This is a genomic window from Pantoea sp. YU22, assembly GCF_003970755.1.
GTDB classification, from domain to species: domain Bacteria; phylum Pseudomonadota; class Gammaproteobacteria; order Enterobacterales; family Enterobacteriaceae; genus Pantoea; species Pantoea piersonii.
Genome location: NZ_RYDU01000014.1, coordinates 1 through 56,881, shown reverse-complemented (window position 1 = coordinate 56,881; position 56,881 = coordinate 1). Strand labels below are relative to the sequence as shown.

At 58.5% G+C, this 56,881-nt stretch carries 52 protein-coding genes and 1 tRNA gene; 35 read left to right on the top strand and 18 right to left on the bottom strand.

Annotated features, from left to right (window positions below):
* The first annotated feature begins 150 nt into the window (after nt 1–150).
* Nucleotides 151–1,461 carry an MFS transporter gene (locus EKL29_RS17315; RefSeq protein WP_120454719.1) on the top strand — a complete coding sequence of 437 codons (1,311 nt, stop codon included), beginning with the start codon at nt 151–153 and terminating at the stop codon, nt 1,459–1,461.
* Nucleotides 1,462–1,471: 10 nt separating this feature from the next.
* Complete coding sequence (locus EKL29_RS17310; RefSeq protein WP_126690308.1) at nt 1,472–3,832, top strand: TIM-barrel domain-containing protein; 2,361 nt, start codon at nt 1,472–1,474, stop codon at nt 3,830–3,832.
* Nucleotides 3,833–3,992: 160 nt separating this feature from the next.
* Here EKL29_RS17310 and ftnA read toward each other — a convergent pair whose 3' ends face one another.
* A complete protein-coding gene (ftnA, locus tag EKL29_RS17305; RefSeq protein ID WP_126690307.1) occupies nt 3,993–4,505 on the bottom strand; it encodes a non-heme ferritin in 513 nt (170 codons plus the stop codon).
* A 443-nt stretch (nt 4,506–4,948) separates the two neighbouring features.
* Here ftnA and EKL29_RS17300 point away from each other — a divergent pair, with 443 nt between their 5' ends.
* The 13 genes from EKL29_RS17300 (at nt 4,949) to mrdA (ending at nt 18,710) form a co-directional block, all read left to right on the top strand.
* Complete coding sequence (locus tag EKL29_RS17300; protein ID WP_120454713.1) at nt 4,949–5,620, top strand: nucleoside recognition domain-containing protein; 672 nt, start codon at nt 4,949–4,951, stop codon at nt 5,618–5,620.
* Nucleotides 5,610–6,083, top strand: a complete 474-nt coding sequence (locus EKL29_RS17295) for a YjiG family protein (protein ID WP_126690306.1) — start codon at nt 5,610–5,612, stop codon at nt 6,081–6,083. Before EKL29_RS17300 ends, EKL29_RS17295 begins: the two co-directional genes overlap by 11 nt.
* Before the next feature lie 10 nt (nt 6,084–6,093).
* Nucleotides 6,094–7,197 carry a M20 peptidase aminoacylase family protein gene (locus tag EKL29_RS17290; RefSeq protein ID WP_126690305.1) on the top strand — a complete coding sequence of 368 codons (1,104 nt, stop codon included), beginning with the start codon at nt 6,094–6,096 and terminating at the stop codon, nt 7,195–7,197.
* Between the two features lie 263 nt (nt 7,198–7,460).
* The gene (prfC, locus tag EKL29_RS17285; RefSeq protein ID WP_120454707.1) at nt 7,461–9,044 is read left to right on the top strand and encodes a peptide chain release factor 3; all 1,584 of its coding nucleotides are present in this window, start codon (nt 7,461–7,463) and stop codon (nt 9,042–9,044) included.
* Between the two features lie 259 nt (nt 9,045–9,303).
* Nucleotides 9,304–9,918 (top strand): molecular chaperone OsmY, encoded by a 615-nt coding sequence (osmY, locus tag EKL29_RS17280; RefSeq protein WP_120454705.1) that lies wholly within the window; start codon nt 9,304–9,306, stop codon nt 9,916–9,918.
* Nucleotides 9,919–10,017: 99 nt separating this feature from the next.
* Entirely contained in the window at nt 10,018–10,179 is a 162-nt protein-coding gene (locus EKL29_RS17275) for a DUF1328 domain-containing protein (protein WP_065426276.1), read from the top strand.
* A 213-nt stretch (nt 10,180–10,392) separates the two neighbouring features.
* Nucleotides 10,393–11,445: a patatin family protein gene (locus EKL29_RS17270; protein WP_120454703.1), complete on the top strand. Its 1,053-nt coding sequence runs from the start codon at nt 10,393–10,395 to the stop codon at nt 11,443–11,445.
* Entirely contained in the window at nt 11,442–12,218 is a 777-nt protein-coding gene (locus EKL29_RS17265; protein WP_120454701.1) for a TatD family hydrolase, read from the top strand. Before EKL29_RS17270 ends, EKL29_RS17265 begins: the two co-directional genes overlap by 4 nt.
* Nucleotides 12,219–12,391: 173 nt before the next feature.
* Nucleotides 12,392–13,171: a deoxyribose-phosphate aldolase gene (gene deoC, locus EKL29_RS17260; protein ID WP_126690304.1), complete on the top strand. Its 780-nt coding sequence runs from the start codon at nt 12,392–12,394 to the stop codon at nt 13,169–13,171.
* Nucleotides 13,172–13,230: 59 nt separating this feature from the next.
* Nucleotides 13,231–14,559 carry a thymidine phosphorylase gene (gene deoA, locus EKL29_RS17255; protein ID WP_126690303.1) on the top strand — a complete coding sequence of 443 codons (1,329 nt, stop codon included), beginning with the start codon at nt 13,231–13,233 and terminating at the stop codon, nt 14,557–14,559.
* Between the two features lie 112 nt (nt 14,560–14,671).
* Nucleotides 14,672–15,895, top strand: coding sequence for a phosphopentomutase (deoB, locus tag EKL29_RS17250; protein WP_120454695.1), 1,224 nt, complete (start codon nt 14,672–14,674; stop codon nt 15,893–15,895).
* Between the two features lie 34 nt (nt 15,896–15,929).
* Nucleotides 15,930–16,643, top strand: a complete 714-nt coding sequence (gene deoD / locus EKL29_RS17245; protein WP_033752378.1) for a purine-nucleoside phosphorylase — start codon at nt 15,930–15,932, stop codon at nt 16,641–16,643.
* A 189-nt stretch (nt 16,644–16,832) separates the two neighbouring features.
* Nucleotides 16,833–18,710 (top strand): penicillin-binding protein 2, encoded by a 1,878-nt coding sequence (gene mrdA / locus EKL29_RS17240; protein ID WP_126690302.1) that lies wholly within the window; start codon nt 16,833–16,835, stop codon nt 18,708–18,710.
* 125 nt (nt 18,711–18,835) lie between these two features.
* Here the strand turns inward: mrdA and EKL29_RS17235 are convergent, their stop codons facing one another.
* The 5 genes from EKL29_RS17235 to EKL29_RS17215 all read right to left on the bottom strand — a co-directional run bounded on the left by EKL29_RS17235 (nt 18,836) and on the right by EKL29_RS17215 (nt 23,223).
* The gene (locus EKL29_RS17235) at nt 18,836–19,546 is read right to left on the bottom strand and encodes a GGDEF domain-containing protein (RefSeq protein WP_126690301.1); all 711 of its coding nucleotides are present in this window, start codon (nt 19,544–19,546) and stop codon (nt 18,836–18,838) included.
* Nucleotides 19,543–19,929 carry a DUF1987 domain-containing protein gene (locus EKL29_RS17230; RefSeq protein ID WP_167456968.1) on the bottom strand — a complete coding sequence of 129 codons (387 nt, stop codon included), beginning with the start codon at nt 19,927–19,929 and terminating at the stop codon, nt 19,543–19,545. Before EKL29_RS17230 ends, EKL29_RS17235 begins: the two co-directional genes overlap by 4 nt.
* 10 nt (nt 19,930–19,939) lie before the next feature.
* Nucleotides 19,940–20,503 (bottom strand): SiaB family protein kinase, encoded by a 564-nt coding sequence (locus EKL29_RS17225; RefSeq protein WP_120454687.1) that lies wholly within the window; start codon nt 20,501–20,503, stop codon nt 19,940–19,942.
* A 16-nt stretch (nt 20,504–20,519) separates the two neighbouring features.
* Nucleotides 20,520–21,749, bottom strand: coding sequence for a SpoIIE family protein phosphatase (locus EKL29_RS17220; RefSeq protein WP_126690300.1), 1,230 nt, complete (start codon nt 21,747–21,749; stop codon nt 20,520–20,522).
* A 151-nt stretch (nt 21,750–21,900) separates the two neighbouring features.
* Complete coding sequence (locus EKL29_RS17215) at nt 21,901–23,223, bottom strand: PAS domain-containing methyl-accepting chemotaxis protein (protein WP_126690299.1); 1,323 nt, start codon at nt 23,221–23,223, stop codon at nt 21,901–21,903.
* A gap of 193 nt (nt 23,224–23,416) precedes the next feature.
* Between EKL29_RS17215 and EKL29_RS17210 the strand changes: the two genes are divergently transcribed.
* Nucleotides 23,417–23,492 (top strand) — tRNA-Phe (locus tag EKL29_RS17210).
* Nucleotides 23,493–23,550: 58 nt separating this feature from the next.
* Here EKL29_RS17210 and EKL29_RS17205 read toward each other — a convergent pair.
* The 3 genes from EKL29_RS17205 to EKL29_RS17195 form a co-directional block, all read right to left on the bottom strand.
* Entirely contained in the window at nt 23,551–24,687 is a 1,137-nt protein-coding gene (locus tag EKL29_RS17205) for an MFS transporter (RefSeq protein ID WP_126690298.1), read from the bottom strand.
* Nucleotides 24,684–25,208 carry a TetR/AcrR family transcriptional regulator gene (locus EKL29_RS17200; RefSeq protein ID WP_126690297.1) on the bottom strand — a complete coding sequence of 175 codons (525 nt, stop codon included), beginning with the start codon at nt 25,206–25,208 and terminating at the stop codon, nt 24,684–24,686. Before EKL29_RS17200 ends, EKL29_RS17205 begins: the two co-directional genes overlap by 4 nt.
* A gap of 74 nt (nt 25,209–25,282) precedes the next feature.
* Entirely contained in the window at nt 25,283–26,068 is a 786-nt protein-coding gene (locus tag EKL29_RS17195) for an MBL fold metallo-hydrolase (RefSeq protein WP_126690333.1), read from the bottom strand.
* A gap of 238 nt (nt 26,069–26,306) precedes the next feature.
* Between EKL29_RS17195 and EKL29_RS17190 the strand changes: the two genes are divergently transcribed.
* Nucleotides 26,307–27,251: a sensor domain-containing diguanylate cyclase gene (locus EKL29_RS17190; RefSeq protein ID WP_120454677.1), complete on the top strand. Its 945-nt coding sequence runs from the start codon at nt 26,307–26,309 to the stop codon at nt 27,249–27,251.
* Between the two features lie 49 nt (nt 27,252–27,300).
* Here EKL29_RS17190 and EKL29_RS17185 read toward each other — a convergent pair whose 3' ends face one another.
* Nucleotides 27,301–27,858, bottom strand: coding sequence for an antibiotic biosynthesis monooxygenase (locus tag EKL29_RS17185; RefSeq protein ID WP_126690296.1), 558 nt, complete (start codon nt 27,856–27,858; stop codon nt 27,301–27,303).
* 132 nt (nt 27,859–27,990) lie between these two features.
* Here EKL29_RS17185 and EKL29_RS17180 point away from each other — a divergent pair, with 132 nt between their 5' ends.
* Nucleotides 27,991–28,899 carry a LysR substrate-binding domain-containing protein gene (locus tag EKL29_RS17180; RefSeq protein ID WP_120454673.1) on the top strand — a complete coding sequence of 303 codons (909 nt, stop codon included), beginning with the start codon at nt 27,991–27,993 and terminating at the stop codon, nt 28,897–28,899.
* A 37-nt stretch (nt 28,900–28,936) separates the two neighbouring features.
* Here the strand turns inward: EKL29_RS17180 and EKL29_RS17175 are convergent, their stop codons facing one another.
* Complete coding sequence (locus EKL29_RS17175; protein WP_120454670.1) at nt 28,937–30,526, bottom strand: MFS transporter; 1,590 nt, start codon at nt 30,524–30,526, stop codon at nt 28,937–28,939.
* Nucleotides 30,527–30,765: 239 nt separating this feature from the next.
* On the opposite strand from EKL29_RS17175, the gene EKL29_RS17170 reads away from it, so the two are divergent.
* Nucleotides 30,766–31,587 (top strand): alpha/beta fold hydrolase, encoded by an 822-nt coding sequence (locus EKL29_RS17170; RefSeq protein ID WP_120454668.1) that lies wholly within the window; start codon nt 30,766–30,768, stop codon nt 31,585–31,587.
* Between the two features lie 269 nt (nt 31,588–31,856).
* Here the strand turns inward: EKL29_RS17170 and EKL29_RS17165 are convergent, their stop codons facing one another.
* Nucleotides 31,857–32,093 carry a hypothetical protein gene (locus tag EKL29_RS17165; protein ID WP_126690295.1) on the bottom strand — a complete coding sequence of 79 codons (237 nt, stop codon included), beginning with the start codon at nt 32,091–32,093 and terminating at the stop codon, nt 31,857–31,859.
* 93 nt (nt 32,094–32,186) lie between these two features.
* On the opposite strand from EKL29_RS17165, the gene EKL29_RS17160 reads away from it, so the two are divergent.
* On the top strand, nt 32,187–32,351 hold the full coding sequence (locus EKL29_RS17160) for a general stress protein (protein ID WP_071997459.1): 165 nt from the start codon (nt 32,187–32,189) through the stop codon (nt 32,349–32,351).
* 828 nt (nt 32,352–33,179) lie between these two features.
* Here the strand turns inward: EKL29_RS17160 and EKL29_RS17155 are convergent.
* The 4 genes from EKL29_RS17155 to EKL29_RS17140 all read right to left on the bottom strand — a co-directional run bounded on the left by EKL29_RS17155 (nt 33,180) and on the right by EKL29_RS17140 (nt 38,490).
* Nucleotides 33,180–34,133: an aliphatic sulfonate ABC transporter substrate-binding protein gene (locus tag EKL29_RS17155; protein ID WP_120455118.1), complete on the bottom strand. Its 954-nt coding sequence runs from the start codon at nt 34,131–34,133 to the stop codon at nt 33,180–33,182.
* A 103-nt stretch (nt 34,134–34,236) separates the two neighbouring features.
* Entirely contained in the window at nt 34,237–35,895 is a 1,659-nt protein-coding gene (locus tag EKL29_RS17150; RefSeq protein WP_120454666.1) for an alpha,alpha-trehalase, read from the bottom strand.
* 429 nt (nt 35,896–36,324) lie between these two features.
* Complete coding sequence (locus EKL29_RS17145; protein WP_120454662.1) at nt 36,325–37,425, bottom strand: NADH:flavin oxidoreductase/NADH oxidase; 1,101 nt, start codon at nt 37,423–37,425, stop codon at nt 36,325–36,327.
* Nucleotides 37,426–37,635: 210 nt separating this feature from the next.
* The gene (locus EKL29_RS17140; RefSeq protein WP_126690294.1) at nt 37,636–38,490 is read right to left on the bottom strand and encodes an SDR family oxidoreductase; all 855 of its coding nucleotides are present in this window, start codon (nt 38,488–38,490) and stop codon (nt 37,636–37,638) included.
* A gap of 102 nt (nt 38,491–38,592) precedes the next feature.
* Between EKL29_RS17140 and EKL29_RS17135 the strand changes: the two genes are divergently transcribed.
* From EKL29_RS17135 to EKL29_RS17100, 8 genes are all read left to right on the top strand, one after another.
* Complete coding sequence (locus tag EKL29_RS17135) at nt 38,593–38,964, top strand: helix-turn-helix domain-containing protein (RefSeq protein WP_126690293.1); 372 nt, start codon at nt 38,593–38,595, stop codon at nt 38,962–38,964.
* 842 nt (nt 38,965–39,806) lie between these two features.
* Nucleotides 39,807–41,231, top strand: a complete 1,425-nt coding sequence (locus tag EKL29_RS17130) for a cytochrome ubiquinol oxidase subunit I (RefSeq protein ID WP_126690292.1) — start codon at nt 39,807–39,809, stop codon at nt 41,229–41,231.
* A 1-nt stretch (nt 41,232) separates the two neighbouring features.
* Entirely contained in the window at nt 41,233–42,237 is a 1,005-nt protein-coding gene (gene cydB / locus EKL29_RS17125) for a cytochrome d ubiquinol oxidase subunit II (RefSeq protein ID WP_120454654.1), read from the top strand.
* Between the two features lies 1 nt (nt 42,238).
* On the top strand, nt 42,239–42,406 hold the full coding sequence (locus EKL29_RS17120) for a DUF2474 domain-containing protein (RefSeq protein ID WP_120454651.1): 168 nt from the start codon (nt 42,239–42,241) through the stop codon (nt 42,404–42,406).
* Between the two features lie 583 nt (nt 42,407–42,989).
* Nucleotides 42,990–43,853, top strand: coding sequence for a helix-turn-helix domain-containing protein (locus EKL29_RS17115; protein WP_120454646.1), 864 nt, complete (start codon nt 42,990–42,992; stop codon nt 43,851–43,853).
* A 183-nt stretch (nt 43,854–44,036) separates the two neighbouring features.
* Complete coding sequence (locus tag EKL29_RS17110; protein WP_120454644.1) at nt 44,037–44,240, top strand: hypothetical protein; 204 nt, start codon at nt 44,037–44,039, stop codon at nt 44,238–44,240.
* Nucleotides 44,241–44,469: 229 nt separating this feature from the next.
* Entirely contained in the window at nt 44,470–45,261 is a 792-nt protein-coding gene (locus EKL29_RS17105; protein WP_126690291.1) for a siderophore-interacting protein, read from the top strand.
* Nucleotides 45,262–45,344: 83 nt separating this feature from the next.
* Nucleotides 45,345–45,881 (top strand): PadR family transcriptional regulator, encoded by a 537-nt coding sequence (locus EKL29_RS17100; RefSeq protein WP_126690290.1) that lies wholly within the window; start codon nt 45,345–45,347, stop codon nt 45,879–45,881.
* Between the two features lie 10 nt (nt 45,882–45,891).
* On the opposite strand, the gene EKL29_RS17095 is transcribed toward EKL29_RS17100, so the two are convergent.
* Entirely contained in the window at nt 45,892–46,179 is a 288-nt protein-coding gene (locus tag EKL29_RS17095) for a SelT/SelW/SelH family protein (protein WP_126690289.1), read from the bottom strand.
* Nucleotides 46,180–46,420: 241 nt separating this feature from the next.
* On the opposite strand from EKL29_RS17095, the gene EKL29_RS17090 reads away from it, so the two are divergent.
* From EKL29_RS17090 to EKL29_RS17065, 6 genes are all read left to right on the top strand, one after another.
* Nucleotides 46,421–48,778 carry a TonB-dependent receptor domain-containing protein gene (locus EKL29_RS17090; RefSeq protein ID WP_126690288.1) on the top strand — a complete coding sequence of 786 codons (2,358 nt, stop codon included), beginning with the start codon at nt 46,421–46,423 and terminating at the stop codon, nt 48,776–48,778.
* Between the two features lie 55 nt (nt 48,779–48,833).
* Nucleotides 48,834–49,865, top strand: a complete 1,032-nt coding sequence (locus EKL29_RS17085) for a hemin-degrading factor (RefSeq protein ID WP_126690287.1) — start codon at nt 48,834–48,836, stop codon at nt 49,863–49,865.
* Nucleotides 49,862–50,683, top strand: a complete 822-nt coding sequence (locus EKL29_RS17080; protein ID WP_126690286.1) for a hemin ABC transporter substrate-binding protein — start codon at nt 49,862–49,864, stop codon at nt 50,681–50,683. Before EKL29_RS17085 ends, EKL29_RS17080 begins: the two co-directional genes overlap by 4 nt.
* Nucleotides 50,676–51,674, top strand: coding sequence for an iron ABC transporter permease (locus EKL29_RS17075; RefSeq protein ID WP_126690285.1), 999 nt, complete (start codon nt 50,676–50,678; stop codon nt 51,672–51,674). Before EKL29_RS17080 ends, EKL29_RS17075 begins: the two co-directional genes overlap by 8 nt.
* Nucleotides 51,671–52,450 (top strand): heme ABC transporter ATP-binding protein, encoded by a 780-nt coding sequence (locus tag EKL29_RS17070; RefSeq protein ID WP_126690284.1) that lies wholly within the window; start codon nt 51,671–51,673, stop codon nt 52,448–52,450. The genes EKL29_RS17075 and EKL29_RS17070 overlap by 4 nt, the downstream gene beginning before the upstream one ends.
* Before the next feature lie 96 nt (nt 52,451–52,546).
* Nucleotides 52,547–53,056, top strand: a complete 510-nt coding sequence (locus EKL29_RS17065) for a CinA family protein (RefSeq protein WP_120454619.1) — start codon at nt 52,547–52,549, stop codon at nt 53,054–53,056.
* On the opposite strand, the gene EKL29_RS17060 is transcribed toward EKL29_RS17065, so the two are convergent.
* Nucleotides 53,053–54,036 (bottom strand): MDR family oxidoreductase, encoded by a 984-nt coding sequence (locus tag EKL29_RS17060; protein ID WP_126690283.1) that lies wholly within the window; start codon nt 54,034–54,036, stop codon nt 53,053–53,055. The two genes, EKL29_RS17065 and EKL29_RS17060, sit on opposite strands and share 4 nt — an antisense overlap.
* A gap of 569 nt (nt 54,037–54,605) precedes the next feature.
* Between EKL29_RS17060 and EKL29_RS17055 the strand changes: the two genes are divergently transcribed.
* Nucleotides 54,606–56,756 carry an ornithine decarboxylase gene (locus tag EKL29_RS17055; protein ID WP_126690282.1) on the top strand — a complete coding sequence of 717 codons (2,151 nt, stop codon included), beginning with the start codon at nt 54,606–54,608 and terminating at the stop codon, nt 56,754–56,756.
* Nucleotides 56,757–56,881 lie beyond the last annotated feature (125 nt).

The window sequence follows — 56,881 nt, the reverse complement described above, 5'->3', positions numbered from 1 at the left end:
GTCGAAAAGTTTGCCATGAAAAAAGTTGCAAAAAAGAGGCTATACCGACGTTTCGCGCTTTTTTAAGGTGCCAGACAGGTACACGCGGTACGCCAGAGGGCGGTGTGAAGGATCAATCTGGCCGTTAAAAGCCTGCACAGGAGCTGACAAATGAGCCTTGAATCAACAACTAAGCCTATCGGCGCGACGCGTACGATGCGCACAATCAAAAATCTGCGCTGGTGGATGCTGGGGCTGTTTTTGCTGGGCGTGACCGTTAATTACGTGACGCGCAATTCGCTCGGCATTCTGGCGCCGGAGCTGAAAACCAGCCTGAATATGAGCACCGAGCACTACTCCTGGGTCGTCGCGGCGTTTCAGCTCGCCTATACCCTGTTTCAGCCGCTCTGCGGCTGGCTGATTGACCTGATCGGCCTGAAGATGGGCTTCCTCATCTGCGCGCTTGTCTGGTCGGTAACCTGTCTGCTGCACGCGGGCGCAGGCAGCTGGCTGCATCTGGCGCTGCTGCGCTTTGTGATGGGCGCGTCGGAGGCGGCGGCGACGCCCGCCAACGCCAAGGCGATCGGCGACTGGTTCCCGAAAAAAGAGCGGCCGGTCGCCGCAGGCTGGGCGGGCGTCGGTTTTTCGGTCGGCGCGATGCTGGCGCCGCCGATTATCTATGTGGCGCATATTACATTCGGCTGGCAGGGCGCCTTTCTGCTGACCGGCGGGCTGGGGCTGCTGTGGGTCGGTCTCTGGTGGTGGGGCTATCAGTCGCCGGAAAAACATGGCCGCCTCTCTGATGAAGAGCGTGCCTGGATTACCCAGGACAATGAAGCCGTGGGCGAAAAGCTGCCGTTCTTTCAGGCACTGAAAACCATCGGGAAAGAGAAAAAATTCTACGGTATCGCCATACCGGCGTTTCTCGCCGAACCCGCCTGGGCGGTGCTCAGCTTCTGGGTGCCGCTCTACCTGGCTAACGAACGCGGCATGGATCTCAAGCAGATCGTGATGTTCGCCTGGCTGCCGTTTCTGGCCGCCGATCTTGGCAGCGTCGCCAGCGGCTATCTGACCAAAATTTACGTGAAGTGGTTCGGCCTGACGCGCGTCAACTCTATCGTTGCCAGCTCGATCACCGGCGCGGCGCTGATGATCTCGCTGGCGCTGATGACGCTTGTTAAAGATCCCTATCTGGCGATCGCCCTGATCTCTATCGGCGGCTTCGGCCACCAGGTGATCTCCTGCATGCTCAGCGCGCTGGTGGTAGAGCGTTTCGATCGCCGTCAGATGGCGACGGTTAACGGCATGCGCGGCTCCTGCGCCTGGATCGCCAGCTTTATCTTCTCTCTGATTATCGGCGTGACTGCCGACACCATTGGTTTTAACCCGCTGTTTGTCGCCATGGGCTTTTTCGACCTGGTGGGCGCGATTTTCCTGGTGATGTTTATCGCCGAACGTCGTCAGCGCAGCGCTGAACAATAAGGACACTTTGATGAAAACCCTGAAGAACTGGACGCTGAGTCAGCACGCGGATCATTTTGTTGAGCTGAAAGTGGATAACCGGCATCTGCTGCGCCTGTACGTGCTGGAACCGGGTCTGATACGCGTGCTGCTGAAGCGCGACGGCAAGCTGGCGTTAAACCGCACCTGGAGCATCGCGCCGGGCGACGATGTGCCGTGGGAAGGGCGCGATCGTGAATCCCTCGACGGCTTTACGCTGCCCGCGTTTCAGCTGGAGCATGAAGAGAACCAGCTGCGTATCAGCACCGACCGTTTGCGCGTAACGGTGCATCATCCGCTTTGTCTGAGCTGGGATCATTTTCATCAGGGACAGTGGCAGCCGCTGGCGGCCGATCGCCATACCGGTGCCTATTTGCTGAACGCGCACGGCGACGGCGTAGAGCACTACCAGCGTCGCCAGCCGCAGGATCGCGTCTACGGTCTCGGCGAAAAAACAGGCGATCTGAACCGCAGCGGCCGTCGCTTCGAAATGCGCAACCTCGACGCCATGGGCTATAACGCTGCCAGCACCGATCCGCTCTATAAACACATTCCTTTTACCCTGACGCAGCGCGACGGCGTCAGCTTCGGCCTGTTTTATGACAACCTGAGCAGCAGCTGGCTCGATCTCGGCAACGAGCTGGACAACTACCATCTGCCGTATCGACGCTACCGCGCCGAAGCGGGCGATCTCGACTACTACCTGATGCTGGGGCCGAAGCTGCTGGAGGTGACGCAGGCTTTTGTGCGCCTGACCGGCCGGACTATTTTTCAGCCGAAATGGAGCCTGGGCTACAGCGGTTCGACCATGCACTACACCGACGCGCCCGACGCGCAGCAGCAGCTGCAGGGCTTTATCCGTCTCTGCCGCGAGCACGAAATCCCCTGCGACTCGTTCCAGCTTTCGTCGGGCTACACCTCCATCAACAACAAGCGCTATGTCTTTAACTGGAACTACGACAAGGTGCCAAATCCCAACGGCATGAGCGAGGCGTTCCACGCTGCGGGCATGAAGCTGGCGGCCAATATCAAACCCTGCCTGCTGCAGGATCATCCGCGCTATCAGGAAGTGGCGTCGCAGGGGCTCTTTATTCGCGACTCGGAGCAGGATCGCCCGGAGCGCTCGGTGTTCTGGGATGATGAGGGATCGCACCTCGATTTTACCCATCCGCAGGCGGTGCGCTGGTGGCAGGAGAACGTGACCACGCAGCTGCTGGAGAAGGGTATCGACGCCACCTGGAACGACAATAACGAGTATGAAGTCTGGGACGGCGAAGCGCGCTGCTACGGCTTCGGCCAGAGCATCGCCATTAAGCATATTCGTCCGGTGATGCCGCTGCTGATGATGCGCGCCTCGCTGGAGGCGCAGCAGCGGTTCGCGCCGGAGAAGCGTCCCTATCTGATCTCCCGTTCCGGCTGTGCCGGCATGCAGCGCTACGTGCAGACATGGAGCGGCGATAACCGCACCAGCTGGCAGACGCTGCGCTACAACATCCGCATGGGACTGGGCATGAGCCTCTCCGGGCTGTTTAACGTCGGCCACGATGTGGGCGGCTTCTCTGGCGACAAGCCGGACGCCGAGCTGTTTGTACGCTGGGTGCAGAATGGCGTGATGCATCCGCGCTTTACCATCCATTCGTGGAACGACGATCACACCGTGAACGAGCCCTGGATGTATCCGGAGGTGACGCCGCTGATCCGCGAGGCGATCCGTCTGCGCTATCGTCTGATGCCCTACCTCTACACGCTGCTGTGGCAGGCGAGCACGCAGGATGAGCCGATGCTGCGTCCAACCTTCCTCGATCATGAAGAGGACAGCGAGACTTACCGGGAAAATGACGACTTTCTGCTGGGTCGCGATCTGCTGGTCGCCAGCGTGGTGGAAGAGGGCAGCCGCGAGCGCGAGGTCTATCTGCCGCGCAACGCCCACGGCTGGTATGACTGGCACAGCGGCCAATGGCTGGCGGGCGGACAAACCGTCACGCTGGACGCGCCGCTCGACCGCTTGCCGCTGCTGGCGCGCGCCGGTTCCGCCATGCCGCTGGGACGCTGCGAAACCACCACCGATGCGCGGCTCGACAGGGTGCGCGAGCTTCAGCTGTGGCCTGCGCCGGGCGAGGCGCGCACGGAGGGCGAATTTTTCGATGACGACGGCGAAAGCCACGGCTGGCAGCAGGGCAACGCACTCTGGATGCGCTGGACGCTGCAGAGCAGTCGCGAACGCCTTGAACTGACGCTGGAGAAGCGCGGCGATTATCAACCCGCGTGGCGTGAAATTGAGGTGTTGCTGCCCGCTGGCGAGACGCGCGAGCTGTGGATCAACGGCGAGAAAAAGGCGCGGTTTAGCCTGTAAGGCGCAGCGTTCCGCGAAGGAACGCCGGCTGCACGGAACAGAAAACGCAGGCGGAACGGCCTGAAAAGCAAAACGGCCCGCACCAGGGATGGCGCGGGCCGAGCAAGCATGGATACCTTAAGCGACGCTGCGATTGGGCCGTTCGGCCCGTATCGGCACCTTAGCCGTTAGCGCCGTGGCTTTCCGTATTCATACGTCCCAGATCTTTGTCGACCAGGAACAGGCCTTCGCCTTTGTTGCCTACCAGCGCCAGCTTATCCAGTACGGTTTTGAACAGCTTCTCTTCTTCATGCTGTTCTGCAACATACCACTGCAGGAAATTAAAGGTGGAGTAGTCGAGCGACGTGATAGCCGCATGCGCCAGCTCGTTGATTTTTCGCGTGATCAGCTTTTCATGGTCCAGCGCCTGCTCCAGCAGTTCCGTCAGCGAGTTATAGGCGACCGGCGGCGCAGCGATGGTGCCCAGCACCGGCATGGCGCCCGTATCGCTCAGGTATTCAAACAGGCGCTGCATGTGCTCCATCTCTTCACGGGAGTGCTCTTTCAGAAATGCCGCTGCGCCTTCCAGACCTTTATCGCTGCACCACGCGCTCATCTGTAAATAGAGATTAGCGGAGAAAAATTCGAGGTTAAGTTGATCATTAAGACGCGCAGTCATTTCAGCAGTCAGCATGGTCGATTCCTTTAAAGAGGCAAAATAATTAGCAGGGGAGAAGTGGTGAATTATGCACCATGATGCCGGACAAAAGATAGCTTTTTACTAAAAAATTACATTTTATCCAATTGATTTAAATAGAATTATTTAGTTATTTGAATACGAGCGATTATCATTCTGCGGTACGTTTCCCGCTACGCCCAATCGGTGCGGCGCATCTGCACACTATCGGTGCAGTACCGCCTGCATCACCGTTCGATAACAGAAGCAGAGCGATATTCGCTGCGTCATCAGGTCGCTGAGAAATATAAATCGGCGCAGATTTAATCGATTATTTATTTAAAACGCAGGGAGAGAAGAACTTTATTTTCAAAAGAAAGGTTTTACGGCGGTTGGCATAAAACCTGCAATCAACAGAGTTCCATATATTGCAACTAATAAACGACTTCGCGGGAATAATCATGTCTGACGAAAAAATAGCGCTGAGAAGCGAGCGCGTCTCAGCCAGCAAAGGAAGTTATCTGGCGCTGTTTGTCGCGGTCCTCTTTTTTTCAGGATTGCTCTATAAGGTCGACGGCTTTCGCTGGCTGGGCGCCTTTGACTTTACCACGCTGGGCGGCAGCTTCGGCACCATGAAAGATCCCGCCAGCAATACTTTTCTCGGCGCGGGCGGACTGAGCGCCAAAGCGGGTTTTCTGTTCGCACTCTCGCTGACGCCGACCGTGATGCTGGCGCTGGGCGTGCTGGAGATTTTCACCCACTACGGCGCCATGCGCGCGGCGCACAAGCTGCTGACGCCGCTACTGCGCCCGTTGATGGGGCTGCCGGGACGCTGCGGGCTGGCGCTGATCACCGATCTGCAGAGCACTGACGCGGGCGCGGCGCTGACGAAAGAGATGTATGACCGCGGCCAGGTCAGCAAAAAAGATATTGTGGTCATGAGCGCCTGGCAATATTCCGGCGCGGGATTAATCAATAACTATTTCGCCATTGGATCGGCATTGTTCGCCTCGATGACGCTGCCGATTATTATTCCGCTCGCGTTAATGTTCGTTCTTAAATTTGTCGGTGCGGCGCTGACGCGTTGTGTGTTAAACAGTGTTTATAAAAAGGACTTCGACCATGGAAAATAACGGCGCGGTAAAAGTCAGCCAGAATCCCTTTGATATTTTCGTTACCGGCGCGCGCAAGGGTTTCCACATTGCTATTCATAACCTGATGCCTAATGTGGTGATGGCCTATGTGCTGGCGGAAGTGCTCAACCTGCTCGGCATCATGCCGTTTCTCGGCACGGTTTTCGCGCCGGTAATGGGACTGTTCGGCCTGCCGGGCGAAGCCATTACCGTGTTGTTGACCGCCTGGCTCTCTTCCTCGGCCGGCACGGGCGTGGCGGTGAGCCTGCTGGTTAAAGGCGTGTTGACCGGCGCGGACATTACTATCCTCGCGCCCGCGATCTTCCTGATGGGATCGCAGCTGCAGTACATGGGGCGCCTGCTGGGCGTGGCCGATGTGCCGAAAAAATACTGGCCGCTGCTGATGCTGGTAAGCGTTATCAATGCGGCGATCGCAATGGTCGCTATGCGTCTTTTTATTTAGGAGAGAAGCGGTGTCAAAGGTCTTAGAGCATTATCACTACCTGCATGAAATCCCGGAGCTGGGCTTTCAGGAATTTAAAACCTCTGCTTATATCGCCGAACAGCTGGAAACGGCGGGGCTGAAGGTGACGCGCAATATCAACCAGACCACCGGCATCGTGGCGGAGATCGACAGCGGCGTGCCCGGGCCGGTGCTGGCGCTGCGCGCCGACATGGACGCGCTCGGCCATATCATCGATGGCGTGGCCTGCGCGCGTCATACCTGCGGCCATGACGGCCACTCTTCCGTGGTGCTGACCGCCGCGCAGGAGCTGCTGGCGGAAGGCGCGGTCAAAAAAGGTCGCCTGAAAATTCTGTTCCAGCCAGCCGAAGAGCTGGGCGCTGGTGCGCTGGCGATGGTTGAAGGTGGCGCGCTGGATGACGTAGAGATGATCTTCGGTTTCCATCTGCGTCCGCTGGAGGAGTGCGTGGTCGGCCAGGCGACGCCTGCCGTGCTCTACTCCGCCTGCTCGACGCTGGAAGCCACTATCAAAGGCGCGCCCGCGCACGCCGCGCGCCCGCATCTCGGCGTTAACGCGCTGGACGCGGCGGTGCAGGCGGTCAATGCGGTAAACGCTATTCATCTCTCGCCGGGACTTAACTGGAGCGTGAAGGCGACCCGTTTTCTCTGCGACGCAGGCGTCACCAACTCGGTGCCTGACGAGGCGCGGGTGGTATGGGATCTGCGTTCGCAGGAGAACGCGCCGATGGAGGCGCTGAAAGAGAAGGTCACGCAGGCGATCCAGCACAGCGTCGCGGCGCTGGGCGCCACGGCGAACGTCGTGGTGCTGAAAGAGATGCCTGCGGCGGAGATCGATAATGATGCGACGGAGGTGATCCGTGCGGCGATTACCGAGGTGCTGGGCGCAGAGGGGCTGCTGGAGGCGAAAACCACGCCGGGCAGCGAAGACTTCTTCTTTTATCCGGTGAAGCGCCCGAACGTGAAGGCGGGCTTCTGGGGTCTTGGCACTAACCTGGTGCCGGGCCTGCATCATCCCGATATGCACTTCGATCTTAACGCGCTGGAAAATGGCGTGAATATTTTTAAATCCTGCGTAAAAAGGGTGCTGGGGTAACCCGGCGAATGCCCGCCTGAGGGCGGGCTGTGCTGAAATTTTCCCTGCCGCTGTTCGCCGCCGCGCGCAAAATATTGTATGCTATGCCGCCTTAACGAAGACTGGGTAACCGGAATCGCCGCCAATGTAGAACGCGCATCAACCACCGCCTTCTGACGCTGTTGCGTCACGCCTGGCTCCGTTTACCTGCCGGATTTCCGGCCATCATGATTACTCTGCAGCGTCCTCTCGTGTGACGTTGCCTCGATGAGAAGAACTCACTCATGTCTAATTTCATGCAAGAGGTGGCGCGCCGCCGCACCTTTGCGATCATTTCGCACCCCGATGCCGGTAAAACCACCATCACTGAAAAAGTGCTGCTGTTCGGACAGGCTATCCAGACTGCCGGTACGGTAAAAGGCCGCGGCTCCAGCCAGCACGCTAAATCGGACTGGATGGAGATGGAGAAGCAGCGTGGCATCTCTATCACCACCTCGGTAATGCAGTTCCCCTATCGCGAGAGCCTGGTCAACCTGCTCGATACCCCCGGGCACGAAGACTTCTCGGAAGATACCTACCGCACCCTGACGGCGGTGGACTGCTGCCTGATGGTGATCGACGCGGCGAAAGGCGTCGAGGATCGTACCCGCAAGCTGATGGAAGTTACCCGCCTGCGCGACACGCCGATCCTGACCTTTATGAACAAGCTCGACCGCGATATCCGCGACCCGATGGAGCTGCTGGATGAGGTGGAGAGCGAGCTGAAAATCGCCTGCGCGCCGATCACCTGGCCTATCGGCTGCGGCAAGCTGTTCAAGGGCGTTTACCACCTCTATAACGACGAAACCTATCTCTACCAGACGGGACAGGGCCATACCATTCAGGAAGTGCGCATTGTCAAAGGGCTGGATAACCCGGAGCTGGACAACGCGGTCGGCGAAGAGCTGGCGGCGCAGCTGCGCGAGGAGCTGGAGCTGGTAAAAGGCGCTTCGCACGAATTCGATCGTGAGCTGTTCCTGAGCGGCGAAATCACGCCGGTCTTCTTCGGCACCGCGCTGGGCAACTTTGGCGTCGATCATATGCTTGACGGCCTGGTCTCCTGGGCACCTGCGCCGATGCCGCGCGCGACCGACGTGCGTACCGTTACCGCGCAGGAAGAGAAGTTCACCGGCTTCGTGTTCAAGATTCAGGCCAATATGGACCCGAAACACCGCGACCGCGTCGCCTTTATGCGCGTCGTTTCTGGTAAATATGAGAAGGGCATGAAGCTGCGCCAGGTGCGCACCGGCAAAGATGTGGTGATCTCCGACGCGCTGACGTTTATGGCGGGCGACCGCTCGCACGTAGAAGAGGCCTGGCCGGGCGATATCATCGGCCTGCACAACCACGGCACCATCCAGATCGGCGACACCTTTACTCAGGGCGAGAACATGAAGTTCACCGGCATTCCGAACTTCGCCCCTGAGCTGTTCCGTCGTATCCGCCTGCGCGATCCGCTCAAGCAGAAACAGCTGCTGAAAGGGCTGGTACAGCTGTCGGAAGAGGGCGCGGTACAGGTGTTCCGTCCGGTGCACAACAACGACCTGATCGTCGGCGCGGTGGGCGTGCTGCAGTTCGACGTCGTCGTGGCGCGTCTGAAAAGCGAATATAACGTCGAGGCGATCTACGAAGCGATTAACGTTTCCACGGCGCGCTGGGTTGAGTGCAGCGATGCGAAGAAATTCGACGAGTTCCAGCGTAAAAACGAGGTCAACCTCGCGCTGGACGGCGGCGACAACCTGACCTACATCGCACCGACCATGGTGAATCTGAACATCACGCAGGAACGCTATCCTGACGTGATCTTCCGCAAAACCCGCGAGCATTAATCCGCGCTACAACAGGGCCGCCCAGCTTTGGCTGGCCCTGTTCTCCCTCTCCAGACTCCTCCTAAAAATGCTGTTTTTTCTCTTAACTGGCGTGTGATCAACCAGTTATTCAAGCAGAACGCGAAACACCGACTATGATTATTCTGTCGGACGGCAAAAGAGAAGTTGCTTCTTAATGACGTCCAACGATGCAGCAGCGCCGTTTGCTGCTGTTGCGCCCACGGGTGTGGGTGAGCTCACTGACAGAAGGAAGATATCGATGAATAAGACTAAGATTGCCCAAACGCTGATGGCGGTAATGGTTGGTTCCGCCCTGTTAAGCGGCAGCGCCCTGGCTGACGACTCGCTGACGCAAAAAGCGCAGCAAAGCGCGGATAACGCCGGTGCGAAAATCAATAGTTCTATGAAAAAAGTCGATGGATTTATGGATGACAGCGCCGTCACCGCAAAAGCCAAAGCGGCTCTGGTGGATGACAAGGCAATAAAAAGTACGGATATCTCCGTGAAAACGCATGATGGCGTAGTGACCCTGAGCGGTTTTGTCACCTCACAGGATCAGGCTGAAAAAGCCGTCGCCGCTGTGAAAAAAGTGGAAGGTGTGAAATCCGTCAGCGACAAACTGCACGTTAAAGACAGCAAATCACAAAGTATGAAGGGATATGCCGGCGATGCGGCAACGACTAGCGAAATTAAAGCTAAACTGTTAGCCGATGACATTGTCCCGTCGCGTAACGTCAAGGTAGAAACCACCGACGGCGTCGTCCAGCTTTCAGGAACCGTCGCGACTAAAGCGCAGTCGGATCGCGCTGAAAGCATCGCGAAAGCCATTGAAGGCGTTAAAAGCGTTAAGAATGACCTGACCGTGAAGTCTTAACGTCGTGAGCGCGGCGTCTGCGTGACGCCGTGCTGACAAAACAAGACCCAAACTGGGAAGAAACAAGCAGTTCGATTTCACTATGGTAAGGAGAGGCTTATGTTTCGTTGGGGTATTATTTTTCTGGTAATTGCACTTATCGCGGCGGCGTTAGGATTTGGCGGCCTCGCCGGTACGGCAGCATGGGCGGCTAAAGTTGTCTTCGTTGTCGGTATTATCCTGTTCCTCGTGAGCCTGTTTACCGGCCGCAAACGACCCTGACCGGTTGTGTCATTCTGATTTTTGCAGCGAGCTTGCATAAAGCGGAGGCCAGCCAGCTGCCGTGCGGCGTTAAGGATAACGCACTACGCGCGGCAGCCGTCGCCAGAGAGACTGGCGGCGGGTCGGGAGAAGAACATGGCTGGTTCTCCGGGATGCCGTTGCATGAGTGGACTGATGCGACAGTAAACCTCAGAACCCTTCTGAGGAACAGAAGTGGGTATCAGGATCCCTGTAACGCTGGGCGCAACAGAGCCCTTAGCACAATCCCCGTTTAAAGCGCGCAAAATCGCCCTGGTCTGCGAAGGCGGTGGTCAGCGCGGCATTTTTACCGCAGGCGTGCTGGATGAGTTCCAGCGAGCGAAATTCAATCCCTTCGATCTTTTTATCGGCACCTCGGCGGGTGCGCAGAATCTCTCAGCCTTTGTCTGCGGGCAGCAAGGCTACGCGCGACGCGTTATCACGCGCTATACCACCAGCAAACTCTTTTTCGATCCGCTGCGTTTCGTGCGCGGCGGTAATCTGATCGATCTCGACTGGCTCATCGACGTTACGCAGCGCGAATTCCCGCTGGCGCTGGAGAGCGGCAGGCTGTTGTTCGATGGCGGGCGCGAGTTTTACATGTGCGCCTGCCGCAGCGACGACTACACGCCCGGCTATTTCGCGCCCACCAGCGCCAACTGGCACGATCTGATTAAAGCCTCAAGCGCCATCCCCGGCTTCTACCGGCTCGGCGTCGATCTGGAAGGCATCAGCTATCTCGACGGCGGCATCAGCGACGCCATTCCGGTGCGGGAAGCCGCGCGACGCGGCGCAGACACCATTGTGGTGATCCGCACCGTGCCGTCGCAGATGTTCTACACGCCAAAATGGGTGAAGCGTATGGAACGCTGGCTTAGCGCCAGCGCGCTGCAGCCGATGATCAATATCCTGCATCATCACGAAGCGAGCTACCGTGAAATTCAGCAGTTTATTGAGCAGCCGCCCGACGACCTGCGTATTATCGAAATCTATCCGCCGCACGTGCTGGCGAGTATGGCGCTGGGCAGCCGCATCTCCTCTCTAAATCAGGATTATCATCTGGGACGACGCTGCGGCCGCTACTTTCTCGCCACGCTGGGCAAGTGGTTAAGCGACGCCGAGCCGTTCACGCGCTATACCACCGTCACGCCGCCCGCGCCTGTGGCTAACGCGCCTGACAACCGGCCAATCATGACGCCGCCGGTCGCGGGCAACGACGCAGATTATGATGAAGGTTCGCTGGCATGAGATTTACCGATACCCACTGCCATTTCGATTTCCCGCCCTTTGTCGGCGATGAAGCGGGAAGCATTGCGCGCGCCGCCGAGGCGGGCGTGGAGCGCATTATCGTACCGGCGGTCGATGCCAGCCGTTTCGCGGGTATCGCCGCGCTGGCGGCGCAGCATCAGGCACTTTACGCAGCGCTCGGCCTGCATCCCATCGCCATCGATCGCCACGAGGATGCGCATCTCGACCAGCTGGAAAGCTGGCTGCAACGCAAACCGGCGAAGCTGGTGGCGATAGGCGAGATCGGCCTCGATCTCTATATGGAAAATCCAGCGTTTGCGCGTCAGGAATTCCTGCTGGATGCGCAGCTGCGGCTGGCGAAGCAGTATGAACTGCCGGTGATCCTGCATTCGCGCCGCACCCACGACAAGCTGGCGCTGCATCTGCGCCGTCACGATCTGCCGCGTCGCGGCGTGGTACACGGCTTCGCCGGCAGCCTGCAGCAGGCGCAGGCTTTTATCAGGCTCGGCTACGCCATCGGCGTCGGCGGCACCCTGACCTATGCGCGCGCCAGCAAAACCCGCAACACTCTGGCGCAGCTGCCTCTGGAAGCGCTGCTGCTGGAAACCGACGCGCCCGATATGCCGCTGCACGGTTTCCAGGGGCAGCCGAACCGGCCGGAGCGCGCGCGGCTGGTGTGGCAAACCTTGTGCGAACTGCGCCCGGAGCCGCCGCAGGCGATCGCCGAGGCACTGTGGCGCAACACGCAACGCCTGTTCAACCTGCCTGATTAATGCTCTCCTGATGTGATAATAGTAACATCGCGCTTCTCTGGGTTATAATTACCATTACTGCTATCTGTTCATGGCGGCAGTGTGATGAATCCCACATAAACAGCCGCTTTGTATTGTTAGAATTATCACATTAAACCGGCGCTTTAACGCCAGTTTGTTATCTGGAGAACACCATGACCGATATTACCGCTGCAGCGCAGCGCGCGCTGCAACTGATGGATCTGACCACCCTGAATGAAGACGATACCGACGAAAAAGTGATCGCGCTCTGCCGCCAGGCGAAATCGCCAGCGGGCAATACTGCCGCGATTTGCATCTATCCACGCTTTATCCCGGTCGCGCGTAAAGCGCTGCGTGAGCAGGGCACGCCCGATATCCGCATCGCCACCGTGACTAACTTCCCGCACGGCAATGACGATATCGATATCGCGCTGGCGGAAACCCGCGCGGCCATCGCCTATGGCGCGGACGAAGTGGACGTGGTCTTCCCTTATCGCGCGCTGATCGCCGGCAACGCCCAGATCGGCTTTGAGCTGGTGAAAGCCTGTAAAGAGGCGTGCGCGCAGGCTGACGTGCTGTTGAAAGTGATTATTGAAAGCGGCGAACTGAAAGATGAAGCGCTGATCCGTCAGGCTTCTGAAATCGCTATCGACGCAGGCGCGGACTTTATTAAAACCTCCACCGGCAAGGTGCCGGTCAACGCCACGCCGGAAGTGGCGCAGATCATGATGAGCGTGATCCGCGATAAAGGCGTGAAAGAGAAGGTCGGCTTTAAACCGGCGGGCGGCGTGCGTAGCGCAGAAGACGCAGCTATCTACCTCAAGCTGGCGGACGATATTCTGGGCGAAGGCTGGGCCGACGCGCGCCACTTCCGCTTTGGCGCGTCCAGCCTGTTAGCCAGCCTGCTGAATGCACTGGGCCATCAGACCGCTTCCAGCAAAGCGGGCTACTGATTGCGTGACGGCGGCCGCGGGCCGCCATTCTCATCACAACCCTGATTAAGGGGGCGACTTTGTTTCTGCCGCAAGAAATCATTCGTAAAAAACGCGACGGCCAGACGCTGAGTGAAGAGGAGATCCGCTTCTTCATCAACGGCGTGCGCGACAACAGCGTTTCCGAAGGACAGATCGCCGCGCTGGCGATGACCATCTTTTTTCACGATATGTCGCTGCCGGAGCGCGTGGCGCTCACCATGGCGATGCGCGACTCCGGCACCGTGCTGAACTGGCAGTCGCTGAATCTCAACGGGCCGGTGGTGGATAAGCACTCTACCGGCGGCGTCGGTGACGTTACCTCGCTGATGCTGGGCCCGATGGTGGCGGCCTGCGGCGGCTATGTGCCGATGATCTCCGGACGCGGCCTCGGTCATACCGGCGGCACGCTGGACAAGCTGGAGGCGATCCCTGACTTTGATATTTTCCCGGACGACGAGCGCTTCCGTCAGATCATCAAACAGACCGGCGTGGCGATTATCGGCCAGACCAGCTCGCTCGCGCCGGCGGATAAGCGCTTCTACGCGACGCGCGATATCACCGCGACCGTGGATTCTATCCCGCTGATCACCGCCTCTATCCTGGCGAAAAAGCTGGCGGAAGGGCTGGATGCGCTGGTGATGGACGTTAAAGTCGGGTCAGGCGCCTTTATGCCGACCTTCGACGCCTCGCTTGAACTGGCTCAGGCGATTGTCGGCGTGGCGAACGGCGCGGGCTGCACGACCACCGCGCTGCTGACCGATATGAATCAGGTGCTGGCTTCAAGCGCGGGCAATGCGCTGGAAGTGCGCGAAGCGGTGCGCTTCCTCACCGGCGCGGAGCGCAATCCGCGCCTGCTGGAGGTCACGCTGGCGCTGTGCAGCGAAATGCTCATCTCCGGCAAGCTGGCGGCCAGCGAAGAAGAGGTGCGCCGTAAGTTATTGCAGGTGCTGGAAGATGGCCAGGCGGCGGACGTATTCGCGCGGATGGTCGCGGCGCAGGGCGGCCCGGCTGATTTTATCGAGCGCCATGAGGCTTATCTGCCGCAGCCGATGCTCAGCAAGGCGGTCTACGCCGATCGCTCCGGCATCGTCAGCAGCATGGATACGCGCGCGCTGGGAATGGCGGTGGTCGCGATGGGCGGCGGGCGCCAGCGCGCCAGCGACGCTATCGACTACAGCGTGGGGCTCAGCGACATGATTACCCTGGGCGAACGCGCCGATACGCAGCGTCCGCTGGCGATCGTGCATGCCAGCAGCGAGGCGGGCTGGCTGCAGGCGGCCGCGGCGGTGAAGGCGGCGGTCACGCTGAGCGACAGCGCGCCGGAAGCCACGCCCGTGGTCTATCGCCGGGTTAGCGCCAGCACCTGACCTTAACAGGCCGCAAAAGTGCGGCTTTATGCTGCCTCTGAGCAGGCATTCGGGTATACTGATCTGATCGCTTTTTTTTGACTTGTCACGCGCATATGCGCAGGAGACTTGCATGAAACGTGCTTTTATTATGGTGCTTGATTCCTTCGGAATCGGCTCAAGCAAAGACGCCGATAAATTCGGCGACGCAGGATCGGACACGCTGGGACATATCGCCGAAGCGTGCTTTAACGGCGAAGCGGACAAAGGTCGTAAAGGCCCGCTGCATCTGCCGAACCTGACCGCGCTGGGGCTGGGTAAAGCCGCCGAGCTTTCGACTGGCCGCTTCCCGCTGGGCCTCGATCCCAATGCGGAAATCAAAGGCGCCTACGCCTACGCCAGCGAACTCTCTTCCGGTAAAGATACTCCCTCCGGCCACTGGGAAATTGCGGGCGTGCCGGTGCTGTTCGACTGGGGTTACTTCAGCGACAAAGAGAACAGCTTCCCGCAGGAACTGCTCGACAAGCTGGTCGAGCGCGCGAAATTGCCGGGCTATCTGGGCAACTGCCACTCTTCCGGCACGGTGATCCTTGACCAGCTGGGCGAAGAGCATATGAAAACCGGCAAGCCGATTTTCTACACCTCGGCGGACTCGGTGTTCCAGATCGCCTGTCATGAAGAGACCTTCGGTCTCGATCGCCTTTATGAACTGTGCGAGATCGCCCGCGAAGAGCTGACCGAAGGCGGCTACAACATCGGCCGCGTTATCGCGCGTCCGTTTGTCGGCGACAAAGCGGGCAGCTTCGAGCGTACCGGCAATCGCCATGACCTGGCTGTCGAACCGCCTTCGCCGACCATGCTGAAAAAGCTGGTGGACGAGAAGGGCGGCGAAGTGATCTCGGTAGGTAAAATCGCCGATATCTATGCTCACCAGGGCATTACGCAAAAGGTCAAAGCCACCGGTCTGGACGCGCTGTTTGACGCCACCATCGAGCAGATGAAAAACGCGCCTGACCAGTCGATCGTCTTTACCAACTTCGTCGATTTCGACTCGACCTGGGGACACCGCCGCGACGTTGCTGGCTACGCGGGTGGGCTGGAGCTGTTTGACCGTCGTTTGCCGGAGCTGATGGCGCTGGTAAAAGAGGATGACATTCTGATCCTGACGGCCGACCACGGCTGCGATCCAACCTGGCAGGGCACCGAGCATACGCGCGAGCATATTCCGATTCTGATTTACGGACCGAAAGTTAAACCCGGCTCGCTGGGCTATCGCGAGACGTTCGCCGATATCGGTCAGACGATTGCGCACTATTTTGGCCTGTCCGATATGGACTACGGCAAGAGCATGCTGTAAACAGAGCCGCTGAATTTAAAAAGGATAAACAACAATGGCAACTCCTCACATTAATGCAGAAATGGGCGATTTCGCTGACGTCGTGCTGATGCCTGGCGACCCGCTGCGCGCGAAGCACATCGCGGAAACCTTTCTGGAAAATCCGGTTGAAGTAAACAACGTGCGCGGCATGCTGGGCTATACCGGCACCTATAAAGGCCGAAAAATTTCCGTTATGGGCCACGGCATGGGCATCCCGTCCTGCTCGATCTACACCAAAGAGCTGATTACCGACTTTGGCGTGAAAAAGATCATCCGCGTCGGCTCGTGCGGCGCAGTACGTGCAGACGTTAAGCTGCGCGATATCGTTATCGGCATGGGCGCCTGCACCGACTCTAAAGTCAACCGCATGCGTTTCAAGGATCACGACTTCGCTGCGATTGCTGACTTCGACATGGTGCGCAACGCGGTTGACGCGGCTAAGGCGCTGGGCGTGGACGCGCGTGTCGGCAACATCTTCTCTGCCGACCTGTTCTATACGCCAGATCCGCAGATGTTCGACGTGATGGAAAAGTACGGCATTCTGGGCGTAGAGATGGAAGCGGCGGGTATCTACGGCGTGGCGGCAGAATTCGGCGCGAAAGCGCTGACCATCTGCACCGTTTCTGACCATATCCGTACCCATGAGCAGACCACCTCTGCCGAGCGTCAGACCACCTTCAACGATATGATTAAGATCGCGCTGGAGTCGGTGCTGCTGGGCGACTAAGCCTGCGCTTGCCTCTCCCCGTCTCGTCCGTATAAAGCACGAGACGGGGAATATCAGGCGATTTTCGTAACATTCTCACCAAATGACACACTTTTCACCACTCCTGTGCATCTTCCTGCTGGTGCTCACCTCTTAGCTGCCTATCATTAGCGCGACAACAAAAAATAACCTGTCCGCCAATGCCGCCTAATGAATTTTCGTAATTTCGAAGCTGAAGAAAAGCTCTTCGCGCGTCGCGCGCTGGTCGCCTTTGCGCTGGTCGTTATCTGTTTCACTATTCTCGCCGTTAACCTCTATCGACTGCAGGTGCGCGATCACGGCTACTATCAGACGCGATCTAACCAGAACGATATTAAAATGATCCCAGTCGCGCCGACGCGCGGGCTGATCTACGATCGCAACGGTATTCCGCTGGTGCATAACGTCACCTGGTATGACATTACGCTGACGCCGTACAAAATCGACGATATGCAGGCGACGCTGAAAGCGCTGACGCCGATTGTCGACCTGAAGCCGGACGAGATCGACGCCTTTACCCGCGCGCTGAAGCAGAGCAGTCGTTACAAGCCCGTGATGCTGAAAGAGGAGCTGACCGACGAAGAGGTGGCGCGCTTCTCGGTGAATCAGTATCGCTTCACCGGCGTCAGCATCGATACCTATCAGGATCGCGAATATCCTTACGGCGCGGACTTAGCGCACGTCGTCGGCTACGTCTCCAAGATTAACGACAACGACTATAAGCGTCTGAACGCCGCAGGCATCGCTGAAAACTACGCCGCCGACCATAATATCGGCAAGCAGGGCATCGAGGGCTATTACGAATCGCTGCTGCACGGCAAGCCCGGCTATCAGGAAGTGGAAGTGGATAACCACGGCCGCATCGTGCGCGTGCTGAAAGAGGTGCCGCCGGTCGCGGGTAAAAATATTACCCTGACCATCGATCTGCATTTGCAGCAGTATATAGAGAGCCTGCTGGCCGGGCAGCGCGCGGCAGTGCTGGTGGAGGATCCGCACGACGGCTCGGTGCTGGCGATGGTCTCCAGCCCCAGCTACGATCCTAATCCCTTTGTAAAAGGCATCAGCTATCAGTCCTACAAGACGCTGCTGCAGGACAAGAATCTGCCGCTGATTAACCGCGTCACTCAGGGACTCTATCCGCCCGCTTCAACAGTGAAGCCCTATATGGCGATGTCGGCGCTGCTGACCGGCGTTATTACGCCGCAGACCACTTTCTTTGGCGCGCCGACCTGGACGCTGCCGGGCACCGACCGCCGCTACCGCGACTGGAAAAAGAGCGGCCACGGCATGCTGGACGTCACCAAAGCGATTGAGGAGTCCGCCGACACCTTCTTCTATCAGGTGGCGTTTATGATGGGCATCGACCGTATTCACAGCATGCTCAGCCAGTTCGGCTACGGCAAATCAACCGGCATCGATCTAAACGAAGAGTACAACGGCCTGCTGCCGAGCCGCGACTGGAAGCTCAAGGTGCATAAAAAAGGGTGGTATCAGGGCGACACGGTCTCGGTGGGTATTGGGCAGGGCTACTGGATCGCCACGCCGATTCAGATGGTGAAGGCGATGGTGGCGCTGATCAATAACGGTAAAGTGATTGCGCCGCATCTGCTGGCGAAAGCGGAGCGCGGCAAATCGGTGGAGCTTTATCAGCCTGCGCTGCCTCAGCCGCAGATCGGTGACGCGCGCTCGCCTTACTGGGCGCTGGTGCGCCGCGCAATGTTCGGCATGGCTAACGCGCCGAACGGCACCGGCTATAAATATTTCCACACCGCGCCTTACGGCATTGCGGCCAAGAGCGGCACCTCGCAGGTGTTCAGCCTGAAGCAGAACCAGACCTATAACGCGAAGATGATCCCGGTGCGCCTGCGCGACCATATCTTCTATACCGCGTTCGCGCCTTTTAACAATCCAAAGGTCGCGGTGGCGCTGATTCTGGAGAACGGCGGTAATGAGGGCATAACCGCCGCGCCGGTTATGCGCGAGATCCTCGACCATATCTTCCTGCCGCCGCCGACCCCGGCGCCGGTCGAGACGGCGCATCAGCCGTAAAGCAGCGGCTTATCTGCCGTGGCAGAGCGTTACCGAAGTCCTCTCATTTGCGCCCGCGCTGATGCAGCCCCTGTTTATCTGTTCACCCGCCGCCAGCCAGACGAAGCATCTGGCTGGCAGCGCTATCAGCGGAAAAATACCCGGTTGCGACCATGCTTTTTCGCGTCGTAAAGCGCGGCGTCGGCGTTGTAGTAGAGGGTTTCAAAATCGCTGCCGGGCGCGCAATAGCTGACGCCCAGGCTGGCGGTCACCAGACGCTCCGGCAGCGCATTAAGCGGCGAAGCGTTGAGCGAGGCGAGAATCGCGCCCGCTACTATTACCGCATCGGCCAGCCAGGTATTGGGCAGCAGCACCGTAAACTCTTCGCCGCCGATCCGACCGATACTGGCAAGCGGCGGGAGGTTGCGCTGAATACGCGCCACCATTTCGCAGATGACTCTGTCGCCAACCGGATGACCATGCTCATCGTTGATGCGCTTGAAGAAATCGATATCCAGAATAATCAGCGCCGCCGACGAGCGGGCCAGCGTCTGCGTAATGCGCTGAATAATGGCGCTGCGGTTCCATACATCGGTCAGCGGATCGTGCGTCGCCTTATACTCCAGCTCGCACGCCAGCTGCGCCAGGCGTTCATTGGCGCGGTTAAGCTCGCGTTCGGCGCGGTCGCTGCGCGAAATCATGCGCCAGGTTTCGCGCATCAGCCGCTGATAGTGCTGATTTAACTGCTGCAGCGCGGCGCGGTAATCCTCCGCCTTCAGGCTGGGCTGTGCCGCCACGTCGCTGGCGCGGTTGAGCGCCTGGGTCTCTTCACTGAACAGCTCTTTCAGCTCCATCATTGCGGCGTTTCCGCATGCAGCTGCACCGTCAGCGCGTCGAAATCGAGCTGCAGTTCCTGACCAAACTCTTCAGAGACGTCATCTTCCTCGTCGTAATGCCAGTTCAGCAGAATGGTATTGCCGCGCTGCGCCAGCTGGTTGAACTGGTCAAACAGCCCGAACAGCATCTTGGTGCTGGAGCTGTTGAAGTAGCTCAGCGCGATCTCCACGATGACCGGCTCGTCCTGGCGCGGCTGCCAGCTCTCCAGCGCGCTCTGTAACGGGCGATAAAACGCGGCGGCGTTTTCCGGCCAGGATTCCCCTTTAAGGGTAAAACGCTGCGCGTCGAAGTCGAAATCGACGTGGGGCGTGCAGTCGGTGGCAGCAAGTTGAATGGTTTGCATAGAGGGATCTTTAATCATGACAGATGGTGGCCTTAAGCCAGAAAGCGGAGAATTCGCCAGCTTCCAGCGGACGCAGGTCATACTCCAGCGGTTCGCTGACGTCGCGCGCCAGGGTTAACAGACCGATATTGGCGCCTTTGCTCCAGGCGGGGCTTTCCGCGCGCAGACCATGGCGATAGGCCTGTTTAATCTCCTCGCTGCTCATTACGCGCAGCGATTCCAGATTGTCACGCAGCCGATCGCAGGCGTCGTGATCGACCAGATTGGTGCTTTCCAGCGTATATTTTCCCGCGTCATAGCGTAGACAGACCGAACCGAAGCGGTAAAGCTGCTCCTGATGCGGCAAGGCGCGGCTGTCCTGCGAATAGCGCAGGATATTCTGTGCGATTTCAACAAAGCTGGAGAAGAGGCGGCGGCGCACTTTGGCGGACCCTTCGTGATTCTCCAGAAACAGCCTGACGACTTCGCCCATTGCCGTAATATTCTGCGGCGAGAAAAAACCTGTGTATTGAAGCGCGACCAGACTCTGCGATCCGGCGACACAGGGCGCTTCCCTCAACGACCCGTTGTTCATACTTTTCCCGGTGCGGTTAATAACGCAGGCCGAACCAGGTCACATCGTCGCGACGCGCCTGATTACCCTGCCACTGTAAATAGTCCTGCTGAAATGCCTGCGACAGCTTGGGCATCGGCAGATGCTGATACTGAGTAAGCAGCCGCTGAATGCGCTTTTTACCGAACATAATGTTGCGTTCGCCGCCGAGCTGATCGCTGACGCCGTCAGTAAAGATAAACAGCATGTCGCCGGGCTGTAGCGGCAGCACATATTCGCGCCACGCATAGGCTTCCGGCGTATCGGTATAGCCGACGCCGACGCGATCGCTGTTGAGCGAGATGGCGCCGTCGCTGACCTGTCCCAGCAGAAAGGCCTGGGTGCGTGCGCTGGCCCAGCGCAGCTGATGCTGTTCGGTATCCACCGACAGCACCATTGCGTCGCAGCCGTCGTTCGACAGCGAGGTTTGCTGCGACGCGCTCAGCTGACCGAGGGTTCGTTTTATATGGTGGTTCAGCGCCTGCAAAATAGCGGCGGGCGAGGCGAGATCGCCTTGCTTCATCGCATTCTCCAGCGCCGACTGCAAAATGACCGTCATAAACGCACCCGGGATGCCGTGGCCGGTACAGTCGGCGATCACCGCCATCCAGCCGGTCTCGTGGCGGTGAAAGGCGTAGTAGTCGCCGCCGACGCCGTCGCGCGGCTGCCAGTGCAGACACCAGTCGTTCAGCATGCGATCCATCAGGCGAGTCGAACGATCCAGCATGGCGTCCTGGATCACGCGAGCGTAGTCGATACTTTGCAGGATCTGCTGATGCTGCTGCGCCTGCAGATCCGACACGCGGCGGATCAGATCGACGCCTAATCCAATGCCGACGTAGCGCTCTTGCTCGGTAAGAATAAAACCGTCCGCAACCGATTTGTCGCCGTTTTCCACTACCTGCTGCGCGACGCTCTCCAGCGAGCTGTCGATATCAATCACCAGTGGAAACTTGTCCATAAAAGCGATGCAGCTTTTTCGGTCATACAGCTCGCGGAAAAAGGGACGCGCCATCTGCGACAGAAAAATATGGCGGTTGATCATGCCGAAGGGCTTGCTCGCTTCGACCACCGGCAGGCCAATCAAATCCTTATGCTCCGTAAACAGCGCCATCACCGCGGCGTTGTCGGTATCGGGCGTGACGAAAGGAACGCTGATGCAAAGCACGCGGGCGCTGTAGCGGCTGGAGGCGGACGTCATCGCCGAAAGGCTGTCGGGCAGCTGCATGATGACCAGAACAGGTTGGTTAAGATTAATCCTAGATTAAAGGCGCTTGATGACGCTTTTATGTCAAAAAAGAAGGCAGATAAAAAGAGTGGGTTTATCGTGCGCTAAGGCAAATTCCCGCGGAAAAGCCGGCAAATGCCGGCTTCACTGACTACGCCTGACTGAGCGTTTCGGTGACGTGGCTGATGGCGCGCACCACTTCCGACGAGCTGTCGCGCAGCTCGCTAATGACGTCGCCAGCCTGCTGGGCCAGTACCACGCCCTCATCGGCACGCTTCATATTGGACGCAATGCCCTGCAGCGCTTTGGTCGCCAGCAGTTGATTCTGCTGCATCCGACTCTCGATCTCGCTGGTGGCCTGATTGATATTGGCTGCCAGCGTGCGTACCTCATTCGCCACTACGGCGAAGCTACGTCCGTGCGCGCCCGCGCGCGCCGCCTCCACCGCGGCGTTAAGCGCGATCAGGTTGGTCTGATCGGCGATGCGGCGAATGCTGGCGACAATCTCGCCGATACGATCGGAGGAGTCGCTGAGATCGGAAATATCGTCTGAGATGCCATGCAGCTCGCCCGCCAGCGCGTTAATCGTCTGCACGCTGTTTTCAATCACGCTGGCGCCGTGACGGGTGCTCTCGCGGGTCTGCAACGCCGTCTTATAAGCCTGCTGCGCGGCGTCGCGCTCCTGCTGGTTTTTCTCGACCTGCGCCGTCACGTCGGTGGCGAACTTCACCACCTTATAAAGGATGCCCTCTGCATCAAAGACCGGGTTATAAGTCGCGCGCAGCCAGACGGTGCGGCCCTGTTTATTCACGCGCTGGAACTGGCCGGAGATAAATTCGCCGCGATTGAGCTTTTCCCAGAACGCTTTGTATTCGGCGCTCTGGCGCAGCTCCTCGGAGCAGAAGCGGCTATGCGGCAGGCCGATCACCTCATCGGCGCGATAGCCCATGGTGTTGAGAAAGTTAGCGTTCGCCTTCAGCACCTCGCCCTTGAGGTTGAAGGTGATAACCGCCATCGAGCGATCGATGGCGGTAGTCATGGCGCGCTGCTCCTGAGCGTCAGTAATGCGCGCGGTAATATCGGTGGCGAGCTTAACGATTTTCACCACGCGACCGGCGCGGTCCCGTACCGGCACATAGTTCGCCTCCAGCCAGACCGGACGGCTGTTTTTCGCCAGGCGTAAGTATTTGTCGCTAAAGCTTTCGCCGCGCTTCAGGCGCAGCCAGAAGTCACGGTATTGAGACGACTGCACAAAGTCGGCGGTACAGAACAGGCTGTGGTGCTGGCCGATAATCTCGTTCAGCGCGTAGCCCATTCGGTCGAGAAACAGCGAGTTAGCGTTAAGAATGATGCCTTCCGGCGTGAACTCGATCATCGCGATAGCGTCGTTGAGCGAGTTAAGCGTCGCCGAGGGGCGCGTTTGTTTTTGCCACGCAAGGCGTGACAGAAGACCTGATGAAATAGTGGAAAACATGGTGCACCTTATTATGAGTATGAAGTGTCGCTATCGTTATCGGCAAAAGTGGTGAAAAAGTCAGCGCAGCGGCACGCGAGTGCGCGTTTTTTTGTCAGCCGTTCGGTGGGTTGCTATAAAACTCAGCAGTCAGTGACAATTTGATGAAAAGCGTTTGACGCTGTGAGGGCATTAAGGTTTAATGCGCCCCGTTGCCCGAATAGCTCAGTCGGTAGAGCAGGGGATTGAAAATCCCCGTGTCCCTGGTTCGATTCCGGGTTCGGGCACCACAAATTTGAAACCCTCGCTTCGGCGGGGGTTTTTGCTTTTGTGCGGAACCCGCCCCAGTTAGCGCTCGTGCGCGCCCGGCAGCACTACCACCATCCCCAGCGCCAGTGCGGCAAAGCCCAGTAACGCCGCGCTTGCGCCCAGTCCGGCAGAGGCTAAGCCAAACAGCGCCGAGCCTGCGACCTGTCCGGCCGCCAGCATAAAGAAGGCGATGCCAACGCCCGATGCCGTCGAGGCGGGCGTGGCGGCCGCGCCATAGACCAGCAGCACGCCGGAAAGCGTCACGTAGCCCGCGCCGCCCAGCGCTACGGCGGGAAACAGCCACCACGAAAAGCCATCCAGACTCGCCAGCAGCAACAGCGGCAGCGCCATACAAATTTGCGACAGACGATAGATTTGCACCAGGCTGAGCGCGCGTCGCGCTACACCGGTCAGCGCGCCCGCAATCCCCGCGCCGCCGCTTATCAGCCAGAGCAGACTGCTGGCGCGCGCATCCAGGTGGAGTTGATTACGCAGCACATCCGGGCCAAAGCTCCACCAGGCCGCGCTGGCGGATCCGCTAATAAAAGCCACGATCGCCAGACGTATCAGCGATCCTTGCCGCGCCAGATCGCGCCAGCCAGCACGATCCGGCTCTCGGGCGCGACGATCGGCGGGCAGATAGCGGCGCGCCGGAAGCAAACAGATCAAGGCGAGCAGCGCAAAGGCGACGCAGGCCGCGCGCCAGCCGCCGGGCAGCATCAGCAGCACCGGCACGGAAAGCATAATGCCCGCGCTGGTACCGGCATTAATCGCCGTATTGGCGGACTCCTGCTGCGCAGGCGGCAGCGTGTCGCCGACCGCGCTGGCGATGGCAGGCGAGGCGACGCCCGCGCTCAGCCCGGCGATAAAGAGTCCGGCGGCGAGCATCAGCGGCGAAAAAGCGCAGGCGAGCAGCAGCAGGCCGCCAGCGGCGCAGAGCGCGGCGAGATAAGCCGAGGCTCTGGCACCAAAGCGCGCCACCAGCCAGGGCGCGGCGGCGGTAGAAAGACAGTAGGAGATATAGCTACAGGCGGTGACAATCCCGGCGAGATGGATGCTGAACGGAATTTCCTGCATTACCGCAGGCATCATCAGGCCCCATGAAAAGCGCGCCATACCGTAGGTAACGGCAATCAGGGAAAAGCCGGTGACGCCCAGCGCCACGGAAGATCTCACGGCTGCTCCTCGCGCGGCAGCAGCAGCCGTGCGGCGGCATCGCCCGCGTGTTTCGCCGCGTCCGGCCCCAGCATTAGCGCCGAGATCACCGCTCCTTCAAACAACATCCAGACCGCATTCGCCATGCCCTCATCCGGCACGCAGTCGCCGATATAGCGGCGCAGCGCATAGCGATAGTCGAGCGCATGCGCCGCCAGCATCGGCTCTTTCTCCGCATATTCGCCCCAGGCTTTGATGAAAAAGCAGCCCTGCGCCCCATACTGTTCCGTCCATTCGCCTAGGGTCTCAAACAGCCGTCGCAGCGCCTGCGGATGCTGCGCAGGCAGGAGATCGCCGAAAAACCGCGCCCGGCGCGCCACCATCACGCTGAGGGTCAGCGCTTCGCGCGAAGCAAAGTGATGATAAAGCGTGCGCGTTGAGACGCCCGCTTCCCGGCACAGCTGGTCGGTGCTGGTGGCGTGAAAACCGTTGGTGTAGAACAGCCTTTCAGCCGCCTGCAAAATATCGTCGCGTTTGTTCATACCATTAAAAGTAAACCGATCGTTTTACTTTTGCGTAGTGGCGCAGACGATTTATTTTTTGGGCGGCGCGAAAATTACCCCAGACAGCGCAGATAGCGCGCCCCGGAGCGCATAACGACCTCCTTCGCCTCTTGCGTCACATCCTGCCCTTCAAACGCGCCGTAAAGCCGCGAAAACGCCAGCGCGTCGCAGCGGCGCAGCATCTCGCTCACCGTCGCGGCGGAAAGCGGCAGCATATTGGGGTAGCTCCACATAAACGAGACCGCATCCTTCCCCGGCGCGACCTGAATAATATCGCCTGCCAGCACTACACCGCCGTTGGCTTTCCAGTGCAGCACGCTGCCGCCGGCGAAATGCCCCCCAAGCCGCACGATATCAACCTCCTCGTTTAACGGCAGCGTCTCGCCCTGCCAGAACTGAATGGCGGGGCTGTCACGCATCACCCATTCGGCATCATCAGCGTGCAGATAGATCGGCGCGTTAAATTCCGCCGCCCAGTCCTGCATGGTGGTGTAGTAGTGCGGATGCGAGATAGCGATGGCGGAGATACCGCCGAGGGCATGGATGAGCGCGATAGTGGCGGGATCCAGGCTGGCGATGCAGTCCCAGAGAATATTGCCGCTGCTGCTGCGCAGCAAAAGGGCGCGCTGCCCAATGGCGAAGCTCGGCACGGTTTTAATACTCAGCAGACCCGCCTCAAGCTGCTGCCATTTGTTCTGATGACTGCGGGTTAGCGTGGCGAAATCGATCCACTGCTGCCCGGCGGCGGGCACCCACTGCCGTTCGTCCTCGCAGATTTTGCAGCGCTGCGGCGAGACCTCGGCATATGACGTGCCGCATGTGGCGCAAAGTTTCATTATTACCTCCTCCAGGGTTAACCTTACTCTGACTATAGCCGGTGACCGCGCAGGGAAACGATCGTCCTGCATAGAGGGGAAATATGACGCGCTGCCGCTGAGTATGCGGAAAGCCCGATTTAAACCGGATAAAATCTTGTGGTTAAGCGGATAAAGCGCGGCTCATCATGTTTCCAGCGCTTCTCTTTACAGGAATATCCGCACAGGCAAAATACATCTTATTTCTTAACGTCCGCGTGCCATGTCTGACGAAGCGTTACGCCAGCAGATACAGATTTTGAAAAAGCATAATGCGCGGCTCAAGCGTATAGCGCATGACGCCCGCAGCAAGCTCGACGCGGCGCTGGACGGCACCGGGCTCTGCCTGTGGCAGCTTGATATCCCCAGCGGCAAGCTGGTGATCTTCAACCGGCGCTGGGGCGCGATGCTGGGCTATCAGCCGAAAGAGAGCAGAGCGCTCTTCTCCGAGTGGAAAGAGAGCCTGCATCCTGACGATGCCGCAGAGGTGCTGAAAGCGTTCTACGACCATATCGATGGCAAAGCGCCTTACTATGAGGCGCTGCACCGGATGATCGCCAAAAACGGCAGCGTGACCTGGGTACTGGATCGCGGCCGTATCAGCGAATGGGACGAGCAGGGCAGGCCGCTGAAGGTAACCGGCACCCATATCGATATGACCAAAGAGAAACAGTACGAATCGCAGCTGGCGATGCTGGCGAATCACGATCCGCTGACGCAGCTCGCCAACCGCCATGCCTTGCGTAACGCCTACAGCCAGATGCGCAAGGAGAACGCGCTCTGCGTCGCCTTTATCGATCTCGACGATTTCAAACATGTCAATGACACCTTCGGCCATCGCAGCGGCGACCGTTTGCTGATCCAGCTCAGCCAGCGTCTGTGCGACGCCTGTCCGGAGCCGGTGCTGGCTGGCCGACTGGGCGGCGATGAGTTTGTGCTGCTGATGCCGTTCGGTCAGGATGACGCTCGGGTGGCGCAGGTGAGTCGCGCCTGTCTGCAGGCAGCGCTCACGCCTTTTGAGCTGGAGAACGGGACGGCGACCATCGGCGCCTCTATCGGGATTGTGCAGGCGCAGCCGCATGAAGGGTTTAACGCGGCGCTGAGCCGTGCCGATGAAGCGATGTACCGCATTAAGCGCAACGGGAAAAACGGCATCGGGCTGGGATAATCTGCCTGGCGTCGCTTCCGCCCCGGTTTATCTCTCTTCTCTCGAGCCGTTATCCACGCGGGATTAGCCAGTTTTTCAGTAAACGCGTCAGCAGCGGCATCCACAGCCAGACCACCAGCGCGACCACGGTCGCATCACCTAAAAAATGTCCCCACAGCGTGCCGTGGCTGGCGGGCAACAGGGTGTTCCAGAGCGGCGGGATCAGCAGCGTTGAAGGGAAAATCACTCCCAGCGTCAGCAAGTACTGTTTCCATTTCGCCGGACGCGGCGCTGTCTTAGCGGTGGGCGTAAACCAGAACGCAGCGCCGGGACGCACGTCGATATGCTCCGGGCCGGAGAGCAGCAGCGGCAGTTCGGCGATCAGCTTCTTGCGTGCGTCGGATTGCGTCCAGTTAAACAGGTTATCGAGGCTGTCGAAGCGAATCAGGACGGTGTAGACGCTTTCGCCATGCACCGGGCGCAATACATTCACCCCAAGATGACCGGGAAATTGCGCCGCCTGCGGCATGATCTGCTCCAGCCATTGCTCGTAAGCCTGCTGTTTCTCCGCCTGCACGCTGTGGGTGATCACCAGCGTAACGTGGCTGGCCTGATGCGGATTATTCATATCGCCTCCCGGCGCGCTAAAAGTGATTTACAGCAGTGGCGCTGTTGGATACAAAAATACGAGATGAGAACATTTATTGTTAGCGGAATGATTTTGGGTTGTTGTTCAACAATTTTTGGGGAGAAATGAGGAATGCGATTAAACCTCGAGGCGCTGCTGATTCTGGATGCGCTCGACCGTCACGGCACCTTCGCGGCTGCGGCGGCGCGGCTGTTTAAAACCGCGTCGGCGTTAAGCTATACGGTGCAGAAGATGGAAAGCGACATGAAGATCACGCTGCTCGATCGCTCCGGTCATCGCGCTACCTTCACCCCAACCGGGCGGCTGATGCTGGAAAAAGGGCGCGCGCTGCTGCGCGCCGTAAACGAACTGGAGCAGCAGGCGCGCTACGTCGAAAGCGGCTGGGAGAGCAACCTGACCATTAGCGTTGACGCCTCGGTGCCGTTTTCGCTGCTGTCTCCGCTGATTGACGAGTTTTATCAGCAGCATCCCCATACCCAGCTGCAGTTTCGCCAGGATGTGCTGGCGGGCTGCTGGGAAGCGCTGAGCTACGGCGAGGCGGATCTGGTGTTCGGCGCGGTGCAGGAGCCGGCGACGCGTAAAGATATCGGCTGCGTGGCGCTGGGCTGGCTCGATTATGTGTTCGCCGTCGCGCCAACCCATCCGCTGGCGCAGATGCCGGAGCCGCTGCTGCGCGAACAGATCCGTCAGTATCGCGCGGTTACGGTGCACGACTCGTCACGCCACGGCGCCGGTATGGATTTGCGCGTGCTGGATGAGCAAAAAACGCTGAGCGTGCATGATTTTCATGCCAAGCTGCAGGCGCAGCTGGCCGGGCTGGGATGCGGCTATCTGCCGTACTATCTTGCCGCGCCGCATCTGGCGAACGGCACGCTGGTGGCGCGCCAGCTCGACAGCGAAACGCGGCGCGACATGGCTTACCTGGCCTGGAATGAGAGCGCCAGCGGTAATGCGGCGCGCTGGTGGCGCGACAGGCTGCAAACGCTGGAGGGGCTGCGCGAGATCTACGCCGCGCCTTAAGCCAAAAGCGCGCGGCCGAAGCACCGCGCGCCTGAGGTTACAGCGAGATAAAGTGGTGCGCTTTGGGCGCGCCTTCGCCCTGATGGAACGCCAGCACTGCCGCCTGCAGCTCGGCGTCCGCTTTCGACACGCGCTGATGCTGACGCAGATGCTCCTGCCACGACTCGACTAAAAACCACTCCTGAATAAACGCCGCATCTTCGGTGTGCGTCATTACCCCCCAGGCGTAAGCACCATCGCGACGGCGCGCCAGCGCCAGCTTATTGATCGCCGCCAGAAAAGCCGGGCGATCTTCCTCCGCTACGCGGTAGTGGATCTGCACCATCACCGGACCGCGACGCCCATCAATGCTTTGCGCCACCGCCGGTTCCTGCCAGTGCAGCGCGGGCTGCAGATCCGCCTCGCCCTGCGGCAGCGCTTTGCGGCGCAGCAGCAGCGCGCTCAGCATCAGCGCCGCCGCCGCGATAACCAGCGTCGCCACTACGCCTGCCTGCTGCGCCACCAGGCCCCACAGCAGGCTGCCGCCTGCCAGCGCACCGTTAAACACCATCAGATAAACCGCCAGCCCGCGGCCGCGCACCCAGTCCGGCAGCACCGCCTGGGCGACGCCGTTCAGCGTGGTCAGCGCGATGATCCAGCCGCTGCCGAGCACCAGCATCAGCACCAGCGCCAGCCACTGCGGCGGTGTGAGCGCCAGGCCGAGCATCACCAGGCCGTTGATGGCGGCGGCAAGCAGCAGCAGCGCGTCGGCGCGCATCCTGGCGCGCAGGCGCGGCAGCAACAGCGCGCCGCCAATGGCGCCGATCCCGACGGCGCCGAGCATCATGCCGTAGAAACCGGCCGTGCCCTGCAGCAGCTGACGCGCTATCAGCGGCAGCAGTGCCCAGAGCGCGCTGGCGAAGATAAAGAACATCGCGGCGCGAAACAGCACGCGGTGCAGCTCGCGACTCGCTTTGACGTAGCGCAGACCGGCGCGGAACGCACCGAAGAAGTGCTCGTTCAGCTCATCCTGCGCTTTTGCCGGACGCTTCCAGGCCAGCAGCGCGGCAATCACAATGAAATAGCTGGCGACATCCGCGCCGTAAGCAGCCATGGCGCCGAGGCTTGCCAGCAGCAGGCCGCCGGTCGCCGGGCCGATAGCGCGTGCGATATTAATGCCGAGTGAATTGAGCGCGACGGCGTTTTTCATCTCCTGACGCGGCACCAGCTCCGGCACGATCGCTTGCCAGGCGGGGCCGAACAGCGCCGCGCCGATGCCGCCGACAAAGGTCAGCCCAATCAGCCACTCCGCCGTCAGCCAGTTATTGTGGGAGAGGATCAGCAGCGTGCCGCTGACGCTGGCCATCAGTATCTGTATCGCAATCAGCAGGCGGCGGCGGTCAAAGATATCCGACAGCACGCCCGCTGGCAGCGCCAGCAGAAAGACCGGCAGCGTGGCGGCGGTCTGCATCAGCGCGACCGCCGTGGGATTGTCCGAGAGGCCGGTAATCAGCCAGGAGCTGGCGACGTCGCGGATAAAACTGCCGGTATTGCCCAGCACCGACGCGCCCCATATCAGGGCGAACATGGCGTAGCGAAAAGGGGAGAAAGCGCCGCCCGCAGGCGAGGGGGTCATGTTCTGGCTCATCTTCTGTCTCCGACCGCGCCGGTTAGCGCAGCGTTATTTAGTGGTGATGGCTGGAACATTACGGGCGCTCTGCCAGGCTTGATAGCGGAATATCTGCGGCAAGATGCCCAGGATTTTTTCACAACTTCCGATCGCTAAAATCCTTTAACGTCTTATCAAAATTTCTGCTTTAGGTTTTATCTCGCGTCCAGGTTAGCTTGATTAACAAGACACAACATCACTGATAACGGAGACCAGACATGAGCACCTTAACGACAAAAGATGGCGTACGCATTTACTTCAAAGATTACGGTAAGGGAGAGCCGGTGCTGTTCAGCCATGGCTGGCCGCTGGATGCCGATATGTGGGAGAGCCAGCTGGTTCACCTGGCCGAGAACGGCTACCGGGCAATCGCGTTCGACCGTCGTGGTTTTGGTCGTTCCGATCAGCCGTGGGAAGGGTATGACTACGACACCTTTGCCGACGATATTCACGGCCTGATTGAGCATCTGGGGCTGAGCGATATCACGCTGGTGGGCTTTTCAATGGGCGGCGGCGACGTAACGCGCTACATCGGCCGCTACGGCACGGAAAAAGTAAAAAGCCTGGTGCTGCTTGGCGCGGTCACGCCGATCTTCGGTCAAACTGCCGACCACCCGGAAGGACCAGAAAAAGCGGTATTCGACGGCATTATTGCCGGACTGCGTAAAGATCGCGCGCAGTTCATTAAAGAGTTCGCCACGCCGTTCTATGGCATTAACGCCGGGCAGACCGTTTCCGACGGCGTACTGACGCAGACGCTGAACATTGCGCTGCTCGCTTCGCTGAAAGGCACCATCGACTGTGTTACCGCCTTCTCAGAAACGGACTTCCGCGCCGACGTGGCGAAAGTGGACGTGCCGACGCTGATCATTCACGGCAGTAATGACCAGATTGTGCCGTTTGAAGCGACCGGCAAGCTGGCGCACGAGCTGATCGCCGGGTCGGAGCTGAAAGTTTACGATAACGGCCCGCACGGTTTCGCCGTCACGCATCAGGATCAACTCAACCAGGATCTTCTGACATTTTTACAACAGCATTAATACCGTTTTCTGTAAATCTCGCTGCCAAACGCCCTCAGGGGCGTTTTTTATTTTCACTTCACCCGCTTTATCACGTGGAATATAAAACAGGGAGCAAGGTTTCTCTGAAATCAACCTTCTGATTATTTATTGATCACATCTGACGACATCAGGAATGAAATAACGCTTTCAGCCGCTTCGCTTTATTAACTATTCACGGTTCGCTTATTTATTGAGGAATTATCTTATTTTTCAACAAAAAGTGATCGTTTTATGATCAGCGGCTTCGCTTATAAAAATTCTCTTTCTTTTCTTACCGCTCCGCTTAAATGATCCCATTCGTCCAGAATAACGGTTAAATAGACTCGTTTTGCGCCGTTATAAGGATAAATAAGGGATTGCCGTTGAGGTTTTTTACACGCTGATAACGTGCACGCATGATTTCCTCCAGAAACAGTTGGCTTGTTGATTTGTTTGCTATTGCGAGCGATTTTGCTAAACACAAAGGCACGGAATACTTGATTCATTATTTTTAAAAGCTACATTTAACCCTGCGCTATCAAACTTGATGAAGCGTAGGCTGTGATATTTTTATTATTAATCCTTAAGAGGAACACAGTATGTCTCAATATCGTGGTGGAGCTGGAAACTTTGCGGTTGATCGTGAGCGAGCAGCGGAGGCGGGTAGAAAAGGCGGCCAGAAGAGCGGCGGCAATTTCAAAAACAACCCTGAACGCGCTATCGAAGCCGGGAGAAAAGGAGGGAAGATTAGCCGTCGTAGCTGAAATATCAGCAAGTTAGATGGATAAGCTGTCAACATTTGACCGCGGGTGAGTCATATTTTTTCTCTTTTAGTTCTCCTTGCGAAACTTCCCTGACAATAGCATGTTCCTGTCTTTTTTTAAGAACCAGGATCGCCCTAATTAAACCGGACTCGGTCTGTTCCTTGTCCGGTTTTTTAAAGCTCGTTTATAAAAATGGAAAATTCACAAGCTTTAGTTTGAGATTTACATCTTCTGACACTGACGTGTGAAGCAATTCAACTCTGTTTTAATTTATACAACAACATGGTGAGTTGTACAATTTTTCAGAAAGAAATAACAATTAAATTGTACAGCAACTATGAATAAATTTTTAGCTAACCCTTTGGTATAAATAGGAAAATGCATTTTACATGCCACTTTTTCTTTAACAGTGTTAATTTTTTATGATATTGCCTCAGAAAAGAGAGGGCTTTTTATCTGGGCGCCTGAAAGTAGACAGAAAAAGTGGAGACCATCACTTTCTATCCAGGAGAAAAGGAAAGGTTTCGTACAACAGGCGGCGGTTTGAAGCAGGGAAGGGAGCAGGCGGTCTCCACGGCATCTGGCCACAGAGGGAGGCACTACAACTCACCTTCTCCAGGATGCTATGAACGTCACGGCTGGCTATTACCTGTTCATTTAAATAAAAGTGGCCTTAAGAACGCGCGGGGCGAATAAGAAAAACGTAAAGGAAATAAATTAAGCTACAGCACACATTCAGAGATAGCGGTAATCAAAATGAAAGTGTGTGCTTACTATATTGGAGGGGCTGGGGATTAAGACGCTGGCCCTGGTGAGCCAGCGATATTTTCAAGGCGTGGTGGGCTGCCAGGTATTGAGCGCTTTAGCATCAATGCGCTTCGGCAGGAGTTTCGCGTCATAAAACGCGTCCGCAATGGTTTGCTGTTCCGACAGATCGCTTTTCTTCACCGGTTCGACCTGATAGCTGCGCTGCGTATTGGCTTTCTCAATGGTGGCTACCGGCAGCTTGCCCCATAACGGCGAAAGCAGCGCGGCCGCATCGGCCGGATGCGCTTTTAGCCATGCCGCTTCCTGCGTCAGCGCCTGATAAACGCTATTCAGCACCTGCGGATGCGTGCTGGCGTAAGACGTCGAGGCGAGATAATAGCGCTGATAGCTCGCCAGGCCTTCGCCGCTCGTCAGCACGCGCGCATGCTGCTCTACCTGCGCGCTGGTAACGTAGGGTTCCCATGTCACCCATGCCGCTACGCTGCCATTCTCCAGCGCCGCGCGTCCGTCAGCGGGCGTCAGCCAGGCCGGGGAAATGTCGCTGAACGTTAAACCCGCCTTTCTGAGCGCAGCGATCAGCAGATAGTGGCTGCCTGCCGCTTTGGTGACGGCGATCTTTTTCCCTTTGAGATCCTGCAGTGTTTTTACTGGCGAGTCGGCGGGCACCAGAATCGCCTGCGCCTGCGGCGATGGGGTTTCACGCGCATAATAAGTGAGGTTCGCTCCCGCCGCCTGGGCAAACAGCGGCACGGTATCCGCGACGTCGGCTGAAAGATCGATGTTATTGAGGTTGAGCGCTTCCAGCAGCGGCAGCCCGCTGGAGAACTCATGCCAGCTCACTTTTACCCCTTGCGCGGCCAGGGATTTGTCGAGATCGCCGCGCTGTTTGATTAGCGTAAGCAGCGTCGAGGATTTCTGGTAGCCGATACGGAGCGTTTCATCTGCGTGCGCAGAGAAAGCGAAAAGGGCAGTGAGCAAAAGCGCACTGCCCGATAACGAGCGGAAAGGTTTCATGGGCGTTTCCCGGGGAAGGTTAATCATCAGATGATGATAAAAGCGCATCAGGGACGCGCTAAACGCCTTTTTTGCATAAGCTTTGCGGCAGAGCGGGAAAGGACTAGTTCGCCATCAGATGGCCATACATCGCCATCAGGCGACGCGTCACGCCGTTGGTCCAGCCGAAACCGTCCTGCAGCGGGTATTCGCCGCCGCCGCCAGGACGCGCGCGATCGCCGCTGATGTCATATTTTTCCACCAGCTTATGGTGCAGCTGATAGAAATTATTGACCGTCGTTAGCCAGTTCACTGCGATTTCCGTCGCCAGCGTCTCTTCACCGTACTGATTGAGGCCGATAATCGCCATCCACTGCAGCGGCGCCCAGCCGTTGGGTTTATCCCACTGTTCGCCGCTTTCGACCATAGAGGCGACCAGTCCGCCGCTGGTCAGCAGCAGCTGACGCAGCGCGATAGCCTGCAGATGCGCCTGTTTCGGCGTTGCGAGGCCGACAAACAGCGGCACGACGGCAGCGGCGGTAAATGCGCCAAAGCGCTCGCGTCGCCAGTCATAATCGCGATATACGCCTGCCGTGCTGTCCCACAGGTAGCGGTTAATAGCGCGCTTACGCGCTTCGGCTTTCTTCTGCCACGCCAGCGCCGTCAGCTCTTCTCCTTTAGCATGAGAAAGCGTGGCGATCATCAGCTCCAGCTTGTAGAGAAACGCGTTCAGGTCGATCGGGATGAACTGCGTCGTACGGATGCTTGCCAGACGCTTAGGATCGCGCAGCCAGCGGGAGGAGTAATCCCAGCCAGATGCGGCACCCGCGCGCAGATCGCGATAGACTTCGCTCGCCGGACGGCTGGAGTGACGCGCCGTCTCGACATCTTCAATCCAGGATTCATCGCGCGGCGTATCGCGGTCGTCCCAGTAGCGGTTCAGCAGCGAGCCGTCGGACATACGCACCACGTGGCGATACGCCTGACGTGGCATCAGCGCGCCCGCGCCATCCATCCAGAACTGATACTCTTTCATCAGCTGCTCGAGATAGCGTTTTGCGCCGCGCACGCCATCTTCTTCAAACAGCTCAACCATCAGCGCGAAGACCGGCGGCTGTGAACGGCTCAGGTAGTAGGTGCGGTTGCCGTTGGGAATGTGACCGTAGTTATCGATCAGCCATGCGAAGTTATCCGCCATATGACGCAGCAGATCGTCGCGTCCGCTCTCCGCCAGGCCGAGCATGGTGAAGTAGGAGTCCCAGTAATAGGTCTCGCCGAAGCGGCCGCCAGGCACCACGTAAGGTTTCGGCAACGGCAGCAGCGATGAATGCGGCAGATGTTGCTGCGGCATTTTAGTTAATACTGGCCACAGGGCGTCAATATGTTCGTTAAGCGTTTTATCCGGGTTTGAAACGTAAAAACTTTCATTTATCGCCGGTAAATAAAAATGGTCCGCCACAAAGCGCGCCAGATCGAAATCGCGGCTGCGTTTCTGACGGCGATAACGCATCAGTACATCCAGCGGATCGTATTTAGGCGAGCAGTCTGGAAACGTTTTGCTGTCTTCAAAGATGCGCGACATCTGCACATGCTCGAACAGCTCCATGTAGCGATCGGCAGGCGTGAGCGCATCGGGCGCCGGCAAGCCTTCAATCAGCTCCGGTTCCGGCTCGGAATCCTGCATACGATCTAGCTTGAGCTCGTGGGGATCGTATTGATACTCAACTTCCGCCCCTTTGCGAACCTCATCGAATGCGTTGAGTTGCTGGCGATAAGTATTAATAGCGGCCTCCTGGAGTCTGAGGGTTTCATAAAAGAAAAATTATAGACTTATGGCTGGCCCAAACAACAATGCAGAATATCTATGAACGTAATAAAAATTGTCTATCAATAGCTTATTTAGCGGAATTGCTCTGGTTATCAAGCAAATAACGCGTGCGCTTGAAACATTTATTTAGGAGTAATCTTTGAAGAAAGAAAATAACTAGCGGAGAGTTGAAAAAAAGCGGCAAAAATTGACAAAAACCGACGTTGTCGCCGCGCTGTGGAATGAGCTATTTGTGGCATTTTTACGCAGCTGTAAAAAACGCCCGGTAAAGGGCGTCTGAAAATGGCGGGTCAGGTGCCAGCGCGGCGGGCAGGAGCCGGGCGCAAAGATGCGCGTGGCATCCATGCGCGACCGGAGTATGTCAGCCGCTTGCGGCCTGAGGCCTTATTCGCTGACGCGGTAGCGCTCCAGCCAGTGCGCGTAGGGGGCAGGCAGCACCCATGACGGCTGCGGCTTGTCGAGCGCCAGCGCGGCCTGGTAAGGCCAGTGCGGGTTTTTCAGATGAGCGCGGCCTACCATCACCAGATCAAGCTGACCCTTTTCAACGGTGGCGTTGGCGATAGCTGGCGAATCAATGCCCCATGCGGAAGCGACCGCAATATCCGCCTCGCGGCGTACGCGTTCGGCAATCGGCGCCAGGAAAGCAGGCGTGCCCCACGGAATATTAGCGTCCGGCGTAGAGAAGCCAATGCTGACGCTCAGCAGATCCAGACCGTTGGTGCGCCAGTAGCGCGTCAGGTCGATCGCCTCTGACAGCGTCTCTTCGTCGCGACCGTCATACTCCAGCACGCCGAAACGGGCGGTCAGCGGCAGATTTTCCGGCCAGACTTCACGCACCGCGTCAAAGGTTTCGCGCAGGAAGCGGCTACGGCCTGCGGCGTCGCCGCCATACTGGTCGGTACGCTGGTTGGCGTGCACCGAGAAAAAGCTCTGCGCCAGATAGCCGTGAGCGAAGTGCAGTTCCAGCCACTCATAGCCGGCATCGCGTGCGCGGATAGCCGCCTGCACGAAGTCGTTGCGGACGCGCGCGATATCGTCGAGCGTCATGGCGCGCGGCACCTGCGGCAGATTGTTGCCGAAGGCGACAGCAGAAGGAGAGAGGGTCTCCCAGCCGCGTCCGTCGTCCGCTGCGATGTGATCGTCGCCTTCCCAGGGTTTGTTTGCGCTTGCTTTACGACCGGCATGGCCGATCTGGATGCCCGGCACGGCGCCCGCCGCTTTGATCGCCTGCGCGACCTGCGCCAGGCCTTCAGCCTGCGCGTCATTCCATAAGCCAAGGCAGCCGGGAGTAATGCGTCCTTCCGGTGAAACGGCGGTCGCTTCAACGATCACCAGGCTTGCGCCGCCGCGCGCCAGCGCAGCGTAGTGGACGTGATGCCAGTCATTAACCAGGCCCTGTTCAGCGCTGTACTGACACATAGGCGGCACCGCGATGCGGTTGCGCAGCGTAACGTCTTTCAGACGGAATTCAGAAAACAGAGACATAGCACCCTCTTAATCATTGATCAGTTCGATCGCCTGCTTGCCGCAAGGCTACGGCGCTGTTGCGTCGTGCAGCGGCAACCAGAAGCGATTCGCTGTGCAATGTACCCTGAGAGCTTTCCCGCAGCCTACGCTCCCTGTGCTGCGCGGGGCAGACAGCGAGGGAGCGCGACAGGCGGGGAGGGCCGCCAAAGGCGCCCGCCCGCCTTGGGCTTATTTCGCCAGCGTCGCCTTAATCACCTCTTGCCAGGGTGTAGTAGCGCGCCCGATCAGTTTGCTCAGGCTGCGGGAGTCATCAAACAGGCCGCCCTGTGACGCGCCCTTGTCGGAATCCGCCAGCATCTCCGCCAGGCCATCCGGCAAACCGGCGCCTTTGAGCGCGGCGGCGAACTCGGCGGGGGAAAGATTGACATAGTCCACCTGCTCGCCGGACTGACGCGCAATTTCAGCGGCGAACTCCGCCAGGGTGTAGCTGTCGTCGCCCGCCAGCTCATAAATTTTGCCTGCCTGATCGTCGCGGCTAATGACCTCTGCCGCGGCATCGGCGTAATCCCGACGCGCCGCCGAGGCGATACGTCCCTCGCCAGCCGATCCGATAAAAGCGTGGTGCGTCAGGGCAGGGGCGATGCTGGCCGCATAGTTTTCGGTGTACCAGCCGTTGCGCAGCAGCGCGAAAGGAATGCCAGACGCCTGCAGCAGCGCCTCGGTGGCGCGGTGTTCGACGCCAAGGCCTAGCGGCGAGCTGTCCGCATGCAGCAGGCTGGTATAGGCGATAAATTTTACGCTGGCCGACTTGGCTGCGTTAATGACCGCCTGATGCTGCGCTTCGCGCTGGCCCACCTCGCTGCCGGAGATCAGCAGCAGCTTGTCCACGCCGGACAGGGCTGACATCAGGGTCTCGGGCTGGCTGTAGTCCGCTTTACGCACCGTTACGCCCTTTGTCGCCAGATCGGCGGCTTTTTCTGGCGATCGCACGGCGGCGATGATTTGCTCCGCCGGCACTTTTTTCAGTAATGCTTCAATGACCAGACGGCCTAGCTGGCCGGTTGCGCCTGTTACTGCAATCATTTTTCGCTCCCTGGTATTTGTGGTTGTCGAAAGCCAGAGTAGGATAAAGGCTAACTTTTCGTAAGTACTTACAACTTTGTTAGTTTGGAAGAAACAAGTTAAATGTCTGAAAAAATAAGTGAAAAATTTAGCCGCGGTGAGCTGTTAAACGTTAACTGTCCGTCGCGCGAGGTGCTTAAACGGGTTACCAGCCGCTGGAGCGTGCTGATTTTCCTCGCATTGCGTAACGACAGGCTGCGCTTCAGCGAGCTACGCCGCGCCGTTGGTGGCATCAGCGAACGTATGCTGGCGCAGACGCTGCGCCATATGGAGGAGGACGGGTTCGTCGAGCGCATCGCCTACAATGTCGTGCCGCCGCATGTGGAATATTGTCTGACGCCGCTTGGTCGCGAGCTGGAAGGGCAGGTGGTCGGCCTCGCGGACTGGCTGGAACTTAACGTGAACCGTATTCTGGCGCAGCGCGAGAAAGCCTGACGGCGCGCCGTTACGCTACAGCGCGCATTCTGAATCGGCCTCATCCCCTGCAGCCTGCTTTCCCGGCGGGCTTTACCGCTTCGCTTTTGCGGCGCGGCTTTACATCCTTATCAAAACAGAGGCCCGCGCGAGAAGGGATCCAGAGGTTCTGTTCCCCCGGCTCTCATTCAGCGTCGTACCAGCAGAGGCTAAACAAAAAAGCGAAAAGCAAGCGGCCAAAACGAGGCGCGCCAATATCCGCCTGAATAAAAATCGTCGCTGCATCGGTTATTACCGCTGCGCCATGTTAGGTTTTTATTAACAACTTTATCTCATCTTTTTGTGACGGATTAATTAAGCGTGACGGAATAGCGAATAATGGCTGTGTGTCATAAATCACGCTTTTTAAACGTAACGCCTTAAAAGGGGTTCTTAAGGGCCTAAATGCTTAATTTGCATTAATTAAGGCCTGTACTAAACTAAAGAATTGCCCGTTTTTCTGCTGTGGGTATAGGGAAAATAACACGCCAAAACATGGCGTTGCGTATGTAAAGAATTGCTATGTGACTTTCGTCACTCCCCTCACATAATCACGCAACAATAAATAACAAAGATGTCACATTAAAGCCTGTGAATTAACCTAAAACCTTGCGTTAAAATAGGTAATTACGGACAAAAACAATGACCAAAATCAAAAAACGCTGTTATAGTTTTCGCATCCCAGACTGTTTCTGTTTGTCAGGCGCGAGTTCCTATAAATTCGCGTCAGCAATAGGCTTAAGCACAGCGTAAATATTAACGCTGTGCTTTGGTTGTTAACTATAAGTAAATATATGGTGTTATATGTGGCAACGAGGTAAGCAATGTTCGGATTAGACGCCTTTCACCTGGCCAGGATACAGTTCGCGTTTACTGTCTCCTTTCATATCCTTTTTCCCGCCATTACCATCGGCCTCGCCAGCTTTCTGGCAGTGCTCGAAGGCATGTGGCTGAAAAGCCGTAACGAAACCTACCGCGATCTCTATCACTTCTGGTCCAAAGTCTTTGCCGTTAACTTTGGTATGGGTGTGGTATCAGGTCTGGTGATGGCCTATCAGTTCGGCACCAACTGGAGCGGCTTCTCGCAGTTCGCGGGCAGTATTACCGGTCCGCTGCTCACTTATGAAGTCCTGACCGCATTCTTCCTGGAAGCAGGCTTCCTCGGCGTGATGCTGTTCGGCTGGAACCGCGTCGGACCAGGACTGCACTTCTTCGCGACCTGTATGGTGGCGCTGGGCACCCTGATCTCTACGTTCTGGATCCTCGCCTCTAACAGCTGGATGCATACGCCGCAGGGCTATCTGATCCAGAACGGGATTGTGGTGCCGGAGGACTGGCTGAAAATTATCTTCAACCCGTCGTTCCCCTACCGTCTGTTCCATATGTCGGTCGCCGCCTTCCTTGCCAGCGCCTTCTTTGTCGGCGCGTCCGGCGCATGGCATCTGCTGCGCGGCAACGATAACCCGGCTATCCGCAAGATGTTCTCTATGGCGCTGTGGATGGCGCTGATTGTCGCGCCGATTCAGGCGATGATTGGCGATGCGCACGGTCTGAACACCCTTGAGCATCAGCCAGCGAAGATCGCCGCGATTGAGGGACACTGGGAAAACCCGCCGGGCGAAGCGACGCCGCTGATCCTGTTCGGTATCCCGGATATGGATGAAGAACGCACCAAATATGCGGTGGAGATCCCTTACCTCGGCAGCCTGATTCTGACGCACAGCCTGGATAAGCAGGTGCCAGCGCTGAAGACGTTCCCGAAAGAGGATCGTCCTAACTCGCTGATCATCTTCTGGTCATTCCGCGTGATGGTGGCGATGGGGCTGCTGATGATTACGCTTGGCGTGGTCAGCCTGTGGCTGCGTTATAAAGGGCGTCTTTATCAGTCGCGTCCGTTTCTGTGGTTTGCCTTGCTGATGGGGCCTTCTGGTCTGATCGCACTGCTGGCGGGCTGGTTCACGACGGAAATTGGCCGTCAGCCCTGGGTCGTTTACGGCGTGCAGCGCACCATTGATGCGGTGTCTGGTCATGGCGATCTGCATATGAGCATCAGCCTGCTGGCCTTTATCCTGGTTTACTCCGCGGTGTTTGGCGTAGGTTACATCTATATGATCCGTCTGATTAAGAAAGGCCCGCTCACCGGCGAAGGCAAGGATGTGCGTCACGGCGGTCCAGGCCATGGCAAAACTCCGGCTCGTCCGCTCTCTGCGGCACATGAAAGTCTGAACGATCCGCAGGAGGGAAAATAAGATGATCGATTTTTCCATTATCTGGTTCGCGATTATTGTTTTCGCCACCCTGATGTATATCGTCATGGACGGTTTCGATCTCGGTATCGGGCTGCTGTTCCCCTTTAATAAGGATGCGGTCGAGCGCGACATGATGGTTAACACTGTCGCGCCGGTATGGGATGGCAACGAGACCTGGCTGGTGCTGGGCGGCGCGGGTCTGTATGGCGCTTTCCCGCTGGCTTATTCCGTGATCGCCGATGCGCTCTCTATTCCGCTGACGGCGATGCTGATTGGCCTGATCTTCCGCGGCGTCGCCTTTGAGTTCCGCTTTAAGGCGACCGAAACGCACCGCGCGTTTTGGGACAAGTCTTTCGTGGCGGGCTCTATTCTGGCGACCTTCAGCCAGGGCGTGGCGGTTGGCGCGATGCTTGACGGCATTCAGGTAACAGGTCGTCATTTCAGCGGTTCCGCAATGGACTGGCTGGCGCCGTTCCCGCTGTTCTGCGGCGTGGGTCTGGTTATCGCCTATGCGCTGCTGGGCTGTACCTGGCTGATTATGAAAACCGAGCATGAGCTGCATCGTAAGATGTCTGCGCTGGCGACGCCGCTGGTGATCGCGCTGCTGGTAGTGGTCGGCATTATCAGCCTGTGGACGCCGTTCAGCCATGACGCTATCGCGCAGCGCTGGTTTACCCGTCCGAACCTTTACTGGTTCCTGCCGGTTCCGGTGCTGGTGCTGCTCTGCTCGTGGGGCATTATTCGCGCCATTAAGCGCGAGGCGCACTATTCGCCGTTCCTGCTGACGCTGGCGCTGATTTTCCTCGGCTTTTCCGGACTTGGCATTAGCGTATGGCCGAATATTATTCCGCCTTCCGTTACGATCTGGCAGGCAGCGTCTCCGGCGATTAGCCAGGCCTTTATGCTGGTAGGCAGTTTGTTGATTATTCCGATGATTCTTGGCTACACCTTCTGGAGCTACTACGTGTTCCGCGGGAAAGTCAAAGCAGACGAAGGATACCATTGATATGCGAACCGAAGTCGACAGCATGAAAAACCACAATGAAGCCAAAGCCCCGTTGTGGAAACGCATTCTGTGGCTGGTGGTGATCTATGGAGCAAGCGTGCTGGCGCTCGGTGTCGTGGCCATGCTGTTCCGGATGATGATGACCGCAGCAGGTATGCGAAGTCACTAACAGTTTTGGTTGATATAAAGGCTGGCGTTGCCAGCCTTTTTTTATGCCTTTATATGGGCAAGGGCAAGGGCCGGTGCTGACGCCAATGGCATGGGCCGATCGCAAAGTCGCTCAAGGCATCCATGCTCGCTCGGCCCGCGACATCCCTGTCGCGGGACGCTTTGCTCTTCTGCCCATGCCATTAGCGTTTCAGACACGGGTGCGATTGCGACTTTGTTTTAAACAGTTTTGTTGCGGGGGCTTTGCTCTTCTGCTCACGTCATTGGCTTTTCAGGCACGGGACGATTGCGACTTTGTTTTAAACAGTTTTGTTGCGGGGGCTTTGCTCTTCTGCCCACGTCATTGGCTTTTCAGACACGGGTGAGATTGCGACATTGTTTAAAACAGCTCTTCGCGGGACGCTTTGCTCTTCTGTTGATGCTCTCGGCGTTTCATTTCTTAGCCTCTCCCCTGACAGGCTAAACATTAAATGCCTTTTATCGCCGCTTTGCTTGCGCTTTCTTTACCCTTTCTTACATGCGTAAGACGTTTTTGTTATGATTATGTGACTAATCTCGCACTACTTTCTACGATCTTCACAGAAATGCTCAGCCTGAACGTAAAAAAACAGTACATCAGCGATCTGGTGGACTGGATTGAGGCGAATCTGACCGACGATCTCAATATCGATCTGATTACCCTGAAATCCGGCTACTCCAAATGGCACATGCAGCGCATGTTCAAAGAGATGACCGGCCAGACGCTGGCGGCCTATACGCGCAAGCGTCGCCTGACGATGTCCGCTATGGCGCTGCGTCTGACCCGCATGCCGCTAATCGATATCGCGGTGCGTTTTGGTTTTGATAACCAGCAGAACTTCACCCGCGTCTTCAAGAACCATTTCTCCCTCACGCCAGGCGCTTTCCGCCGCGTGCCCGACCTGCAGCTGAAAAGCTTCCACGGGCCTATCTCCATTCACGGCGAAATGATGCAGGCGCAGCTGGTAGAGCGCGATGAGCTGCAGCTGCGCGGCGAGCTGATCGAGTGGGAGTGTAAATTCGGCGACTACGTGCGCGACCATGCGCAGACCGTCGCGCAGCAGGCGCGCAACTTTGTTCGTCTGGCTGGTCAGCAGGTCGATCGCGGCTGGCTCGGCTTTCAGTATGGCCCCGGCAACTCGGCGGAACAGCAGCATATCAGCCTGTTCCAGGCGCTGGAGAGCCAGCACGCCGATATCCTGGGACCGAATATCGTCAACTGGACGTCGGCGCGCGGCCTTTACGCCACCATCCCCTGGCAAGGCTCGCCGGAGCAGCTCACGCGCTTTATCGCCGATCTTTACTACGTGCATCTGCCTGCGCTGGGTGTCGCGCGCCGTCAGGGAAAAGATCTGCTGCGGCTGGATATGAAGGCCTCAACCCCCGATGCGCTGGTCGGTCTCTTCTCTGTGCCTGTCACCCAGTGCTGACAGCGGCTTTTCGTGCGGTGAAACGTGATAAACCGCACGATTCTATAAAACAGATGCGCTTTCTGGCGTAAAATTCCTGTCTTAACCCGGAAGCCATGCGGATATCGTGCATAAGGCTGGCCGGACTGGATATTCATCTGCCTTTCAGGTTCTTTCCGAACCAGATATAAAACGACGACAACCATGAAACTTTCTTCGCTGTTACTTACTACGGCGCTTGCTGCTTTGCCGCTCTTTGCCGGCGCCCAGATGGCTGAACCCTTTACGCCGCCTGCTGGCCTGCATCCGCACGCCCAGCCGACCCAGCACGAAATCCAGGGCGACAACGCGCTGCCGCAGCAATCGCAAAAGCACTTCAGCTCAGACACCTTAAACGACAACGTCTGATCGTTGCGCGCGCCGGTTCAGCGCGCGCCTTCGCTTTACCCTTTCTCCTTAACGCGTGCAGGCGCTGGCCTGTGCGCCTGTTCGGCTGCGCGGAAATAGCACAATCGATCCTTGCGCCTAAGATATATCATGAGTAATCTGAGCCTCTCAAATGAGAATCATTTCTGACATTCTTACGCATTGACGTCCGCAGCCGGCGACGCTGACCGGCTTCGTAAAAGGAGAACCTATGCATTCCGACAACAGAGCGTTCCGAAGCCGCGCGCCGCAGCGCGTGCGCAACGAGCTGCGTTTTCGCCATATCGCCGTCGCCAGCAAAACGCTGGTTGCGGGTGAATTCTGGCGCGTCACCTTTCACGGCAGCGATCTGGCAGGCTTTAATTCGCCGGGCTTTGACGACCATATCAAGCTCTTTTTCCCGCAGAACAGTGACGACGCGCTGCAGTTGCCGCAGATGACCGATGAAGGCATCGTCTGGCCGAATGGGGCGCGTCCGCCAGCGCGCGACTATACGCCGCTCGCCTTTGACGGCGAAGCGTCGCTAACGCTCGACTTTTACATCCACGACGGCGGCGTCGCCAGCAACTGGGCGCAGCAGGCGAAAGAGGGCGATCGGCTCATTATGGGCGGCCCGCGCGGCTCGCTGGTGGTACCGACCGACTACGGTTTTCAGCTCTATGTCTGCGATGAAACCGGCCTGCCTGCCTTTAAGCGCCGTCAGGCGGCTATCGAGGCGCAGGAGCTGCATCTGTTCGCCTGCGTAGATGAAGCGACCGGGCGCGACTATCTGCCGGATCTGAGCGGGGTGAATGCCCACTGGCTTGGTAGCGGCGCGGCAGAGGCGAATAAACTCGACGCGCTCATCGCCGCGCTGGATAACATCGCCGTTCCGTCGTCAGATTACTTTATCTGGCTGACCGGCGAAGGCGACTTCGCGAAAGCGCTCGGCGACTACTTTGTCGAGCGGCGCGGCCTGGATGGTACCTTTGTGCGCGCCGTCGCTTACTGGCACGCGAAATAAGCTGCCGCCGCCGCCCGTGTTGAATTTTGCCAGGCGGCGGACTACTATCTTCCTCCCGACCATACTCCCCCTTCAGGCAGGCAATGAAACAGGATCCGGCTTTCTCGTGTCATCAGGATTCCCCCGCGCGCGGTGGCTGCGGCGGTCGCCGTAAACGTCGTGAGAAGATGCTGGATGCCAGCGATATCCGCCTGTTAATGCTGCACTTTCTGGCGCAAAACGATGCGCATGGCTACGAGCTGATCAAATCAATCGAAGAGCTTTCCAAAGGGGAATACTCTCCCAGCCCCGGCATTATTTATCCTAACCTGACGCTGCTGGAGGAGATGGACGCTATCCGCGTGGTGGATTCGCAGGCGTCGCGCAAAGCCTATACGCTGAATGCGGCAGGACGTGCGCTGCTGGCAGAACAGCAGGCATCCGTCGAACATATTATCGAGCGTCTCTCCTCGCTGGCTATCCTGGTCAATAACCGCAGCATTCCTGATGTAGATCACGCCATCCATCGTATGCGCGCCGTGCTCAATAACCGCCTGTCACAGGAAGCCATTTCGGCGGAAGCGCTGGAGAATATCGTCGACGCGCTGAATGCGGCGGCGGATAAGATCGCCGCCAGCTAAAGCCGCTGTCTCAGCTTTTTTTCTTATCGACATGTCCCAGCGAACGCTCCGGGAAGCAGACGTCGCGCACGCGCTGCTTCAGCGCCGCCGCGTCTGGAAAGCCGCCGTCGCGCTTACGCTCCCAGAGGATTTCATCATTAATGGTGATCACGAAAATCCCGCCGGTCCCGGGCCGGAGCGTGACTGCCGCCAGATCGTCTGCGAAGGTATGCAAAAGTTCCTGCGCCATCCAGGCGGAGCGCAGCAGCCAGTTACACTGCGTGCAGTAGTGGATAGTGATGGTGGGTTTCTCAGTCATGGCAATGTTCCAGCGTGGCAGTAGTCAATGACGTAAAGCGCAGATTAGCAAATTGTGCGGTACAAGATACATCTTAATCTGCACCTAGTTGATAATGATTCCCACTTGCATTACAGTCCTTGCGAAATTACTTATAATAAAAACGGCGTTTCTGTTTACGGTTTTATGTGCGAAACCGTAGTCTGACTACTGATAGCAAGTAAGTGAGCAAATACTAACGTTTATAAAGGTATTTGCGCTTATGTCTTCAATGTTTCAGGGATTGACCCAACAGCGGCTCTGTAAAATTGCGCTGCTGGCCTCTTCGGTTCATGTCGCCTGCGGCTATGCCGACAGCAACACGCTTGCCGCTGAAAAAAACAGCAGCGAGCCTGTGATGACCGTTACCGCGCCGAAACCTGACGCGGGAAATAAAACCACTCTTACCGCCGATGACCTTCAGAAACGTGGGGCGAACGACTTCGGCTCTATTATGCGTTACGAGCCGTTAATCAGCGCCAACGGAGCGGCAGGCGGCTCTTCAGTAGGTAAAAGCGGCTTCGATCGCGCAGGCTACACTGGCTATAACATTCGCGGTCTGGAGAGCAATCGCGTCGGACTCGACGTTGACGGCATTCCGCTGCCGGATGCGACAGGGCGACCCTATGTCAGCCGCGTCGGCAACAACACCTTCGGTATCGGTCGCGGCGACTATATCGATCCCTATATGTTCGGCAGCATAGATATTGAAAAGGGCGCAACGGCGGTCAGTCAGCCTAACACCGCTATCGGCGGCAACGTCTCTTTCCATAACAAAAGCGCCGATGACTACCTGAGCAGCAGCAAACACACCTATTTCGGCTATCAGAGCGACTACGACTCCTCTAACCGCAGCTGGCACAACGGCATCACGGCGGCGGCGGGCGACGACGAGCTGCGCGGGGTGTTCGTCTACAGCCGCCGTGACGGTCAGGAGACCAGAAACAACAGCGGCGTGAAAGCATCTTATCCGGCTAACTGGCACTCCGATGCCTTTATGACCTCAGGCATCTGGCAACCGAACGATCGGCACAAGCTGAGCGCCACCTTTGACTATTACCAGAAAACTAACCATACCCACTACGATGGCTGGAACAGCGGCGGCACTGCCGTCTGGGGAACCACGCAGCAGCAGAGCGATACGCGCCGCTTCGGCGTCAGCCTGGGGGATGAATGGACGCCTTACAATGACCTGCTTGATACGCTGACCACGCGTCTCTACTGGCAGAAAACCGAGTCGCACGACAACACCTGGATGCCGAGCAGCGCCACCGCTTATAAAAGGGTCTGGTCGGACTACAACACCGATAGCCTGGGCTTCGACACGCGCGCCACTAAAAACCTGGGCCGTCATGAACTGAGCGCCGGTATTAACGCCCGCGGGGAAAAAACCGAGCGTCCGTTCCGCTCTACCTCAACCTCGTCGTATGGTAACGCTGGCGCGATTATGCAGCCGCAGGCCGACAGTCGCAGCTATACCGTAGCGGGCTACGTCCAGGACAAAATCAATTTCGACCTCGCCAGCCATAACTTCGCGGTGATCCCCGGCGCGCGCGTAATGTACCAGAACACCAAACCGCGCGACCTCTCCGATCTCGCCTCCGGCAGCAGCGTGCTGACCGCAGAACAGCTGGAAGCGCTTTACGGCTCCGGCAGCAGCGATACTAAGGTATTGCCGTCGCTCACCTTCCAGTACGATCTGACGCCAGCGCTGATCACTTACCTGCAATACAAGCGTGGCGTGCAGTTCCCGACCGCCAGCCAGCTTTACGGCTCATGGAATATGGGCGCCAGCTATGCGGGCACTGCCCAGTATGCCTTGATCGGCAACACGGACCTGAAAACAGAAACCAGCAATAATATTGAATGGGGTCTGAAAGGTCAGGTAACGGAAGGCGTCACGGTGAATACCTCGCTGTTCTACAACCAGTACAAAAACTTTATCGCCTACACGCGCTACACCCGCTCTGGCAACCCTGACAAATTTGTTAACGTGCCGAGCAATATCTACACCTCTTTCCAGGCGGAAAACCGCGATAAAGCCTATATCTACGGCGCCGAACTGACGACCAAAGTTAACTTTGGCACCTGGTTCCAGCCGGTCGACGGGCTGAGCGCCACCTTTGCGCTGGGCTATAACGAAGGGAAGTCAAAATCGAACTACACGGGCGACAAATATGTCGATCTCGACAGCGTCGCGCCGCTGAAGGCGATCGTCGGCCTGGCGTGGGACGATGCGCAGCGCGGCTATGGCGCCGCCGTTACCGCAACCTTTGTTAAAGGCAAGCGCGCCACTGAGACCAACCGCGAAAGCTACAAAAATACAGGCACGGCGATTACCGACTCCACCAGCGAATATATGCGCGTGCCGGGCTATGGCATGGTGGATGCTACCGCTTACTGGCAGGTTGCGAAAAATGTCCGGCTGAGCGGCGGCGTCTATAACCTGACCGACCGCAAATACTGGGATTACACCAGCAGCCGCCAGCTGACCACCGACACGGCGCAGGATCGCAACGATGTGGCGCTGGCGGTAATGCCGGGCCGTACGTATCAACTGGGCGTTAACGTCGAATTTTAATCACTCGTCCGCCCTGCGCAGGCGCAGGGCGCTTTTCTGAAGGGAGTAGTGCGCAATGAACCCACTTTGGCAGCAGTACCAGCTAGCGAAAAGCGAACATCCGAAAAAATATGCCCGCGACCTGGCGGCCCTGATGGGCGTCAGCGAAGCCGAGCTGTGCCACGCCCGCGTCGGCCATGAGGCGCAGCCGCTGAAGCCGCAGTTTCGCGAGCTGATGCTGGCGCTGGAAGCGGTTGGCGAAACGAAAAATATCACCCGCAATGCTTATGCGGTGCATGAGCACCTCGGCCATTACCAGAACGTCAGGCTGGGCGACCACGCCGGGCTGGTGCTTAATCCACGCGCGCTCGACCTGCGTTTTTTCCCTGACCAGTGGCGCAGCGCTTTCTTTCTGCGCGAGCAGAGCGCGCGCGGCGAGCGGCAGAGTATCCAGATCTTTGACCGTTACGGCGACGCGGTGCTGAAAATCTACGCCACCGACCATACCGATATGAACGCCTGGCAGGTGCTGATTGCGCGCTTTGTTGATAACGCGCCCGCCGAGCTGAGAGTCGAGGCGGCGGAGGCAGCTAATTTCGCCTGCGATTTCGACGCCGCCGCCCTCGACAGCGAGTGGCGCGCCATGACTGACGTGCACCAGTTTTTCCGGTTGCTGAAACGCCATAACGTTTCAAGGCTGCAGGCGTTCCGCGCGGCGGGAGACGATCTGGCATGGCGCGTGGATAACAACTCGCTGGCACGTCTGCTGACGCAGGTGCAGGAGGAGGGCAATGAAATAATGATTTTCGTCGGCAATCGGGGCTGCACGCAAATCTTTACCGGCGCGCTGGAAAAGCTCGTGCCGACAGGAAACTGGCTCAACGTATTCAATTCAAACTTTACGCTGCATTTGATGGCGGATCGCATCCATGAGAGCTGGGTGACGCGCAAACCGAGCGGCGACGGCTTCGTCACCAGCCTGGAGCTGTTCGCCGCTGACGGTACGCAGATCGCACAGCTCTACGGCCAGCGCAGCGAAGGCACGCCGGAACAAACGCGCTGGCGCGAGCAGGTGACTTCGCTGAGCGCGGCGGGAGAGGCGGCATGAAACGGCTGATCCCCTGGCTGCTGTTGCTGGCGCTGCCGACGTTCGCAGCGGAGCGCATTATCTCTATCGGCGGCGACGTCACGCAGATCGTCTATGCGCTGGGGGGCCAGCAGGCGCTGGTGGCGCGCGACAGCACCAGTCAGCATCCGGCGCTGGCGAAGCGTCTGCCGAATATCGGCTATATGCGTCAGCTCAACGCCGAAGGCATCCTGGCGCTAGAGCCGACGCTGGTGCTGAGCAGTGCGCAGGCGAAACCCTCGCTGGCGCTGCAGCAGATCGCTCAGACGGGCGTAAAGGTGGTGGAAGTCACCGGTGAGAACAGCCTCAAGGCTATCCCTGAAAAAATCGCCACCATTGGTAAGGCGCTGCATCGCGATGAGGAGGCGCAGGCGCTGGCGGATCGGGTTAACCGGACGCTGGCGACGCTGCCGAATCGGCCGCTGCCGGTCAGGGTGCTGTTTATTATGACGCACAGCGGCATGAAGTCGCTGGCGGCGGGCAGGGATACCGCCGCCGACGGCGCTATTCGCAGTGCAGGCTTAATCAACGCGATGGGAACGATGCCGCATTATCAGACGCTGTCGCAGGAGGGCATTATCGCCGCCGCGCCGGATCTGGTGGTTATCGGCAGCGACGGGCTGAAAACCTTAGGCGATGAAGAGAAGGTGTGGCGACTGCCTGGCCTGGCACTGACGCCCGCAGGCCAGCATAAAAACCTGCTGGTGATCGATGAGATGGCGCTGCTCGGCTTTGGTCTGGATACGCCGGGCGCGATCGTTAAGCTGCGCAAAGCGGCGGAAGCGGCACGCCATGGCTAACCCGACCGCGTTGCGCTGGCTGGCACTGATGCTGCTTAGCATGCTGGCGGCGATGGCGATAGCGGCGAATCTGGGCGCGATAAGGCTCTCGCTGCGCGTGCTGTGGCAGGCGCCGCTCAGCGATATGGTCTGGCAGATCTGGCTGAATATTCGCCTGCCGCGCGTGCTGCTGGCGGTGCTGATCGGCATGGCGCTGGCGGTTTCCGGCGCGGTGATGCAGGGGCTGTTTCGCAACCCGCTCGCCGACCCCGGCCTGCTCGGCATCAGCAGCGGTGCGGGGCTGGCAGTAGCCATCGCCATTAGCCTGCCGCTGGCGCTGCCGCCGCTGCTGGCGCTCTGGTTGCCGACCCTGGCGGCCTTTCTCGGTAGCCTGGCGGTGATGGCGCTGATCTTTAGCCTCAGTCGGCTGGCGCTGGGCAATCTGGCGCGTCTGCTACTGGTGGGCATCGCGATTAACGCGCTGTGCAGCTCGGTGGTGGGGGTGCTCTCCTGGCTGAGCAACGACCAGCAGCTGCGCCAGCTGTCGCTGTGGGGAATGGGCAGCATGAGCCAGGCGCAGTGGCCGATGCTGGCGGTGTGTGCCGCCTTTATCCTTCCGTCGCTGCTGCTGACCCTGCTTCGCGCGCGCCATCTCAATCTGCTGCAGCTGGGCGAAGAGGATGCCCACTATATGGGGATTGATGTCAGACGCACGCAGCGGCAGCTGCTGGTGCTGAGCGCGCTGCTGGTGGGCGCGGCGGTTTCGGTAAGCGGCATTATCGGCTTCGTCGGCTTAGTGGTGCCGCACATGATGCGCTTCTGTCTCGGCAGCGATCATCGCTGGATGCTGCCAGGTTCGGCGCTGGCGGGCGCCATCCTGCTGCTGCTGGCGGATACGCTGGCGCGCACGATAGTGGTGCCTGCCGAAATGCCGGTGGGCCTGTTGACCAGCATGCTGGGCGGTCCCTGGTTTCTCTGGCTGATCCTGCGCCAGCAGCGAGGAGTGGAATAGTGGAACAGTTAGAGGCGCGCAACCTGCGCTATTCACGAGGCGGCAGGCTGCTGATCGATTCGCTGGATCTGTCGCTGGTACCGGGCGAACTGGTGGCGCTGATTGGCCCGAACGGCGCAGGCAAATCGACGCTGCTGCGTATGCTGACTGGCTTTCTGACGCCAGATTACGGCGAGTGTCGGCTGGGCGACAGGCCTTTAGCCGAGTGGCCACGCGTGAAGCTGGCGCAGCGGCGCGCGGTAATGCGCCAGCAGAATCCGGTCGCCTTCTCTTTGCCCGCCGCCGCCGTGGTGGCGATGGGCCGCGCGCCCTGGCCTGGCGGGGATACGCAAGCCGTGGTCGAAGAGGTGATGGCGTTGACCGACTGCGGAAAACTGGCCGAACGCGACTACCGACAGCTCTCCGGCGGCGAACAGCAGCGGGTGCAGCTGGCGCGCGTGCTGGCGCAGCTCTGGCAGAACGGCGCGCCGCGCGGCTGGCTGTTTCTGGATGAGCCGACCTCGGCGCTCGATCTCTTCTGGCAGCAGCAGGCGCTGCGCCTGCTGCATCGGCTTTCGCGCCAGAAGGATTTCAGCGTATGCATTGTGCTGCACGATCTTAACCTCGCCGCGCTCTGGGCCGATCGCATTTTGCTGCTGCATCAGGGCAGGTTAGTGGCGCAAGGCCCGGCGCAGGCGGTGATGACCGAAGAGACGCTGACGCGCTGGTACCGGGCAGAGCTGCGCGTTTCTCCTGACCCTGAGAGCGGCAGACCAGGCATCCGGCTGCGTGCCTGAAGCCGTTTGGCTTACTATTCATAACGTTAGCTTTTAACGGCGCGCCGATTTTCGACCATACTTTCTACTCTGAATCCACTAACAGGGAAGCAAAATATGAACGATGCATTAGATCAGGCCGCCGAACAGCTTGGCGAGCGGCTTCTCTCCTCTGAGTGGCGGTTAGCGACCGCCGAGTCCTGCACCGCCGGCTTGATCAGCATGACGCTGGCGAAGGTAGCAAACAGCGGCAACTTCTATACCAGCGGCTTCGTCACCTACAGCGATAATGCGAAAAGCCAGCTGCTGGGCGTCCGGCCGGAGACCCTTGAAGAGCATACCGCCGTCAGCGAACAGACTGCGCGCGAGATGGCGATCGGCGCGCGCGAACGTTCCGGCGAGCCGGTCAGCCTGTCGATTACCGGCTATGCCGGGCCAGACGGCGGCGAAGACGGCACGCCAGCGGGCACTATCTGGTTTGGCTGGACCCTGCCTGACGGCAGCGTGGTGGCTGAGATGCGGCGCTTCGAGGGCGAGCCGAAATCGGTGATGGAGCAGGGCGCGCAGTTCGCGCTGGAGCGTCTTGCGGTGCTGCTGCGCGACGCCGCCCTGCATCAGAACGCTTAACGACAGTCGACGATCAGGCGGCCGCGCACCTTGCCGTCCAGCAGATCCTGCGCGCCCTGTTTCGCTTCGCTGAGCGGAATTAGCGTAGTGAGCTGCGTCAGTATATCGTCATTCAGCAGTTCCCCGAGCCGCTGCCACGCCTGCTGACGCAGCGGTTTCGGGCACATTACGCTGTCGACGCCGGTGAGCGTCACGCCGCGCAGAATAAAGGGCGCGACGCTGGCGGGCAGATCCAGACCCTGCGCCATGCCGCAGGCGGCTACCACGCCGTCTCGCTGGGTTGAGGCCAGCACGTTGCTCAGCGTATGGCTGCCGACGCTGTCGATAGCGGCCGCCCAGCGCTCTTTCGCCAGTGGTTTGCCTGGCTGTGACAGTTCGCTGCGGTCGATAATCGAACGCGCGCCGAGGGTATCGATCAGGTAGCCCTCGTCGCTGGCGCGTCCGCTGGCGGCAATCACTTCAAACCCCAGGCGCGCCAGCAGGCTGACGCTGAAGCTGCCGACGCCGCCGCTGGCGCCGGTGACCAGTACCGGACCGCGCTCGGGCGTGACGCCCTGTTTCTCCAGTGCCATCACGCACAGCATCGCGGTCAAACCCGCGGTGCCTATCGCCATGGTCTGCAGCGGACTCAGGGTGGCAGGCACTTCCACCAGCCAGTCGCCAGGGACGCTCGCCTTCTGCGCCAGACCACCCCACTGTTTCTCGCCAACGCCCCAGCCGGTAAGCAGCGCCACATCGTCCAGCTGCCACTCCGCATGTCGGCTGGCGGTGACGCGGCCGACGAAATCGATGCCCGGCACCATAGGGAACTGCCGCACGATCGGCCCTTTATTGCAGATGGCCAGCGCGTCTTTATAGTTCAGCGTGGACCAGGCGACGTCGAGGGTGACGTCATGGTCGGGCAGCTGGGATTCGTTGAGATCTTTCAGGTTGGTGCGGTAGCCTTGCTCATCATTTTCAATGACTAATGCTTTAAACATGCAGCCTCCGGCAATGGGGAATGTGCCGGTCAGTCTACTCTTCTGCGGCGGGAAGGGGTAGAGAAGGGGCACCTGACGCCGGGGATGCTGGCTGTTGCATAATATTTCATAAAGCAAAGATAATTAAGCACTTATTTGCGGGTTGTTGTGTTTAATTATTTAATTATCATGGTGTTATGTAATTCTTTTTCGCAAGCTTATTTACTTTTCCCGGGTTGTTCCCGCGCGAGAAAAATGACATCATTGCGCCTCTTTTTCGCTGACCCGTTGAGGATGCCGTTATGGTCGCAACAATGCGCAACCGCACTTGCCTCCGCTCGCGTTGCCCTGCGCGCAAGGCGTTCTCCCCGACTATCTTCGCTAAGCATTTCCCGCTCACCATGCGGTGAAGCCAGCTAAACGTTCGCTGTTGGGCATGCGTAAAGACAGACGCGATCTGGCTTTACTGATGTCTATCGGGTGCGGCTTTACCTTTTGCTCCGCCTCCGCCTGACGTTATTCGCCGGGGAATCATCCCCATTGCCGTGCCTCTGGCACCCACTCATCCTTCACCGTTGGGGATTTGTGTTATGACACCACTGAAAATTGCCGCCAGCGCTGCTGTGGCTCCCAGTCTTACCCTGAATACCGGGCGTGACGTAGTGACGCTGGACAATACCGACTTTACCGACGTGGCGGCAGTGGTCGTCTCGCTGGCCGATACGCGCAGCGGCGTGCTGGCGCTGTTGCGCCATACCGGCTTCAACCTGCCGGTATTTGTCGCCAACGCCTGGGAAGAGGAGGTGCTGCACCTGCCGGGCGTGACCGGCGAACTGGACGGCTCTGTGGAAGCCTGGGCGGCGCTGGAATCGGCCGCGGCGGAGTATGAGGCGAACCTGCTGCCGCCGTTTTTCGACACGCTGACGCGCTACGTCGATATGCAGAACAGCACCTTCGCCTGTCCGGGACACCAGGGCGGGGTCTTTTTCAAAAAGCATCCGGCGGGGCGGCAGTTTTTTGACTTTTACGGCGAGAATCTTTTCCGTTCCGATATGTGCAACGCCGACGTCAAGCTGGGGGATCTGCTTATCCACGAAGGCTCGGCGAAAGATGCGCAGAAGTTCGCGGCGAAAGTGTTTAACGCGGATAAAACTTACTTTGTGCTTAACGGCACCTCCAGCGCCAATAAAGTGGTGACCAACGCGCTGCTGACGCGCGGCGATCTGGTGCTGTTCGACCGCAATAACCATAAGTCGAACCATCACGGCGCGCTGATTCAGGCGGGCGCGACGCCGGTCTATCTGGAGGCGGCGCGTAATCCCTTCGGTTTTATCGGCGGCATCGACGCGCACTGCTTCGACGAGGCCTGGCTGCGTGAACAGATCAAAGAGGTCGCGCCGCAGCGCGCCGGGGAAGCGCGTCCGTTCCGTCTGGCGATTATTCAGCTCGGCACCTACGACGGTACGGTCTATAACGCGCGGCAGGTGGTGGATCGCATCGGACACCTCTGCGACTACATTCTCTTCGACTCGGCATGGCTCGGCTATGAGCAGTTTATTCCGGTGATGGCGGGCACTTCGCCGCTGACGCTGGAGCTGACAGAGAACGATCCGGGCATTTTCGTTACCCAGTCGGTGCACAAGCAGCTGGCGGGCTTTTCGCAGACCTCGCAGATCCATAAAAAAGATAACCATATTCGCGGCCAGAAGCGCTTTTGCCCGCATAAGCGGCTGAATAACGCCTTTATGCTGCACGCCTCTACCAGCCCGTTTTACCCGCTGTTCGCCGCGCTGGACGTAAACGCCAAAATGCACCAGGGCGATGCGGGCCGTCAGCTGTGGCAGTCGTGCGTGACGCTCGGTATCGAGGCGCGCAAGGCGATCCTGGAACGTTGCGAAATGATCCTGCCGTTTGTGCCGGAGCAGGTAAACGGCGAACGCTGGCAGGATGCACCGACCGAAAGCATTGCCAGCGACAGCCGCTACTTCAGCTTTGAGCCGGAGGCGCAATGGCACGGCTTTGCCGGTTACGCGCAGGATCAATATCTGGTCGATCCCTGTAAGCTGCTGCTGACGACGCCGGGCATCGACGCGGCGAGTGGTGAGTACGCCGACTTCGGCATCCCCGCCACCATTCTGGCGAACTATCTGCGCGAAAACGGCATCGTGCCGGAGAAGTGCGATCTTAACTCTATCCTGTTTCTGCTGACGCCAGCTGAGAGCCTGGAGAAGATGGCGCATCTGGTGGCGATGCTGGCGCAGTTTGAACAGCATGTCAGAGAGGATGCGCCGCTGGCGGAGGTGCTGCCGACGATTTATCGCAAGAATCAGGCGCGCTACAAGGGCTATACCCTGCGTCAGCTCTGCCAGGAGATGCACGATCTCTATGTCAGCTTCGGCGTAAAAGATCTGCAAAAGGCGATGTTCCGTCAGAAAAATTTCCCGGCGGTGAAGGTGAATCCGCAGGATGCGCATCAGGCCTATATTCGCGGCGACGTCGAGCTAGTGCCGATCGCGAAAGCCGAAGGGCGTATCGCCGCCGAAGGGGCGCTACCTTATCCTCCTGGCGTGCTCTGCGTGGTGCCGGGCGAAGTCTGGGGCGGCGCGGTGCAGCGCTATTTCCTGGCGCTGGAGGAGGGCATCAACCAGCTGCCGGGGTTCTCGCCGGAGCTGCAGGGCGTGTATACCGAGGATGACGGGCAGGGGCGCAAGCAGCTGGTGGCGAATATGATAGTGGGATAGTGCCCGGCCGGGCGGCGGGGGGCGCCCCACCAGGCGGGGAGCCTCAGCGCAGGTTTCGTTCGCACGACAGACGGGGGGCTTCAGTGCAGGTTTCGTTCGCCCAACAGCCGGGCAGTTTCATCCCG

Excerpts from the sequence above, each read along its gene's own strand:
- EKL29_RS17315 (WP_120454719.1), top strand. The coding sequence starts at position 151 with ATGAGCCTTGAATCAACAACTAAGCCTATCGGCGCGACGCGTACGATG.
- EKL29_RS17310 (WP_126690308.1), top strand. The coding sequence starts at position 1,472 with ATGAAAACCCTGAAGAACTGGACGCTGAGTCAGCACGCGGATCATTTT.
- ftnA (WP_126690307.1), bottom strand. The coding sequence starts at position 4,505 with ATGCTGACTGCTGAAATGACTGCGCGTCTTAATGATCAACTTAACCTC.
- EKL29_RS17300 (WP_120454713.1), top strand. The coding sequence starts at position 4,949 with ATGTCTGACGAAAAAATAGCGCTGAGAAGCGAGCGCGTCTCAGCCAGC.
- EKL29_RS17295 (WP_126690306.1), top strand. The coding sequence starts at position 5,610 with ATGGAAAATAACGGCGCGGTAAAAGTCAGCCAGAATCCCTTTGATATT.
- prfC (WP_120454707.1), top strand. The coding sequence starts at position 7,461 with ATGTCTAATTTCATGCAAGAGGTGGCGCGCCGCCGCACCTTTGCGATC.
- osmY (WP_120454705.1), top strand. The coding sequence starts at position 9,304 with ATGAATAAGACTAAGATTGCCCAAACGCTGATGGCGGTAATGGTTGGT.
- EKL29_RS17275 (WP_065426276.1), top strand. The coding sequence starts at position 10,018 with ATGTTTCGTTGGGGTATTATTTTTCTGGTAATTGCACTTATCGCGGCG.
- EKL29_RS17265 (WP_120454701.1), top strand. The coding sequence starts at position 11,442 with ATGAGATTTACCGATACCCACTGCCATTTCGATTTCCCGCCCTTTGTC.
- deoC (WP_126690304.1), top strand. The coding sequence starts at position 12,392 with ATGACCGATATTACCGCTGCAGCGCAGCGCGCGCTGCAACTGATGGAT.
- deoB (WP_120454695.1), top strand. The coding sequence starts at position 14,672 with ATGAAACGTGCTTTTATTATGGTGCTTGATTCCTTCGGAATCGGCTCA.
- deoD (WP_033752378.1), top strand. The coding sequence starts at position 15,930 with ATGGCAACTCCTCACATTAATGCAGAAATGGGCGATTTCGCTGACGTC.
- mrdA (WP_126690302.1), top strand. The coding sequence starts at position 16,833 with ATGAATTTTCGTAATTTCGAAGCTGAAGAAAAGCTCTTCGCGCGTCGC.
- EKL29_RS17235 (WP_126690301.1), bottom strand. The coding sequence starts at position 19,546 with ATGATGGAGCTGAAAGAGCTGTTCAGTGAAGAGACCCAGGCGCTCAAC.
- EKL29_RS17230 (WP_167456968.1), bottom strand. The coding sequence starts at position 19,929 with ATGCAAACCATTCAACTTGCTGCCACCGACTGCACGCCCCACGTCGAT.
- EKL29_RS17225 (WP_120454687.1), bottom strand. The coding sequence starts at position 20,503 with ATGAACAACGGGTCGTTGAGGGAAGCGCCCTGTGTCGCCGGATCGCAG.
- EKL29_RS17220 (WP_126690300.1), bottom strand. The coding sequence starts at position 21,749 with ATGCAGCTGCCCGACAGCCTTTCGGCGATGACGTCCGCCTCCAGCCGC.
- EKL29_RS17215 (WP_126690299.1), bottom strand. The coding sequence starts at position 23,223 with ATGTTTTCCACTATTTCATCAGGTCTTCTGTCACGCCTTGCGTGGCAA.
- EKL29_RS17200 (WP_126690297.1), bottom strand. The coding sequence starts at position 25,208 with ATGAACAAACGCGACGATATTTTGCAGGCGGCTGAAAGGCTGTTCTAC.
- EKL29_RS17190 (WP_120454677.1), top strand. The coding sequence starts at position 26,307 with ATGTCTGACGAAGCGTTACGCCAGCAGATACAGATTTTGAAAAAGCAT.
- EKL29_RS17185 (WP_126690296.1), bottom strand. The coding sequence starts at position 27,858 with ATGAATAATCCGCATCAGGCCAGCCACGTTACGCTGGTGATCACCCAC.
- EKL29_RS17180 (WP_120454673.1), top strand. The coding sequence starts at position 27,991 with ATGCGATTAAACCTCGAGGCGCTGCTGATTCTGGATGCGCTCGACCGT.
- EKL29_RS17175 (WP_120454670.1), bottom strand. The coding sequence starts at position 30,526 with ATGAGCCAGAACATGACCCCCTCGCCTGCGGGCGGCGCTTTCTCCCCT.
- EKL29_RS17170 (WP_120454668.1), top strand. The coding sequence starts at position 30,766 with ATGAGCACCTTAACGACAAAAGATGGCGTACGCATTTACTTCAAAGAT.
- EKL29_RS17165 (WP_126690295.1), bottom strand. The coding sequence starts at position 32,093 with ATGAATCAAGTATTCCGTGCCTTTGTGTTTAGCAAAATCGCTCGCAAT.
- EKL29_RS17160 (WP_071997459.1), top strand. The coding sequence starts at position 32,187 with ATGTCTCAATATCGTGGTGGAGCTGGAAACTTTGCGGTTGATCGTGAG.
- EKL29_RS17155 (WP_120455118.1), bottom strand. The coding sequence starts at position 34,133 with ATGAAACCTTTCCGCTCGTTATCGGGCAGTGCGCTTTTGCTCACTGCC.
- EKL29_RS17145 (WP_120454662.1), bottom strand. The coding sequence starts at position 37,425 with ATGTCTCTGTTTTCTGAATTCCGTCTGAAAGACGTTACGCTGCGCAAC.
- EKL29_RS17140 (WP_126690294.1), bottom strand. The coding sequence starts at position 38,490 with ATGATTGCAGTAACAGGCGCAACCGGCCAGCTAGGCCGTCTGGTCATT.
- EKL29_RS17135 (WP_126690293.1), top strand. The coding sequence starts at position 38,593 with ATGTCTGAAAAAATAAGTGAAAAATTTAGCCGCGGTGAGCTGTTAAAC.
- EKL29_RS17130 (WP_126690292.1), top strand. The coding sequence starts at position 39,807 with ATGTTCGGATTAGACGCCTTTCACCTGGCCAGGATACAGTTCGCGTTT.
- cydB (WP_120454654.1), top strand. The coding sequence starts at position 41,233 with ATGATCGATTTTTCCATTATCTGGTTCGCGATTATTGTTTTCGCCACC.
- EKL29_RS17120 (WP_120454651.1), top strand. The coding sequence starts at position 42,239 with ATGCGAACCGAAGTCGACAGCATGAAAAACCACAATGAAGCCAAAGCC.
- EKL29_RS17115 (WP_120454646.1), top strand. The coding sequence starts at position 42,990 with ATGCTCAGCCTGAACGTAAAAAAACAGTACATCAGCGATCTGGTGGAC.
- EKL29_RS17110 (WP_120454644.1), top strand. The coding sequence starts at position 44,037 with ATGAAACTTTCTTCGCTGTTACTTACTACGGCGCTTGCTGCTTTGCCG.
- EKL29_RS17105 (WP_126690291.1), top strand. The coding sequence starts at position 44,470 with ATGCATTCCGACAACAGAGCGTTCCGAAGCCGCGCGCCGCAGCGCGTG.
- EKL29_RS17100 (WP_126690290.1), top strand. The coding sequence starts at position 45,345 with ATGAAACAGGATCCGGCTTTCTCGTGTCATCAGGATTCCCCCGCGCGC.
- EKL29_RS17095 (WP_126690289.1), bottom strand. The coding sequence starts at position 46,179 with ATGACTGAGAAACCCACCATCACTATCCACTACTGCACGCAGTGTAAC.
- EKL29_RS17090 (WP_126690288.1), top strand. The coding sequence starts at position 46,421 with ATGTCTTCAATGTTTCAGGGATTGACCCAACAGCGGCTCTGTAAAATT.
- EKL29_RS17085 (WP_126690287.1), top strand. The coding sequence starts at position 48,834 with ATGAACCCACTTTGGCAGCAGTACCAGCTAGCGAAAAGCGAACATCCG.
- EKL29_RS17080 (WP_126690286.1), top strand. The coding sequence starts at position 49,862 with ATGAAACGGCTGATCCCCTGGCTGCTGTTGCTGGCGCTGCCGACGTTC.
- EKL29_RS17075 (WP_126690285.1), top strand. The coding sequence starts at position 50,676 with ATGGCTAACCCGACCGCGTTGCGCTGGCTGGCACTGATGCTGCTTAGC.
- EKL29_RS17065 (WP_120454619.1), top strand. The coding sequence starts at position 52,547 with ATGAACGATGCATTAGATCAGGCCGCCGAACAGCTTGGCGAGCGGCTT.
- EKL29_RS17060 (WP_126690283.1), bottom strand. The coding sequence starts at position 54,036 with ATGTTTAAAGCATTAGTCATTGAAAATGATGAGCAAGGCTACCGCACC.
- EKL29_RS17055 (WP_126690282.1), top strand. The coding sequence starts at position 54,606 with ATGACACCACTGAAAATTGCCGCCAGCGCTGCTGTGGCTCCCAGTCTT.